General features: G+C 61.9%; 47 protein-coding genes, 4 tRNA genes and 2 pseudogenes. 23 read left to right on the top strand and 30 right to left on the bottom strand.

What is annotated here, in order from left to right; genetic code table 11:
* From LO50_RS17400 to LO50_RS17390, 3 genes and pseudogenes are all read right to left on the bottom strand, one after another.
* A pseudogene (locus LO50_RS17400) lies at positions 1–311 on the bottom strand (chromosome partitioning protein ParA); the annotation flags it as partial.
* Between the two features lie 196 nt (positions 312–507).
* Positions 508–930: a nuclear transport factor 2 family protein gene (locus tag LO50_RS17395; protein ID WP_014820531.1), complete on the bottom strand. Its 423-nt coding sequence runs from the start codon at positions 928–930 to the stop codon at positions 508–510.
* A 31-nt stretch (positions 931–961) separates the two neighbouring features.
* The gene (locus tag LO50_RS17390; RefSeq protein ID WP_044315777.1) at positions 962–2992 is read right to left on the bottom strand and encodes an NADPH-dependent 2,4-dienoyl-CoA reductase; all 2031 of its coding nucleotides are present in this window, start codon (positions 2990–2992) and stop codon (positions 962–964) included.
* A gap of 187 nt (positions 2993–3179) precedes the next feature.
* Between LO50_RS17390 and LO50_RS17385 the strand changes: the two genes are divergently transcribed.
* Positions 3180–4193, top strand: coding sequence for a carbon-nitrogen hydrolase family protein (locus tag LO50_RS17385; protein WP_014820533.1), 1014 nt, complete (start codon positions 3180–3182; stop codon positions 4191–4193).
* Positions 4190–5227 carry an AraC family transcriptional regulator gene (locus tag LO50_RS17380; RefSeq protein WP_014820534.1) on the top strand — a complete coding sequence of 346 codons (1038 nt, stop codon included), beginning with the start codon at positions 4190–4192 and terminating at the stop codon, positions 5225–5227. The genes LO50_RS17385 and LO50_RS17380 overlap by 4 nt, the downstream gene beginning before the upstream one ends.
* A 284-nt stretch (positions 5228–5511) precedes the next feature.
* Here the strand turns inward: LO50_RS17380 and LO50_RS17375 are convergent, their stop codons facing one another.
* The 3 genes from LO50_RS17375 to LO50_RS17365 are packed head-to-tail and all read right to left on the bottom strand — an operon-like array spanning position 5512 to position 8126.
* Complete coding sequence (locus LO50_RS17375) at positions 5512–5676, bottom strand: DUF2474 domain-containing protein (protein WP_014820535.1); 165 nt, start codon at positions 5674–5676, stop codon at positions 5512–5514.
* On the bottom strand, positions 5676–6683 hold the full coding sequence (cydB, locus tag LO50_RS17370) for a cytochrome d ubiquinol oxidase subunit II (protein ID WP_044315776.1): 1008 nt from the start codon (positions 6681–6683) through the stop codon (positions 5676–5678). The genes LO50_RS17375 and cydB overlap by 1 nt, the downstream gene beginning before the upstream one ends.
* Before the next feature lie 3 nt (positions 6684–6686).
* The gene (locus LO50_RS17365) at positions 6687–8126 is read right to left on the bottom strand and encodes a cytochrome ubiquinol oxidase subunit I (protein ID WP_003301388.1); all 1440 of its coding nucleotides are present in this window, start codon (positions 8124–8126) and stop codon (positions 6687–6689) included.
* 200 nt (positions 8127–8326) lie between these two features.
* Between LO50_RS17365 and LO50_RS17360 the strand changes: the two genes are divergently transcribed.
* Both LO50_RS17360 and LO50_RS17355 read left to right on the top strand, forming a co-directional pair.
* On the top strand, positions 8327–9370 hold the full coding sequence (locus LO50_RS17360; protein WP_044315775.1) for a M4 family metallopeptidase: 1044 nt from the start codon (positions 8327–8329) through the stop codon (positions 9368–9370).
* A 9-nt stretch (positions 9371–9379) separates the two neighbouring features.
* The gene (locus LO50_RS17355; RefSeq protein WP_014820538.1) at positions 9380–9709 is read left to right on the top strand and encodes a protealysin inhibitor emfourin; all 330 of its coding nucleotides are present in this window, start codon (positions 9380–9382) and stop codon (positions 9707–9709) included.
* On the opposite strand, the gene LO50_RS17350 is transcribed toward LO50_RS17355, so the two are convergent.
* The 3 genes from LO50_RS17350 to wrbA form a co-directional block, all read right to left on the bottom strand.
* Positions 9706–11841 (bottom strand): putative bifunctional diguanylate cyclase/phosphodiesterase, encoded by a 2136-nt coding sequence (locus LO50_RS17350; RefSeq protein WP_152623989.1) that lies wholly within the window; start codon positions 11839–11841, stop codon positions 9706–9708. The two genes, LO50_RS17355 and LO50_RS17350, sit on opposite strands and share 4 nt — an antisense overlap.
* A gap of 285 nt (positions 11842–12126) precedes the next feature.
* Positions 12127–13356, bottom strand: coding sequence for an MFS transporter (locus tag LO50_RS17345; protein WP_044315773.1), 1230 nt, complete (start codon positions 13354–13356; stop codon positions 12127–12129).
* The gene (gene wrbA / locus LO50_RS17340; protein WP_044315772.1) at positions 13353–13979 is read right to left on the bottom strand and encodes an NAD(P)H:quinone oxidoreductase; all 627 of its coding nucleotides are present in this window, start codon (positions 13977–13979) and stop codon (positions 13353–13355) included. The genes LO50_RS17345 and wrbA overlap by 4 nt, the downstream gene beginning before the upstream one ends.
* 101 nt (positions 13980–14080) lie before the next feature.
* Here wrbA and LO50_RS17335 point away from each other — a divergent pair, with 101 nt between their 5' ends.
* Positions 14081–14989, top strand: a complete 909-nt coding sequence (locus LO50_RS17335) for a LysR family transcriptional regulator (RefSeq protein WP_044315779.1) — start codon at positions 14081–14083, stop codon at positions 14987–14989.
* A 102-nt stretch (positions 14990–15091) separates the two neighbouring features.
* Here LO50_RS17335 and LO50_RS17330 read toward each other — a convergent pair whose 3' ends face one another.
* A complete protein-coding gene (locus LO50_RS17330; protein WP_044315771.1) occupies positions 15092–16138 on the bottom strand; it encodes a threonine aldolase family protein in 1047 nt (348 codons plus the stop codon).
* 342 nt (positions 16139–16480) lie between these two features.
* On the opposite strand from LO50_RS17330, the gene LO50_RS17325 reads away from it, so the two are divergent.
* Complete coding sequence (locus LO50_RS17325; RefSeq protein ID WP_044315770.1) at positions 16481–17317, top strand: isocitrate lyase/PEP mutase family protein; 837 nt, start codon at positions 16481–16483, stop codon at positions 17315–17317.
* A 142-nt stretch (positions 17318–17459) separates the two neighbouring features.
* Here LO50_RS17325 and LO50_RS17320 read toward each other — a convergent pair.
* Positions 17460–17536, bottom strand: a tRNA-Asp gene (locus LO50_RS17320).
* 37 nt (positions 17537–17573) lie between these two features.
* Positions 17574–17649 (bottom strand) — tRNA-Val (locus tag LO50_RS17315).
* A gap of 257 nt (positions 17650–17906) precedes the next feature.
* Between LO50_RS17315 and LO50_RS17310 the strand changes: the two genes are divergently transcribed.
* Positions 17907–18551 carry a type II secretion system protein N gene (locus tag LO50_RS17310; RefSeq protein WP_044315769.1) on the top strand — a complete coding sequence of 215 codons (645 nt, stop codon included), beginning with the start codon at positions 17907–17909 and terminating at the stop codon, positions 18549–18551.
* A 3-nt stretch (positions 18552–18554) separates the two neighbouring features.
* Positions 18555–20492: a type II secretion system secretin GspD gene (gspD, locus tag LO50_RS17305; RefSeq protein WP_014820546.1), complete on the top strand. Its 1938-nt coding sequence runs from the start codon at positions 18555–18557 to the stop codon at positions 20490–20492.
* A 68-nt stretch (positions 20493–20560) separates the two neighbouring features.
* Here gspD and LO50_RS17300 read toward each other — a convergent pair whose 3' ends face one another.
* From LO50_RS17300 to leuC, 14 genes are all read right to left on the bottom strand, one after another.
* A complete protein-coding gene (locus tag LO50_RS17300) occupies positions 20561–21772 on the bottom strand; it encodes an O-succinylhomoserine sulfhydrylase (RefSeq protein ID WP_044315768.1) in 1212 nt (403 codons plus the stop codon).
* 48 nt (positions 21773–21820) lie between these two features.
* Entirely contained in the window at positions 21821–23326 is a 1506-nt protein-coding gene (gene purF, locus LO50_RS17295) for an amidophosphoribosyltransferase (protein ID WP_041014211.1), read from the bottom strand.
* A 71-nt stretch (positions 23327–23397) separates the two neighbouring features.
* Entirely contained in the window at positions 23398–23943 is a 546-nt protein-coding gene (locus LO50_RS17290; RefSeq protein WP_014820548.1) for a CvpA family protein, read from the bottom strand.
* A gap of 98 nt (positions 23944–24041) precedes the next feature.
* Complete coding sequence (locus LO50_RS17285; RefSeq protein ID WP_014820549.1) at positions 24042–24662, bottom strand: SPOR domain-containing protein; 621 nt, start codon at positions 24660–24662, stop codon at positions 24042–24044.
* A complete protein-coding gene (folC, locus tag LO50_RS17280) occupies positions 24663–25949 on the bottom strand; it encodes a bifunctional tetrahydrofolate synthase/dihydrofolate synthase (RefSeq protein WP_044315767.1) in 1287 nt (428 codons plus the stop codon).
* Entirely contained in the window at positions 25946–26839 is an 894-nt protein-coding gene (gene accD, locus LO50_RS17275) for an acetyl-CoA carboxylase, carboxyltransferase subunit beta (RefSeq protein WP_014820551.1), read from the bottom strand. Before accD ends, folC begins: the two co-directional genes overlap by 4 nt.
* Positions 26840–27042: 203 nt before the next feature.
* Positions 27043–27666 (bottom strand): phosphoribosylanthranilate isomerase, encoded by a 624-nt coding sequence (locus LO50_RS17270; RefSeq protein WP_031298139.1) that lies wholly within the window; start codon positions 27664–27666, stop codon positions 27043–27045.
* Between the two features lie 89 nt (positions 27667–27755).
* Positions 27756–28583 (bottom strand): tRNA pseudouridine(38-40) synthase TruA, encoded by an 828-nt coding sequence (gene truA, locus LO50_RS17265; protein WP_014820553.1) that lies wholly within the window; start codon positions 28581–28583, stop codon positions 27756–27758.
* Positions 28584–28618: 35 nt separating this feature from the next.
* Positions 28619–31369, bottom strand: a complete 2751-nt coding sequence (locus tag LO50_RS17260) for a motility hub landmark protein FimV (RefSeq protein ID WP_044315766.1) — start codon at positions 31367–31369, stop codon at positions 28619–28621.
* A gap of 145 nt (positions 31370–31514) precedes the next feature.
* A complete protein-coding gene (locus LO50_RS17255) occupies positions 31515–32525 on the bottom strand; it encodes an aspartate-semialdehyde dehydrogenase (protein ID WP_044315765.1) in 1011 nt (336 codons plus the stop codon).
* Positions 32526–32660: 135 nt separating this feature from the next.
* The gene (gene asd, locus LO50_RS17250) at positions 32661–33773 is read right to left on the bottom strand and encodes an aspartate-semialdehyde dehydrogenase (RefSeq protein ID WP_044315764.1); all 1113 of its coding nucleotides are present in this window, start codon (positions 33771–33773) and stop codon (positions 32661–32663) included.
* 54 nt (positions 33774–33827) lie between these two features.
* Positions 33828–34910 carry a 3-isopropylmalate dehydrogenase gene (leuB, locus tag LO50_RS17245; RefSeq protein WP_044315763.1) on the bottom strand — a complete coding sequence of 361 codons (1083 nt, stop codon included), beginning with the start codon at positions 34908–34910 and terminating at the stop codon, positions 33828–33830.
* Positions 34911–35006: 96 nt separating this feature from the next.
* Positions 35007–35654 carry a 3-isopropylmalate dehydratase small subunit gene (gene leuD, locus LO50_RS17240; RefSeq protein ID WP_044315762.1) on the bottom strand — a complete coding sequence of 216 codons (648 nt, stop codon included), beginning with the start codon at positions 35652–35654 and terminating at the stop codon, positions 35007–35009.
* Positions 35655–35665: 11 nt separating this feature from the next.
* Entirely contained in the window at positions 35666–37093 is a 1428-nt protein-coding gene (leuC, locus tag LO50_RS17235) for a 3-isopropylmalate dehydratase large subunit (protein WP_044315761.1), read from the bottom strand.
* A 153-nt stretch (positions 37094–37246) separates the two neighbouring features.
* Here leuC and LO50_RS17230 point away from each other — a divergent pair, with 153 nt between their 5' ends.
* Positions 37247–38122: a LysR family transcriptional regulator gene (locus tag LO50_RS17230; RefSeq protein WP_003301352.1), complete on the top strand. Its 876-nt coding sequence runs from the start codon at positions 37247–37249 to the stop codon at positions 38120–38122.
* A gap of 57 nt (positions 38123–38179) precedes the next feature.
* On the opposite strand, the gene LO50_RS17225 is transcribed toward LO50_RS17230, so the two are convergent.
* A complete protein-coding gene (locus tag LO50_RS17225) occupies positions 38180–38626 on the bottom strand; it encodes an Hsp20 family protein (protein WP_044315760.1) in 447 nt (148 codons plus the stop codon).
* Between the two features lie 129 nt (positions 38627–38755).
* Here LO50_RS17225 and LO50_RS17220 point away from each other — a divergent pair, with 129 nt between their 5' ends.
* Positions 38756–39502 carry an SDR family oxidoreductase gene (locus tag LO50_RS17220; protein ID WP_041014221.1) on the top strand — a complete coding sequence of 249 codons (747 nt, stop codon included), beginning with the start codon at positions 38756–38758 and terminating at the stop codon, positions 39500–39502.
* A 5-nt stretch (positions 39503–39507) separates the two neighbouring features.
* Here LO50_RS17220 and LO50_RS17215 read toward each other — a convergent pair whose 3' ends face one another.
* The 3 genes from LO50_RS17215 to LO50_RS17205 form a co-directional block, all read right to left on the bottom strand.
* Complete coding sequence (locus tag LO50_RS17215; RefSeq protein WP_003285295.1) at positions 39508–40482, bottom strand: tRNA dihydrouridine synthase; 975 nt, start codon at positions 40480–40482, stop codon at positions 39508–39510.
* A gap of 79 nt (positions 40483–40561) precedes the next feature.
* Positions 40562–40861: a hypothetical protein gene (locus LO50_RS17210; protein ID WP_044315759.1), complete on the bottom strand. Its 300-nt coding sequence runs from the start codon at positions 40859–40861 to the stop codon at positions 40562–40564.
* Between the two features lie 28 nt (positions 40862–40889).
* Complete coding sequence (locus tag LO50_RS17205) at positions 40890–41210, bottom strand: hypothetical protein (RefSeq protein WP_044315758.1); 321 nt, start codon at positions 41208–41210, stop codon at positions 40890–40892.
* 151 nt (positions 41211–41361) lie between these two features.
* On the opposite strand from LO50_RS17205, the gene LO50_RS17200 reads away from it, so the two are divergent.
* The 13 genes and pseudogenes from LO50_RS17200 to LO50_RS17140 all read left to right on the top strand — a co-directional run.
* Positions 41362–41544 carry a hypothetical protein gene (locus tag LO50_RS17200; protein WP_023446364.1) on the top strand — a complete coding sequence of 61 codons (183 nt, stop codon included), beginning with the start codon at positions 41362–41364 and terminating at the stop codon, positions 41542–41544.
* Positions 41545–41609: 65 nt separating this feature from the next.
* Positions 41610–41686, top strand: a tRNA-Met gene (locus tag LO50_RS17195).
* 169 nt (positions 41687–41855) lie between these two features.
* A tRNA-Met gene (locus LO50_RS17190) sits at positions 41856–41932 on the top strand.
* A gap of 869 nt (positions 41933–42801) precedes the next feature.
* Positions 42802–43575: a hypothetical protein gene (locus LO50_RS17185; protein ID WP_044315757.1), complete on the top strand. Its 774-nt coding sequence runs from the start codon at positions 42802–42804 to the stop codon at positions 43573–43575.
* A gap of 75 nt (positions 43576–43650) precedes the next feature.
* A complete protein-coding gene (locus tag LO50_RS17180; RefSeq protein ID WP_044315756.1) occupies positions 43651–44853 on the top strand; it encodes a DegT/DnrJ/EryC1/StrS family aminotransferase in 1203 nt (400 codons plus the stop codon).
* A gap of 3 nt (positions 44854–44856) precedes the next feature.
* Positions 44857–46419, top strand: a complete 1563-nt coding sequence (locus tag LO50_RS17175; protein ID WP_014820565.1) for a lipopolysaccharide biosynthesis protein — start codon at positions 44857–44859, stop codon at positions 46417–46419.
* A complete protein-coding gene (locus LO50_RS17170; protein WP_041754751.1) occupies positions 46388–47320 on the top strand; it encodes a glycosyltransferase family 2 protein in 933 nt (310 codons plus the stop codon). Before LO50_RS17175 ends, LO50_RS17170 begins: the two co-directional genes overlap by 32 nt.
* 51 nt (positions 47321–47371) lie before the next feature.
* Entirely contained in the window at positions 47372–49582 is a 2211-nt protein-coding gene (locus LO50_RS17165; protein ID WP_044315755.1) for a polysaccharide biosynthesis tyrosine autokinase, read from the top strand.
* Between the two features lie 22 nt (positions 49583–49604).
* Positions 49605–50348, top strand: a complete 744-nt coding sequence (locus LO50_RS17160; protein ID WP_044315754.1) for a WbqC family protein — start codon at positions 49605–49607, stop codon at positions 50346–50348.
* 54 nt (positions 50349–50402) lie between these two features.
* A complete protein-coding gene (rfaH, locus tag LO50_RS17155; RefSeq protein ID WP_003301332.1) occupies positions 50403–50912 on the top strand; it encodes a transcription/translation regulatory transformer protein RfaH in 510 nt (169 codons plus the stop codon).
* Between the two features lie 62 nt (positions 50913–50974).
* Entirely contained in the window at positions 50975–52285 is a 1311-nt protein-coding gene (locus tag LO50_RS17150) for a glycosyltransferase family 4 protein (RefSeq protein ID WP_044315753.1), read from the top strand.
* Positions 52179–53477 carry a membrane protein gene (locus LO50_RS17145; protein ID WP_014820570.1) on the top strand — a complete coding sequence of 433 codons (1299 nt, stop codon included), beginning with the start codon at positions 52179–52181 and terminating at the stop codon, positions 53475–53477. The genes LO50_RS17150 and LO50_RS17145 overlap by 107 nt, the downstream gene beginning before the upstream one ends.
* Positions 53478–53501: 24 nt before the next feature.
* A pseudogene (locus tag LO50_RS17140) lies at positions 53502–53849 on the top strand (hypothetical protein); the annotation flags it as partial.

The following is a 53849-nucleotide window of genomic DNA, read 5'->3' as shown; positions in this document are numbered from 1 at the left end:
GCCAGGCGAATCGGTCCGGCCCCCATGTCCGGACCACGCCCGGTACGCTCGGCCAACTGACGCAGGGGAATGTTCCAACCGGCGTCGGCAGAGCCGTCATCATTGAAGTCGAGACAGAAAAACACCGCGGCGCGCACCTGCAGCCGCGGATTGATCATTACGTAGACAGCATGCATCTGGCGGTCTGCGAACTCGGGTAGCGCGACCACCCCATCCAGCACCGCTTCGAATTCGGGATACAGCATTTCCTTGCAGATGGAGCCCTCATTGAAGAACAGGACGGCTTCGACCATCTGCGGTTTGTTCTGCATGCTCGATTTCCTTTATCGCCCGCAACTGCGAGCCAGCGATTAGCGGAACGAGCGGCCATCCGATGCCGTCGTCCCGTTGGTGCCGCAAGTTTAGGGGAAATGTTCGCGCAGGCAATGTGACTGGGTTGGCAGGGAGTCGCCGCATCGGACGCCGTTCGACCAGGCGCCCAGCGGATTTGCGATGAGCTTAGCTAAATCACTTGCCGCGGTAGGCAGCGAGACGTCGCTTCATCTCGTCGCCCAGGGCCTGCAAGCCACTCATGGGCCGGATCATGACCTCGAATTCGACAATCTTCCCTTCGTCATCGAAGCGGATCATGTCGATGCCCTTGAGCTCACGGTCACCCACCCGGGCGCTGAACTCGAGGACTACATCCGCACCCTGGGCGCTGGCCAGCTCACGGTGGTAGCGGAAGTCCTCGAAAACCTGCAGCACGGTGTTGAGGATCAGATTCACCGTCGCTGCCCCCTCATACGGCGTGTGAGCCATCGGCGAGCGAAACACCGCCTGCGGATGCAGCAGCTCCGGCAGCCGGCTCAGGTCTCGCTCAGCGATCATTCGGTGCCAAGCCTGCAGGCTATTGGCAGCCCCCGGTTGCAGCGCGATTGCAGTTTCCATGCGTGATCCTCTTTGCGGATGTGCCGATGGCCTAGAGCGCCGCAGCCAGGCGGCAGCCCTGATTGATCGCGCGCTTGGCGTCCAGTTCGGCGGCGACGTCGGCGCCACCAATCAGGTGCACCCGCGCACCAGCGGCTTCAAGGCCTTCCTGCAGCTCACGCAACGGCTCCTGCCCGGCGCAGAGAATCACCGTATCCACCGGCAGTACCTGCGACTCGCCTTCGCCCACGCGGATGTGCAGACCGGCGTCATCGATCTGCAGGTACTCCACCGAATTGAGCATCTGCACGTGCTTGTTCTTCAGCCCGGTACGGTGGATCCAGCCAGTGGTCTTGCCCAGCCCGTTACCCACCTTGGACTTCTTGCGCTGCAGCAGATAGACCTGACGCTTGGGCGCATGCGGAGCCGGCTGGATGCCGGCGATACCGCCGCGCACCGACAGCCCGAGATCGATACCCCACTCCTTCCAGAAGGCTTCACGATCCAGGCTGGTGGATTCGCCGTCGTGGGTGATGTATTCCGACACGTCGAAGCCGATACCGCCTGCGCCGATCACCGCGACGCGCTGGCCGACCGGCTTGCGCTCCAGAATCGCATCCAGGTAGCCAATCACCTTCGGATGGTCGATCCCGGGAATTGTCGGCACTCGCGGCGCGATCCCGGTCGCCAGGATGATCTCGTCGAAGCCACCGGCCAGCAGCGCCTCCACCGTCGCGCGGGTGTTCAGACGAACCTCGACTCCGGTTTCTTCGAGGCGGTTCTTGAAGTAGCGCAGGGTTTCGTAGAACTCCTCCTTGCCCGGCACCCGCTTGGCAACATTGAATTGCCCGCCGATTTCGGCGGACGAATCGAACAGCGTCACCTCATGACCGCGCTCGGCTGCGATGGTCGCGGCGGCGAGCCCCGCAGGCCCGGCACCGACGACGGCGATCTTCTTCACCGCGGTCGTGGGGATGTAGTTCAGTTCTGTTTCGTAGCAGGCACGCGGATTGACCAGGCAGGTGGTCAGCTTGCCGCTGAAGGTGTGGTCCAGACAGGCCTGGTTGCAGCCGATGCAGGTGTTGATGCGCTCGCTGTGACCGGCGGCGGCCTTGTTGACGAACTCCGGATCGGCGAGGAACGGCCGCGCCATGGAGACCATGTCCGCATCGCCCTCGGCCAGCACCTGCTCGGCGACCTCCGGGGTATTGATCCGGTTGGTGGTGATCAGCGGAATGCTCACCTCGCCTCGCAGCTTCGCGGTCACCTTGGTGAACGCGGCGCGTGGCACCTTGGTGGCGATGGTCGGAATCCGCGCCTCGTGCCAACCGATGCCGGTATTGATCAGCGTGGCCCCCGCCTGCTCGATGGCCTTGGCCAGCTGCACCACCTCTTCCCAGACACTGCCGCCTTCGATGAGGTCGAGCATCGACAGGCGATAGATGATGATGAAGTCGCTGCCCACCGCTTCGCGCACGCGGCGCACGATCTCCACCGGCAGGCGCATGCGATTCTCGTAGCTGCCTCCCCAGCGATCGGTGCGGTGGTTGGTGTGCGCCACCAGGAACTGGTTGATGAAGTAGCCTTCCGAACCCATGATCTCGACGCCGTCATAACCGGCTTGCTGGGCCAGGCTTGCGCAGTTGACGAAGTCGCGGATCTGCTTCTCGATGCCCTCCTCGTCCAGTTCGCGCGGGGTGAACGGATTGATCGGCGCCTGGATAGCGCTCGGCGCCACCAGCTGCGGGCTGTAGGCGTAACGCCCGGCATGCAGGATCTGCATGCAGATCTTGCCGCCAGCTTCGTGAACCGCCTGGGTAACGATCTTGTGCTCTTCGGCCTCCTCCGGCGTGGACAGCTTGGCCGCCCCGGCGCGCACCGAGCCTTCCTCATTGGGGCCGACGCCACCGGTGACGATCAGGCCGACGCCACCGCGAGCGCGCTCGGCGAAGAATGCCGCCATCCGCTCGAAGCCGTTGGGCATTTCCTCCAGGCCCGTGTGCATGGATCCCATCAGGGTACGGTTGCGCAAGGTGGTAAAGCCCAGATCGAGCGGAGCCAGCAGTTTCGGGAAAGCGGTCATCGAAGCATCCTCATCATGACGAGTGCCGAGCCTCATGGGGCTACGGTCGGTATGCAGCGACGATAAACAGCGAAGGTGCTGCACTCAATGATCCAAAGTGACAACTTTTTGATCCTTCTGCGCAAAAAGCTTGGCAACAGGCGCCGCGTTACCTACGCTGACGCAACCCCTCACTGCCCTGCCTCACATGCGCACCTCAATCAATATCGTGCTGTTGCTCGTGCTCGCCGCAGCCTCATTTGCCGTCTACCTCGACTGGACACAAGACCGTCGTAGCGGCCCACTGCTGTCCGATCTGCGTACGCTACCCATCGAAAACCACGGGCAGGCCGGAAGCGCAGGCAACCTGCTGGGCATCGAGACGCGGCTGCAGCCAGCCGACTACCAGAGCCGCGAGCGGCTGCAACTCAAGTTTCGCACCTACCTCAAGCAGGCGGCCGAAGCCGGCATGCTCAGCGAGCGAACCGTCGTGGTGCTCCCCGAACACGTTGGCACTGGCCTGTTCGCCCTGGGCGAAAAGCCGGAAGTGCAGCAGGCCCGCACCCTGCGCGATGCGATGCAGTGGATGGCGCTCAGCAATCCCGGCAGCTATCTGCGCGCACTGCCGGATAATCAGGGCGACGATCGGCGTACCGGTGCGGTGTTGCGACTCAAGGCCCGACAGATGGCAGAGGAATACCAGAACGTCTTCGGCGGCCTCGCCAGAGAGTTCGGCGTTACCTTGGTGGCGGGCTCGATCGTGCTGCCGGAGCCCTATCTGGAGAACGATCAACTGATGATCGGCGATGGCCCGCTGCGCCAGGTAAGCCTGACCTTTGACGGTCGCGGCAAGCCCCTCGGAACGCTGCAGTACAAGCAGGCGTTGAGCCGTTACGAACGCCGCTACAGTGTTGCCCCCATCCCCGAGCGTCGACGGCTGATTGAAACACCGGCGGGCTCGCTGGCAGTGCTGCTGGGCTGCGATGCCTACCTCGAGCAACCGCCTGCCGAAGCGAAACTGCTGGCTGTACCCGGCGCGCTGGCAGATCCGCAAGCGAGCTGTGGCAGTACACATTCCGACGCGCTCAGCGCAAGACCGCACATGGCCGTGCATACCCTCGCCTTGCCCTGGAATCTGCTCGGCTCGCCGCGCCGCCCGGCGCCCCCGGGCCACGGCGTCCCGGTCCAGGTACGCAATCAATGGCTCGGCAGCACCCCATGAATGCGCAACGGGTGCGCCTGGGCGATCTGTCGGTCGGCTTTCTGCACAGCCTTAACGATGCGTTGCAGCTGTACGGCCATGACCCTCAGCCGCTTTTGCTTGCCTACGGACTGGATGGCGAGCGGCTCGCTGAGCCGCATGCCCGCCTCTCGATCCCCCGTTACATGCGGCTCGGGCATGCGGCCATCCAGCTGGCTGGCGATCCCGCTCTGGGCCTGGAGATGGGCCGCCTGCGCAAGCCCGGGCACCTCGGCCTCGCCGGGCTGACCGCTGCTCAGGCGCCCACCGTGCGCGAAGCGGCAAGGGCACTGATCCGCTACGAGGCGCTGTACGCATCCAACTACCGCGGCAGTTCAAGTTTTCATGAAGATGCGTCAGGCGCCTGGCTGCGCTTCTATTCCATCAGTCCTTACAACGCCTACAACCGCTTCGTCGTCGATACCGTGCTCGCCAGCTGGATCTCGCAGCTCAGCCGCTTGAGCGGTCAGCCGCTGGTGCCGATGGCGATCCACATCGAGTTCGAAGCCCCTGACTACGCCTCGCGCTACGACGAGCAGTTCGGCCGGCCGGTAATCTTCAGCGCCGAAGCGAATCAGCTGCAGCTGGATCAGCGCAGCCTGGCGTTGCGCAACCCGGATCATTGCCCCGGCACCTGGCGGCATCTGCTGGAGCTGTGTGAAGCCGAACTGGAACGGCGCACCCGCACCCGCAGTTTGCGCGAGCGGGTCGCACAGATTCTCGGGCCGATGCTCAAGGGCCAGGAGCCGGACCTGCAACAGATCGCTGCACGTCTGCAAATGCCGGCCTGGACACTGCGACGCAAGCTGGCCGAGGAAGACAGCAGCTATCGCGCGATCCTCAACGACACCCGCCGCGACCTGGCGATGGCCTACATTCGCGACACCGAATCCGCTTTCGGCGAGATCGCCTGGCTGCTTGGTTTTTCCTCAGCCGAAGCGTTTCAGCGTGCCTTCAAGCGCTGGAGCGGGCAGACGCCGGGAGACTATCGCCGGGCGCAGCGGCGCGGCGCGTAAACGGCGCATACGCGAGCGGCGCTCAGAGTTCGACCGCATCCTCGGCACAGTCCGGGTGATCCTGCTCAGCGGCATGCCATTCCAGTAGTTCGTCCTGGTAGTCGTCCATCGCTAGATTCCTCAATTGTCGGCGGTTGCCCAAGGCCTGATGCCTGTCTGTGCATCAAGGTTCATGCCAGCAGGCTACAACCGGCAAATGAAGGAATCGTGACGTGCTTCGAGTCCCGCCCGCGGCCAGATCACGGGGCATGCGCGAGCGGTACGCCCCAAAGCGGGGCGCGCCTTCAGGGTGAAGACAGGCCCGCCGCATTCATCGCCAGGCGCAGCAGCCAGGCGACGATACCGAGCGCCAGCACGCTTCCACTCCAGATCAGCACCAGCCAGCTCATGCGCTTCCAGAGCGGCCGCTGCTCAGGCTGTGCGGGCGGCTTGTTATCCAGATCAGCCATCAGTGATACCCATCCTCGGCACTGACCTTGCCGCGGAACACGTAGTAGCTCCAGGCCGTGTACATCAGGATCAGCGGCAGAATGAGCAGTGCTCCGACCAGCGTGAAGCCCTGACTCTGAGGCGGTGCGGCCGCCTCCCAGATGCTCACCGACGGAGGAATGATGTTTGGCCAGAGGCTGATGCCCAGACCGCTATAGCCGAGGAAGATCAGCGCCAGCGTCAGCAGGAATGGCGTGTAGTTGGCGTAGCGCTGAATCGAGCGCAGCAGTCCGAATGCGCAGAGCAGCACCAGCACCGGAACCGGCATGAAATACAGCAGGTTGGGCATGCTGAACCAGCGCTCGGCGATATCCGGATGGGTCAGCGGCGTCCACAGGCTGACGATGCCGGTAACCACCAGCACCGCCCACACCAGCGGTATGCCGATGTCGTGCATGCGCCGTTGCAGGTCGCCGGCGGTGCGCATCATCAGCCAGGTACAGCCGAGCAGCGCATAGGCAACGATCAGCGCCAGCCCGCAGAACAGCGAGAACGGCGTCAACCAGTCCAGCGCTCCGCCAGCATAGGCACGTCCCTCGACCGGCAACCCGCTGATGAACGCGCCAAGCACCACGCCCTGGAAGAAGGTCGCGACCAGCGAGCCGCCGATGAAGGCCTTGTCCCAGACATGCTGGCGCTCGCGGACCACCTTGAAGCGGAACTCGAACGCCACGCCGCGGAAGATCAGCCCCATCAGCATGAAGATGATCGGCAGATAGAGCGCGGACAGCACCACCGAATAGGCCAGCGGAAACGCGGCGAACAGCCCGGCACCGCCGAGTACCAGCCAGGTCTCGTTGCCGTCCCAGATCGGCGCGACGGTGTTCATCATCACGTCGCGCTCCGAGGCGTCCTGCACGAAGGGAAAGAGGATGCCGACGCCGAGATCGAAACCGTCCATCACCACGTACATCATGATGCCGAAGATGATGATCACCGCCCAGATCAGTGAAAGATCGATACCCATGGCTCAGTTCCTCTCGCCCAGTTGATCGCTTTGTCCCTCGGGAAGGGCTTCGTCCGCCGCGGAGATCGGTCGCATCGGCGTGCGCGCCTCGCCGGGCCCACCGGTACCTTTCTCGCGCCCTTCGCTGATCACCGGACCTTTGCGCACCAGGCGCAGGACGTACACCATGCCCACCCCGAACACGGCGAAGTAGACGACCACGAACATCGCCAGAGTGAGCCCCAGCTGGCCGGCGCCGTGATTGGATACGGCATCGGCGGTACGCATCAGGCCGTAGATCACCCAGGGCTGACGCCCGATCTCGGTGGTGTACCAGCCAGCCAAGATGGCGATCAGCCCGGAAGGCCCCATCAGCAACACCAGCCGCAGGAACGCGCGTGAGCTGTACATCCGGTCGCCCCGCCGCAACAGCAGACTCCAGATACCGGTGACGATCATCAGAAGGCCGAGCGCGACCATGATGCGGAACGTCCAGAACACGATCGTCGAGTTCGGCCGGTCCTCGGGCGGGAAGTCCTTCAGCGCCGGAATCGGTTCGGTCAGGCTGTGATTGAGGATCAGGCTGGCGAGATAAGGAATCTCGATCTTGTAGCGCGTTTCCTCGGCCTCCATGTCCGGCCAGCCGAACAGCAACAGCGGCGTCGGCCCGCCTTCGGAGTTGTCCCAGTGCCCTTCCATCGCGGCGATCTTCGCCGGCTGATATTCGAGGGTGTTCAGCCCATGAAAATCACCGATCACCGCCTGCACCGGTGCCACCAGGAGGGCCATCCACATGGCCATCGAGAGCATCTTGCGGATCGCCGGGTTGTCCTTGCCGCGCAACAGCTGCCAGGCCGCCGACGCGCCGACGAAGAACGCCGTGGCGAGGAATGCGGCGACCGCCATGTGCGCCAGTCGATAAGGGAACGACGGGTTGAAGATGATCGCCAGCCAGTCCACCGGCACCACGATGCCGTCGATGATCTCGTGCCCCTGCGGCGTGTGCATCCAGCTGTTGGACGCCAGAATCCAGAAGGTCGAGATCAGCGTGCCCACGGCCACCATGAGCGTGGAAAAGAAATGCAGGCGTTCGCCAACCCGATTCCAGCCGAACAGCATGACCCCGAGGAAACCCGCCTCCAGGAAGAACGCGGTCAGCACCTCATAGGCCAGCAGCGGCCCGGTGACGCTGCCGGCGAACTCGGAGTAGGCACTCCAGTTGGTGCCGAACTGGTACGCCATGACGATTCCCGACACCACACCCATGCCGAAATTGACCGCGAATATCTTCAGCCAGAAGTGGTACAGGTCGCGATAGACCTCCTGCCGGGTCTTCAGCCAGAGCCCCTCGAGCACGGCGAGAAAGCTGGCGAGCCCGATGGTGATCGCCGGGAAGATGATGTGAAAGGTGATGGTGAAAGCGAACTGGACGCGCGCCAGCTCTAGTGCTTCCAATCCGAACATGGGCAACAACTCCTCGTCAAATGAGCGCCCGCGTCGTCGATGACGGTAAAAACGGGGTCCAGCACAAGTGACAGCAGAACGCGCCAAGGGTGCGCCGCGCGTGCCGCGCCATCTCGTCGCGCCCTCTGGATCGGCGGTCGATCCATCGCGCTCCAGCGGTCTATGCTGGTCGTAGCCGCGTCAGCCTTGGAGTACCGCCGGTGCCGATTCACACCTTCATCCCGCCATATATTCTCGACCGCATCATCGACCGCGGCTCGCCCTACCAGCGCGGCTGCGCTCAACAGACGTTGCACCACGTGCAGAGCCTGCTGCCCAACCCCGGCCCGCCACGACCCACAGCCATCGCCGAGCTTGGCGAGCTGCGCACGCCCGGCCACGCACAACGACGAATCCATGACGCCGAGCAGCAGATGCAGCTGCCGGGCACCCTGCGACGTCGCGAAGGTCAGCCGGCCTCCGGCGACGCCGCGGTGGACGAAGCCTACGACGCGCTCGGCGCGACCTACACATTCTTCTGGCAGGTTTTCCAGCGCGACTCGATCGATGACCTGGGGATGCCGTTGATCGGCACCGTGCACTACGGCCAGGGCTACGAGAACGCCTTCTGGAACGGCGAGCAGATGGTGTTCGGCGATGGCGACGGTGAGCTGTTCCAGCGCTTCACTCGCTCGCTGGACGTGGTCGCCCACGAACTGACCCACGGCCTGATCGAGAGCGAAGCCGGGCTGGTCTATTTCAACCAGCCAGGGGCGCTCAACGAATCGGTGTCGGACGTGTTCGGCGTGCTGACCAAACAGCATGCGCTCGGCCAGACTGCGGCGGAGGCCGACTGGCTGGTCGGCGCCGAACTGCTCACCGACAAGGTCAACGGCGTCGCCCTGCGTTCCATGGCCAACCCGGGCAGCGCCTATGACGACCCGCTGCTCGGTCGCGACCCGCAGCCTGCGCACATGCGCGACTTCATCGAGACCCGCGACGACAACGGTGGCGTGCATCTCAACTCCGGCATTCCCAACCGCGCCTTCTACCTCGCGGCCATGGCGCTGGGTGGTTACGCCTGGGAGCAGGCCGGACGAATCTGGTACGCCACCATCTGTGATCCACAACTGCCCAATGATGCGGACTTCGCAACCTTCGCCGGTGTGACGCTGAACCACGCGGCGCAGCTGTTCGGTCGTCAGTCGCCTCAGGTTCGGGCGCTGTATGAAGCCTGGACGTCAGTGGGCGTAGCACTGCGCTGAGGAGGCAGGATGAAGATGCCAGCACTGGGACCGGAAACCTCGTTGCGCGTATCGCGCCAGGGCGGTTTCGTCGCGGCGCCAAGCCTGGCGCGACCCCGGCAGATCGAATTCGCCGACTGCGATGCCGAGCAGCGCCGCGGCCTCTGTTCGGTGGTCGAACGCTGCCTGCCGGTCGCCAGCAAGAACGTCGGTGCCGGCGATCAGCGCTTCTTCCGGGTCGAACTGCACTACCGACGCGAGGACACCGACGCCGAACTGATCCTGCAGATCGCCGAGGACCGAGCGCCACAGGAACTGATGCAGCTCTGGCAGAACGGCGCCATCCCCGGCGACAGCTAGAAGCGGATCACGCCGCCGTCCGCAAGCAATGCGGTGATCTGCGCCGCCGGCAGCGGGCGTGAGAGCAGGTAGCCCTGGAACTCGTCGCAACCGTTGCGACGCAGGAAATCGAACTGCGCGGCGTTCTCGACCCCTTCGGCCACCACCGTCTTGTGCAGGCTCTTGCCCAGCGAAATGGCGGCACGGGCGATCATCGCCACTTCCTCCTCCTGCTCGAGCCCGGTGACCAGCGATCGATCGATCTTGATGATGTCCAGCGGAAAACGCCGCAGATAACTGAGCGCCGAGTAGCCGGTACCGAAATCGTCCATCGCCAAGCGAAAGCCCCGCGCCTTGAACTCGGCCAGGATGGAAACCGCACGGGTGCCGTCTCCGAGGAATACCGTTTCGGTGATTTCCAGCTCCACCTGGGTCGGCGGCAGCCCTATTTCGTCGAGCACCGCGAGGATGCGTTCGACCACATCGTCGCCAAGAAACAGCAGCGGTGACAGGTTCACCGCAATCAGCAGTGGCGTGGCACGCCCCTCGTTCCACTGCCGAGCATCGGTGAAGGCGCGGCGCAGGATGGCCAGGGTCAGCGGCATGATCAGCCCGCTCTCTTCGGCCACCGGGATGAAACGATCCGGCCCTATCACCCCCAGCTCCGCGTGGGTCCAACGCGCCAGCGCCTCGACACCGACAATCTGCCGCGTCGCATCGACCTTCGGCTGGTAGTGCACCGACAACTCGTTGCGCTCCAGCGCCACGCGCATGGCGGCCTCGAGATTCAGACGCTCATCGGCGATCCGGTTGAGATCGTGGGTGAAGAACTGGAAATTGTTGCGCCCACGCTTCTTCGCCGCGTACATGGCGATATCGGCGTGTTTGAGCAAGCTTTGCGCATCCTCGCCGTCGTCGGGGAACATCGCCACACCCAGGCTGGCGCCGACCTGAAACTCGCGACCGGCGAGCATGACCGGCCGGCGGATTTCGTTCAGCACACGCTCCAATAACGAGATCACTGTGCTGATGCGGTAGTGATCGCTGAGCACCAGCACGAATTCATCCCCACCGACCCGCGCCACGGTGTCTGAGCTGCGCAGACTACCGGCCAGCCGCGCCGCAATACTCTTGAGCAGCTCGTCACCAGCGACATGCCCGAGACCGTCGTTGATGAACTTGAAGTTGTCCAGGTCGATGAATACCAGCGTCAGGTAGTAGCCCAGGCGAGCCGCACGGGCCAGGCCCTGCTCGATGCGGTCGTTGAGCAGGATGCGATTGGGCAGGCCGGTCAGCAGATCATGGTTGGCCTGACGTTCGAGCTGCTGCTGATAATGCTTGCGCTCGGAGATGTCCTGCACGGTGCCTTCGTAGCAGATGAACTCGCCGCTGGCGCCTCGCACCACGTGCGCGTTCTCGGATATCCAGATGCGTGTGCCGTCGCGCCGATAGACCTCAGACTCGAAGTTGAGCACCTCGCCCTGTTGCTCCATCAGCTGGCAGAACACTTCGCGACGCCCACCCTCGACGTACAGGCGACGCTCTATGTCAGCGAGATCGGCCACCAGCTCGGATGCACTGTCGTATCCGTAAATGCGCGCCAACGCAGGATTCGCGGCCAGATAGCGGCCATCGCGGGTGGACTGGAAAATGCCCTCCGAAGCGTTCTCGAAGATGCTGCGATAACGCAGTTCGGCCTGCTCCAGCGCTTCGAGCACTGCCTTCTGGGCGGTGATGTCCTCGATGAAGCCCTCCACCACGATCTCGCCCTGCTCATCGGGCACCGCGACGCCGCGCTCGATGACCCATTTGAGGTTCCCCGCGGCGGTGCGGATCCGGTAATGCACGGTGAATCGCCCCATTCCGGCGACAGCATTATCGATGCAGCGGCGGACGCGAAGCCGGTCATCCGGATGGGTGATCCGGCCCCATGAGATGCCGTTGTCGTCGACCAGATCCGCAGCACTGTAGCCGCACAAGCCTTGCGAGCCCTGACTGACGAAGATCATCGTCCAGGGCGCGTCGTTGCGGCAGCGGTAGGCCATGCCTTCGAGGTTGTTGACCAGCGTGTCGAGCACACGCGAGCGGTCCAGCACCTCACAGGTGAGCAGACTGCTCCGGCGGTTGGTTCTGGCAGAGAGTTCTTGGGTCATTGATCTGGGCTTGAAGTGGTTATCCTGCATGACCCGGAGCCGCGACAATGTTGAGGCTGTCGCCCGGAGGTCTGCAGGAAAGGCAGAAAACCGATGCGCAGCAAGAAACGCTCCATTGATGGCACATGGCCACCCGTCGAGCCCTCGTCCCGCCTCCGGCCAGGAACCGCGCACCATAATGTGACGTACCGGTCACAGCCGAGCCCCATTTCAGGGCACCGTATCGCTTCATACCGCTCTGCCATGGTGCCCGCTATCCAGGGACGACTCGCCGCGCGTATCGGATCAGCACTGGACGTCGCCGCTTCTGGAACGCCCAGGGCTGCCCTTCTTCGCCGGCTCGCTGCGCTGCAGTGCTGCTGGCAAAAGAAGCGCAGTCACGCCAGCGGCCAGCGCCGCAAGCAACACGACCGGGCCGGCGGCGTGCCAACCGAAAGCCGCGGTCACGCCGCCGACCACTACCGGGCCCAGCAGTTGTCCCAGGTTGCTGCCCTGCATCATCAGGCCGACCGCAATTGGAACGAGGAAGGTCTCCCGCGCAGCCAACGGTGCGGATGCCAGCAGCGTGGCCGGGATCAACCCACCCACGGCTGAAAACAGCAGGCACAGCAGGAAGGTCGCCTGCGGTTCGAACCAGCCCAGGAATATGCCTATCCCGGACGCACCCATGACGCCGCTGGCTAACAGGATCAGCGAACCACGCCCGGCGCCGCGCGTGAGCAGATAGCCAGCAGCAAGGTTGCCGCTGACATTGACCATACTGGCCAGTGCGCTCAACAGCCCCGCACTCCGATATGAGATATCCATACGCTCCATCAGCAGAACCGGCAGAAAGCTGAACAGGGCGAAGAACATCAGGCTGTACAGCGCGAAACCAACCGCCAGCAAAACGCTGGCTCGGGAAAACAGCACGCGCCGAATATTTCCCAGTAGCCGTCCGGGCATGCCAGACGAAACGCCAGCGGGTATGCAGCAGCCCACCGCCACCGCGGCGATTACCGCCAGCGCCGAACCCGTCCACCACAACCCCTGCCATGTCTGGAACAGCGGCCCGGCGACCATGGCCAGCGCCATCCCGCTCGGCATGAAGCAACTCCACAGCGAGAAGGCCCTGTCCCGCGCAGCGCCGGTCGTCAGCCGTTCCAGAATCGCCGGCCCGGCGACGATGATGAGCAGGAATCCGAGTCCTTCCAGCAGCCGGGAAATCAGCAGCAGCGCGAATGACGGCGCGGCGGCGCCCGCGACGCCGGCAACCGCGGTTACCCCGAGCCCCAACAGCAGGGCCCGCCGATCTCCGACTGCCGCCACCACCGCACCGGCCGCCGCTCCCCCGAGCAAGCCGAGCACCGCGAATATGCCGGTCAGCCAGCCGGCTCCGGCGAGATCGACCCCAAGGTCCGCCTGTAGCAACGGTGTGGCAATGGCAGCCTTGCCCAAATGCAGAGCCGCCACGACTCCGCAGCCGAGCACGACCCAGACGACCAGCCTCGCGCGGAGCTGCCGGGCGACATTCATTCCGGCACCCCGACCGGATTGGCGGCGAGTGCGGCGGCCACGCGAGCGACGTGCCAGCCCTGGTAACGGGCGCCCTGCAGTTCATTTTCGCTCGGCTGGCGATCACCGCCGCTGCCGTCATCGGCCAGCGTCGAGGCGCCATAGGGCGTGCCACCGGTTATGGCATCCATCCGCAGCTGCCCCTTGAAGCTGTACGGCAGCCCGACCACAACCATCCCCAGATGAAGCAGTACGGTGTGCGTCGCGAGAATCGTGCTCTCCTGGCCCCCATGCTGGCTGCCGGTCGAAGTGAAAACGCTGCCAACCTTGCCGACCAGCCGGTCCTCGGCCCATAGCCCGCCACATCGATCGAGGAAGTTCTTCATCTGCGCGGCCATGTTGCCGAAACGCGTCGGCGTGCCGATCACGATGGCGTCGTAGTTCGGCAGTTCCGCCACGCTCGCCGTATCCGCGGGCTGGTCCATCTTGTACCCCGCATTCTGCGCGACCTCTTGCGGAACGAGTTCGGGCACCCGTTTGACCTCGGCCAACGCACCCGCTTCGCGTGCGCCTTCGGCGACGGCATGGGCAAGTGCTTCGACATGCCCATAGGATGAGTAATAGAGCACCAGTACGTTCGTCATTGCTACAGTCCTCCGATGGCATTGACTGGAGCCAGGCTAATGACTAAAAACGCTCTCGCGGAGTGATTAAATTTCGATCAACTCGATCTATGGAGCAGATCATGCTCGATGGCATGACACTGGATCAGATTCGTACGTTCGTAACCGTGGCCGACAGCGGCAGCTTCCGATCCGGCGCAGCACGGCTGCTGCGCGTGCAATCGGCCATCAGCCATGCCATCGCGAACCTGGAGACAGAGCTGGGCCTGCAGCTGTTCGATCGCAGCGGCTACCGCCCCGTCCTTACTCAGGAAGGTCAGGCACTGCTGGCCCACGCACGCGACATCCTGCTGCGCGCCGATGCCATGCGTGCTCGGGCGCGGGCGCTGGGTGCGGGTGTCGAGCTGGAACTGACCCTGGTGGTGGATACGCTGTTTCCGATCGAATTGGTGGCGCTTGCCATTACCCGGGCCAGCGTCGAATTTCCTTCCACCAGCTTTCGCCTGGAGTCACAGGCCCTGGGCGGCCCCATCGCAGCGCTGGATGAGAGGCGCTGCACGCTCGCGATCATCGTCGGCGAGGATTTTCGCAATCCCCGGCTGGCGCTGGAGGCGATTGGCTCGATTGCGCAGATTGCCGTCGTACGCAGCGATCATCCGCTGGCCGAACTCGGTAGCCGTGCGCCACTCGGCGTGCCGGATCTCGCCGGCCATCTGCAGATCGTGCTTGCCGATCCCACGCCACTCTCCGAGGGCCGCTCATTCGGCGTTCTGTCGCCCTTCACCTGTCGGGTGAATACCCAGGAAGCGAAAGCCGCACTGATTCGCGCCGGACTCGGCTGGGGAAGGCTCCCGGCATGGCTGGTTGAGGAGGATCTGGCTTCAGGGCGGCTGGCGCGCGTCGCCATTCCCGACCTTGGCAGAAACAGCGAGGTGCAATCCGAAGCCTACCTGGCGCACCGGCTGGATGAGCCACTCGGGCCTGTGGCACAGGCGTTCCGCCGCGCCTTGCTCGAGCAAGCCAGCATCTAGCCTCACGAGAGCGCTGGCAATCGTTCTCCAAATGGGCAGCGCTCGGTGGCTGCTGCCCGCGTATTGCCGAGGCCACTTCGCGAGCGGGCACATCGTCGACAGCTACACGGCGTCGGTTACGGCCGCGCGTATATCATCGGCCAGCTGGCGTACCCGCGCTTCGCTGGTGTCCCACGAGCACATGAAGCGCGCACCGCCGACGCCGATGAAGGTGTAGAACATCCAGCCGCGGTTCCTGAGCGCCTCCAGTGCCGATGGCGGCAGGCTGACGAAGACGCCATTGGCCTGCACCGGAAACATCAACTCGACGCCAGGCAACGGTTGAATCAACTCGGCCAGCAGCTGGGCACAACGGTTGGCGTGTTCGGCGTACCTGAGCCAGGCGCCGTTTTCCAGAAGCCCGACCCACGGTGCCGACAGAAATCGCATCTTGGAGGCAAGCTGGCCAGCCTGCTTGCAGCGGTACTCGAAATCGGTGGCCAGTTCGCGATTGAAGAACAGGATGGCCTCACCGACCGCCATGCCGTTCTTGGTGCCACCGAAACAGAGCACATCGACGCCGGCTTTCCAGCTCAGTTCGGCGGGCGACATGCCCAGGTGAGCGCAGGCATTGGCAAAGCGCGCGCCGTCCATGTGCAGGTGCAGCCCGAGGTCCTTGCAGGTGTCGCTGATGGCACGCAGCTCGGCGGGCTGGTAGACGGTACCGACTTCCGTGGCCTGGGTCAGGCTGACCACGCGTGGCTTGGGGTAATGGATGTCCTTGCGCTTCAGCGCGATCTCGCGAATGGCAGCAGGCGTCAGCTTGCCCTGCTCGGTCCTGCCGAGCAGCAGCTTGGAGCCGTTGGAGAAGAACTCCGGCGCGCCGCATTCGTCCGTCTCGACGTGGGCGATGTCAGCGCAGATCACGCTGTGGTAGCTCTGGCAAAGGGACGACAACGCCAGGGAATTGGCCGCTGTACCGTTGAAGGCGAAGAACACCTCGCAGTCGGTCTCGAACAGTGCGCGGAAGTGATCAGCCGCGCGGGCTGTCCATTGGTCGTCGCCGTACGCCCTGTCGTGGCCTTGGTTCGCCCTCGCCATGGCTTCCCAGGCTTCAGGGCAGATGCCGGAATAGTTGTCGCTGGCAAATTGCTGCTTGTCGGTCGTCATCAAATCCTCGTTATGGCATTGCCGGGCGGTTGGTGGCTGCACGTTACGTTGTAGAAGCCCGGACACGCGAGCGCAAACGGAGTGTCAGGCGAGCATGTACGGGGTGATGCCGGCGCCGCCCCGCCCTCGTCAGCCTCCACGCAACGTCTTAGCACAGCGAAGCGCCCAGCGCGGATATCACGGCGGCACATTTCACGGTCGCCCACAGGGAAATTCAGTAACGCTGTGGCACCCTGCAGCGCGTGTTCTGAAAACCACGGCACGCTGAATCCCATCTAGTCTTTGACGACGCGCGGCGGCGAATGCGTCGTGCCCCACCCATCTCACCAACCAGGAGGGTTCATGGTCCATCCCAGCGTGTCGCAAAAACGTGCCGCTTTTCGTGCGCTGCACCAGTCGGGCTGCTTCGTCCTGCCCAACCCCTGGGATGCCGGCAGTGCGAGCGTCCTCGCAAGTCTCGGTTTCAAGGCGTTGGCGACGACCAGCTCCGGCTACGCCTGGTCGTGCGCCCGCGCCGACGGACAGATGCCGCGGGACGAGGTCCTGGCCCATATGCGCTACATGGTCCAAGCCACCCATCTGCCGGTGAACGCCGATTTCGAGAGTGGCTACGCCGATACGCCCGAAGGCGTGGCCGAAAGCGTGCACATGGCGGTCGGAACCGGCGTCGCGGGTATTTCCATCGAGGACTCCACAGGAGACCCGCGCGAGCCGTTGCGCGAGCTTGCCGAGGCCACCGAACGAATGTGCGCCGCGCGTGAGGCGATCGACGCTACCGGAGGCGAAACACTGCTGATTGGCCGCGCCGAGAACTTCTTCGTCGATCGGCCTGATCTCGACGACACCCTTGCACGCCTGAAAGCCTATGCCGATGCAGGCGCCGACTGCCTGTACGCACCAGGCCTGAGAACCCGCGAGCAGATCAGCGCCGTCATCGAGGCAGTCTCGCCAAAGCCGGTCAATGTACTGATTGGCTGGAACAGCGACCTGACCGTACAGGACCTCGCCGACCTAGGCGTCAGACGCATCAGTGTCGGCGGCGCCTTGGCACGCGCGGCATGGGCCGGCTTTCTGCAGGCGGCTCGGTCCATCGCCGAGCATGGACGATTCGATGGTTTTGCCAACGCGGCCTCTGGAGCGGAGCTCGACGCGCTGTTTGGCAAATGCGAGAGGCCATAGGATTCCGCCGAAACGGGTCGCCGACGGGGATTGGATAGTGCAGGGTTCACCAATCACATCGCTATTCGACAGGCACAAAAAAAGCTGCCCTTGGGCAGCTTCTCTTGTCTCATCACTTCTAAAGGAAGTGAGCGGAGGGATATGGCGCAGCGGACGGGACTCGAACCCGCGACCCCCGGCGTGACAGGCCGGTATTCTAACCGACTGAACTACCGCTGCGCGTCGGCCGGACTTTCGTCCGAAATCTCACAAAGGTTGGTGGCTGATGACGGGATCGAACCGCCGACCCCCTGCGTGTGATGCAGGTGCTCTCCCAGCTGAGCTAATCAGCCGATCGCCTTGCGAGGCGCGCAATTTACTCAGCCCCCTACGCTAAGTCAACAATAACATTGAATTTTTTTTATGGAACCGTGGTCAACAGGAGCTGCCGCGTCACTTTGTAACCTTGGTCCTGCACCATCGATTCACCAAGAGCACCTGTAAATTCGCTGCGGCCTCCGCGAAAGTGTTCTAAAAGTGCTGTATCGCCTGACAGAGGCAACCCGCGTACTAGGGAACCGAACAACAAAAGCGCCACGGAGTATTTCGCTTGCCACTGCCGGGAAAACTGGACAACTACCGCCGCTACGTCCCACTCATCATCAGTACCGTGCTGCTCTGCGTGTTCGCGCTCTACCTCGCGATGCAGATCGAGCAATGGATGAACCTGTCTCGCGCCCCTACCCCCACCGAAGTCTATGAACAACAAGCCGGCAATCTGGGCCAGCCCGATATGCAGCGGCTGGAAATACTGTTCGGCTCGGCGGCCCCTTCTGACTCCTACGCGCCCACCGCGGCTGCCAGCGGCTTTACCCTGCGCGGCAGTTTCGTGCACATGGATCCGCAGCGCTCCAGCGCCATTGTTCAAGTCGACGGGCAGCCGCCACGGCTCTACTGGCAGGGCGAAGAGCTGGCCAGTGGCGTCAGTCTGCATCAGGTCTACCCTGATCGCGTGGAGCTGGCGCGCAACGGCGCCGTCGAAGTGCTGCATTTTCCTCAGGTACGCTCGCCCAGCTACATTCCCGAGGAGATGACCGAAGGGCCCTATCAGGATCAACCACCCTATGCCGAGCCACCGGACGAGGAGACGCAGCTGATGCAGCAGCAGATGGACGCCTTGCGTCAGCAGCTGGAAGAAGCCGTCAACCAACCCGATGCCGCCCCCGCCAACGATCAGCCCACGGAAGACAATTGACCGATGCCGAAGCCTTTTTCGCGCCCGTTGCTTGCCCTGCTCGCCACCGGCCTGCTGGCCGCTCCTCTGCCTTTGCTTGCCGTCGAACCCGGCATCGAGCCAAGCCCCAATCAACAGGACGGCTGGACCATCAATCTCAAGGACGCGGATATCCGCGCCTTCATCGATCAGATCAGCCAGCTCAGCGGACAGACGTTCATCGTCGATCCGCGAGTGAAGGGGCAAGTCAGCGTGGTATCCAATGCCACGCTGTCGCTGAGCGAGGTGTACCAGCTGTTCCTCTCGGTCATGGCGACGCACGGGTTCAGCGTGCTGACCCAGGGCGATGTCGCCCGAGTAGTTCCTAATGCAGAGGCCAAGGCCGAAGCGGGCAGCGGGCCTACCGGCGGCGACCAATTGGAAACACGGGTGATCCAGGTGCAGCACACTTCCGCGGCCGAACTGATACCCCTGATCCGCCCGCTTGTCCCGCAGTTCGGCCATCTTGCTGCGGTGTCGTCGGCCAATGCACTGATCATCAGTGATCGCAGCGCCAATATCGCGCGCATTGAGGACCTGGTGCGCCAGCTCGATCGTGCTGAGAGCAACGATTACGCCGTGCTCAATCTGCAGCACGGCTGGGCGATGGATATCGCTGAAGTGCTGCGCAACTCGCTGATGCGCGGTGATGCGAAAACCACCTCCGGCGTGCAGATCATCGCCGATTCACGCACCAACCGATTGATCTTCATTGGCCCCAGCGAGGCCCGTGGCAAGCTGGCGGCACTGGCCCAATCGCTCGACACGCCAACAACGCGTTCGGCCAACACGCGCGTTATCCGTTTGCGCCACAACGATGCGAAATCCCTGGCCGAGACCCTGGGTGATATTTCCGAAGGTCTGAAAAACCCCGAAAGCGGCGAATCCGCCACCACTGCCCGGCCGCAGAACATCCTGATCCGCGCCGACGAAAGCCTGAACGCGCTGGTCCTTCTCGCTGATCCAGAGCTGATCGGCACTCTGGAAAGCATCGTTCGCCAGCTGGATGTTCCCCGTGCACAGGTCATGGTCGAAGCGGCTATCGTCGAGGTTTCCGGCGACATCACCGACGCCCTCGGCGTGCAATGGGCGGTCGACGCGCGCGGAGGCACTGGTGGAGCCGGTGGCGTCAGCTTTGGCAACACCGGTATTTCGGTCGGCAGCGTGCTCAACGCCATCAACGAGAACGAGATCCCGGAGAACCTGCCCGACGGCGCGATCATAGGCGTTGGAACTCGAAGTTTCGGCGCGCTGATTACCGCACTGTCGTCCAACAGCAAGAGCAATCTGCTGTCGACGCCAAGCCTGCTGACGCTGGATAACCAGGAAGCCGAGATTCTTGTCGGCCAGAACGTCCCGTTCCAGACGGGCTCCTACACCACCGATGCGGCGGGCGCGAACAACCCCTTCACCACCATCGAGCGCCAGGACATCGGGGTGACCCTCAAGGTGACTCCGCACATCAACGAAGGCGCCACGCTACGCCTGCAGATCGAGCAGGAGATCTCCTCGATCGCGCCCAGCGCCAGCCTGACGGCCCAGGCCGTGGACCTGGTGACCAACAAGCGCGCCATCAAAAGCACCATCCTTGCCGAAGATGGCCAGGTCATCGTGCTTGGCGGCCTGATTCAGGACGACGTCACCCGCACCAACGCCAAGGTGCCGCTACTCGGAGACATTCCGTTTCTGGGTGCTCTGTTCCGCTCGACTCAGGAAACCCACGTCAAACGCAACCTGATGGTGTTCCTGCGACCTACGGTCATTCGCGACCGTGCCGGCCTGGCGGCTCTTTCCGGGAAGAAATACAGCGATATTCGGGTCATCGAAACGGATTCGGCCAGCCCGAGCATCCTGCCGGCGAATCCCGCGCAGCTGTTCGACGGACGGGGCGAGCCCGCACCGGCTATCGATCTGCGTCAGTGAAAAAAGGACACAAGCGTTCGTGCCCGACCTGCTTGCGCAGGCCGGGCACGGCATCCTGATGAGTTGATTTAGAGCGCTGCGAGACCGCGAGCCAGATCGGCCTTGAGGTCAGCGACATCTTCCAGCCCCACCGCTACCCGAATCAGGCTGTCCGAAATGCCTGCGGTCGCGCGATCCTCGGCGGACAGCCGACCATGTGTGGTCGAGCCTGGATGGGTAATGGTGGTCTTGCTATCGCCCAAATTGGCCGTAATCGAGATCAGTCGAGTCGCATCGATGAAGCGCCAGGCGGCCTCCTTGCCTCCAGCAACCTCGAAGCTCACCACCGCACCGAACCCCTTCTGCTGACGCTTGGCCAGCTGGTGCTGTGGATGGCTGGACAAACCCGCATAGTAGACGCGCTGGATACCGGGCTGCTGCTCGAGCCATTCGGCAAGCTCCTGAGCGCTGGCACAGTGCGCCTGCATGCGCAGCCGCAACGTTTCCAGTCCCTTTAGGAAGACCCAGGCATTGAACGGACTGAGCGTCGGGCCGGCGGTACGCAGAAATCCGACCAGTTCCTTCATCTGCTCGCTGCGACCTGCAATCACACCGCCCAGGCAACGGCCCTGGCCATCGATGTACTTGGTCGCGGAATGAATGACGATATCGGCACCCAGTGCCAGCGGCTGCTGCAATACCGGTGTGCAGAAGCAGTTGTCGACGGCCAACATCGCGCCCTTGGCGTGGCAAAGCTGCGCCAGTGCGGCGATGTCCACCAACTCTGCCAAGGGATTGGATGGCGATTCGACGAACACCAGCTTGGTGTTCTCCTTGAACGCGGACTCCCAGGCGGCAAAATCGGTGAGCGGCACATAGTCGACCTGCACACCGAAACGCTTGAAGTACTTCTCGAACAAGGAAACGGTGGCGCCGAATACGCTGCGCGAGACCAGCACGTGATCGCCTGCCGAGCACAGGCTCATCACGGTGGCGAGGATGGCCGCCATGCCGGATGCCGTGGCGACCGCCTGCTCTGCGCCCTCGAGCGCCGCCATACGTTCTTCGAACGCACGGACGGTGGGATTGGTGTAACGCGAATAGACATTGCCCGGCACGTCACCGGCGAAGCGCGCCGCAGCATCGGCGGCACTGCGAAACACGTAACTGGAAGTGAAGAACAGCGGCTCACCGTGTTCGGCTTCCGGCGTGCGCCGTTGTCCGGCGCGTACCGCGAGCGTATCGAGCCCGACGCCTTGAAGATCGCTGTCCAGCCGTCCGGCATCCCATTCAGTCGTCATAGCTCTTACCTCGGCCGCGGGCAGCCGAGGCTGCCACGTCGGCATGAATCAGTTGTTGTAGAGATCGATGATGGCGCTGACCGCGTTCGTCTTGACCTTGCTCAGATCATTGCGCGCCTGCTCGATCTTGTGCAGATAGGCTTCGTCGATATCACCGGTGATGTAATTGCCGTCGAAAACTGCACAGTCAAAGTTGTCGATCTTGACTTTGCCGCCACCAACGGCGTCGACGAGGTCTTCCAGATCCTGGTAGATCAGCCAATCGGCACCGATCAGCTCGGCGACCTCTTCGGTGGTGCGGTTGTGCGCGATCAGCTCGTGGGCACTGGGCATGTCGATGCCATACACGTTCGGATAGCGGACCGCCGGCGCAGCGGAACAGAAGTAGACGTTCTTCGCCCCTGCCTCGCGCGCCATCTGAATGATCTGCTTGCAGGTGGTGCCGCGCACGATGGAGTCATCCACCAGCATCACGTTCTTGCCACGAAACTCGAGATCGATGGCATTGAGCTTCTGCCGTACCGATTTCTTCCGCGCAGCCTGGCCGGGCATGATGAAGGTGCGACCGATGTAGCGGTTCTTGACGAAGCCTTCGCGGAACTTCACACCGAGGCGATTGGCCAGCTCCAGCGCAGCGGTACGGCTGGTGTCGGGAATCGGGATGACCACGTCGATATCGTGCTCTGGACGCTCGCGCAGGATCTTGTCCGCCAGCTTCTCACCCATGCGCAGCCGAGCCTTGTAAACCGAGACACCATCCATCAGGGAGTCGGAACGCGCCAGGTAAACGTACTCGAAGATGCAGGGTGCGAGTTTCGGCGCATCCGCGCACTGGCGGGTGAAGAGCTTGCCATCAGCCGTGATGTAAACCGCTTCGCCCGGCGCCAGGTCGCGAATTAGGGTAAAGCCGAGCACGTCGAGCGATACGCTTTCGGAAGCGATCATGTACTCGACGCCTTCGTCGGTATGGCGCTGGCCGAACACGATCGGGCGAATCGCATTGGGGTCGCGGAAGCCGACGATGCCGTAACCGGTGACCATCGCCACTACCGCGTAGCCACCGCGGCAGCGCTCGTGAACCTTGCTCACCGCAGCGAAGACGTCCTCCTCGGTCGGCTGCAGCTTGCCGCGCACGGCAAGTTCGTGGGCGAACACGTTGAGCAGCACTTCCGAGTCGGAGCTGGTATTCACATGGCGCAGATCCGACTCGTAGATCTCCTTGGTCAGCTGATCGACATTGGTCAGGTTGCCGTTGTGCGCCAGGGTAATGCCGTAAGGCGAGTTGACGTAGAACGGCTGTGCCTCGGCGGAACTGGAGCTACCCGCGGTGGGGTAACGGATGTGGCCGATCCCCATGTTGCCGACCAGGCGCTGCATATGGCGCTGCTGAAAGACGTCGCGAACCAGGCCGTTATCCTTGCGCAGAAACAGCCGGCCGTCATGGCTCGTGACGATACCGGCTGCATCCTGGCCGCGGTGCTGCAGTACGGTAAGCGCGTCATACAGCGCCTGATTGACGTTCGACTTACCGACGATGCCGACAATGCCACACATGCAAGGAACCTCTCAGTTATTACAGGCAGACCGGATACGACGGCAGGCCGAGCATCCGTAGAAAAAGGGACTCAACCGGGCGGGTTGAGTGATCCGGCGAACCACTGGCCGCTGAACCCTAGAATGAGGTTCTTTGACCAGTCGGCGATCAGGAGAAAGTGCGGCAATAACGTCGACTCGCGCCACCAGAGGTCCTGCTCGACGGGAGCCAGGCTCAGCAATCCGGCGAGCACCACCACCAATAGACCACCCCGTGCCGCACCAAACACCATGCCGAGAAAGCGATCGGTGCCGGACAACCCCGTCACTCTGATCAGCTCGCCGATCAGAAAATTAACCAGTGCTCCTACCAGCAAGGTAGCCACGAACAGCAACGCGCAGGCTGCGATGACTTGCGCCGAGGGCGTGCTGATGTATTCCGCGAGATGGTGGGACAACGCACCACCAAACATCCATGCGACCACACCGGCAACGATCCAGGTAACCAGCGAAAGCGCTTCTTTCACGAAACCACGCTTCAAGCTGATCAAGCTCGATACAGCAATGACGGCGATGATGGCCCAATCGACCCAGGTGAATGCCACGATGTCTTCTGCAATGGGGAAAAGGCGGCGCATTTTAGCAGAGCAGGAGCGCCAGGAATACGCGCTGACTACCCGACGGCAACTCCGCAGCCGGGGCCTGTCGTCAGTACCTCGGCCAGCGCTTCAACGATTCAGCTTCCTTCCGGCTTGAAACGAACGACGAAGCCATCGAGTTTCTGCTGGCGCTGCAACACATCGCGAAGCCGATTCGCTTCGCTGCGCTCCACCAGCGGTCCGACGAAGACGCGATTCATACCATCCGCAGTGCGGATGTAGGCGTTGTAGCCCTGCGAACGCAAGGTCTGCTGCAGGCTTTCGGCGCTGGCGCGATTGGACAGGCTGGCGAGTTGGATCGACCAACTGACCGGCAGGTTGTCGTTATCGAGCCGTGGCTCGACTTTCGCCGCCTGCGGTTGTTCCGCTGGCGGCTGCGCAACTGGCGCAGGCTCGCTCGGAGCGACCGGCACGATTGGCTCCGAAGCCTGCTCACCGACGGGTGATGCCGCTTCTGCTTCGGCACCTTCCTCGATGATCTCGAAACCTTCAGGCTCCGACGCCGGCTCCGGCACTTCGACCTCTTGCATCTCGATTTCAGCCGGTGCCGGTGCAGCAGGGATGGTGGGCGCATCGACGGTGACGTGGCGCAGATCGTCCTCACGATTGAACAGCATCGGCACGAATATGACCGCCAGCGCAATCAACACCAGAGCGCCAACCATACGCTGCAGCAATCCCTTATCCAGCATCGCCATTCAACTCTCCCCCGCCCGTTGTTCCAGCCAGTCAAGCGCCGCCGCCACGCAGTAGAACGATCCGAAAACCACTACTTCATCATCGGCTTCGGCCTTCGCGCATTGAGCATCGAGCGCCTGCTCGAAGCTGGCATACTGGCTGACCGACGCGCCCCGCTCAAGCAGCGCTGCAGCCAATTGTGTAGCTGATTGCGTTCGCGGCGTAGGCAGTGGAGCGACGGCCCAATCAGCGATGCACGAGGACATCGCTTCGAGCACACCGTTGAGATCCTTATCCACCAGCAGACCAAAAACAGCCAAGCGACGACCATCTACTGGCCGCTGCTCAAGGCGTTGCGCGAGGTAGCTTGCAGCATGAGGATTATGTCCAACGTCCAGCAACAGCGCGATCTCGCGGCCGCGCCAGCTAATCTGCCGACTATCGAGGCGCCCTACAACGCGTGTCCGCTGAAGCGCCGCGGACAACGCCGCCGGCTCCCATGGCAAGGCAAGCGTGGCATAGGCTTGCAGGGCAAGTGCAGCATTCTCCATCGGCAATGACAGCAGCGGCAGGTCATGCAGCTCCAACGGCTCACCGCCAGGCCCGACGCCCCGCCAATGCCAGGAGTGGGGATCAAGCGCCAGGTCGAAATCTCTTCCGCGCAGAAACAGCGGTGATTTCAGGGACTCTGCGTGCTCAAGCAATGGCCCCGGAACATCCAGATCGCCACAAAGCGCGGGGACTCCGTCGCGCATGATCCCGGCCTTTTCATACGCAACGCTGTCGCGGGTATCACCCAGCCAATCTGCATGATCGAGTCCGATATTGGTGATCACCGCCAGATCCGCGTCAATGACGTTGACGGCATCGAGACGACCACCAAGACCGACTTCCAGTACCACGGCGTCGAGCCCGCTCCGCTCGAACAGCCAGAAGGCTGCAAGTGTGCCCATTTCGAAATAGGTCAGCGAGACCTCGCCTCGCGCCGCCTCCACCGCGGAAAAAGCCTGGCAAAGCTGGTCATCGCTGGCCTGGTGCCCGTCGAACTGAACGCGCTCGTTGTAACGCAGAAGATGCGGCGAGCTGTAGCTACCGACCTTGTACCCCTGACTGCTCAACAGAGCAGCGATGAACGCGCAGGTAGAGCCTTTGCCATTCGTACCCGTGACGGTAATCACCAGCGGAGCCGGCCGTGTCAGACCAAGCCGCCCCACCACCGCTCGGACCCTGTCCAGGCCCATGTCTATGGCAGTGGGATGCAGCTGCTCAAGATAGGCGAGCCAGTCGGCCAGACTCCGACCGGTCATGCAGTAGCCGTTACCTGGGCGGGTTCCACCGGGCTTGGCAATTTCTGCATCTGGGCCAGCAAGCGCGACAAGCGAGTACGCAGTTCGGAGCGATGAATGATCAGATCGATAGCACCATGGTCCAGCAGGAACTCGCTGCGCTGGAAGCCTTCCGGCAGTTTTTCTCGTACGGTCTGCTCAATCACTCGCGGGCCGGCGAAGCCGATCAATGCCTTGGGCTCGGCGACGATCACATCACCAAGCATCGCCAGACTCGCAGACACACCTCCGTAGACCGGATCGGTCAGTACGGAGATAAACGGCAGGCCCTCTTCACGCATGCGGGCCAGCACGGCGGAAGTCTTTGCCATCTGCATCAGGGAGATCAGAGCCTCCTGCATCCGGGCACCGCCTGACGCGGAGAAGCACACCAGCGGACAACGCTTTTCAAGAGCAACATTGGCGGCCCGCACGAAACGCTCGCCAACGATTGCTCCCATGGAGCCACCCATGAACGAGAATTCGAATGCACAAGCCACGACCGGGATGTTGACGACCTTTCCGCTCATTGCGATCAGCGCATCTTTCTCGCCGGTCTGCTTCTGTGCTGCAGAGAGGCGATCCTTGTACTTCTTGCTATCACGGAACTTCAGGCGGTCGACCGGCTCCAGCTCGGCAGCGATCTCTTCGCGGCCCTCGGCATCGAGGAAGATATCGAGCCGGCTACGGGCATCGATGCGCATGTGATGCTGGCACTTGGGGCAAACATCGAGCGTCTTTTCCAGCTCAGGGCGGTATAGAACCGCCTCGCAAGAGGGGCACTTGTGCCAAAGGCCTTCGGGGACCGAGCTCTTTTGCGTCTCCGACCGCATGATCGAAGGGATCAGTTTGTCTACCAGCCAGTTGCTCATGCTCTTGTTCTCCAAAGCTTCAGTCCCGAGCGCACTCGCGCTGCAGGCAGATTCATTGTTGCGACCACGCGTATCAGGCGCTCTTGGTCGCGTGAGCGATGCGCCTATCGGCGCAGCCGCGAAACTCCGACTCCTTCAGGCAAGGAATCACGCTACTGGTCTCACCAGCGACTCGTTACTGGACGGCAAAGGCTGCCCAGGCGTCACATAGCCGATCGAACCCGACCGACAAAGGCCATCACCTTGGAAGCATCCTTGACGCCCTTGCTCGCCTCCACCCCGCCGCTGACATCCACTGCGTACGGACGAACCTGGGCAATGGCTTGCTGAACGTTCTCGGAGGTCAGTCCACCTGCCAGAATCAGCGGCTTGGCCAGCGCCGCCGGGATCAGCGACCAATCGAAGCGTTCGCCCGTCCCACCCGGCACCCCTGCCACGAAAGTATCCAGAAGGATGCCGCTGGCATTTGCATAACGCGCGACTTGAGCCTCGATATCCTCGCCGTTCCCTACCCGTAGCGCCTTGAACCACGGCCGATGAAACCCCTCGCACTGCGCCGGTGTTTCATCGCCGTGAAACTGCAGCATGTCCAGCGGAACGGCGTCGAGTATCTCGTTGATCTCGCAGCGGCTGGCGTTGACGAACAGGCCTACCGTCGTGACAAACGGTGGCAATGCCGCGACGATCTCACGTGCCTGCCGCACATCGACGGCACGCGGACTCTTGGCATAGAAAACCAGGCCGATGGCATCGGCGCCCGCCTTGGCTGCTGTCAAGGCGTCGTCGACGCGAGTGATCCCGCATATTTTGCTGCGAACGACTGACAACGGATGCTACCTGCCAAAAAGGAAACCGGATGGTAACAAAAGACCTGCCACCTGCAAGCGAATAGGCAAAACGGCTCCCGCCTAATTCATTAGCGACGAACGTCCGGCAAACCCGACAGGAAGTGCGGACCGAGATAGCGCTTCGGCAGCTCGAACTCTTCGGGATAATCGACTTCGATGAGATAGAGCCCGTACGGGTGCGCTGTCACTCCGCCCGTTCGGCGCACACGAGACTCCAGCACTTGCGCAGCCCATTCCACTGGCCGCTCACCCGCACCAATGGTCATCAGAACGCCAGCGAAGTTGCGCACCATATGATGCAGAAAGGCATTGGCCCGAACATCTATGACGATCAGCCGACCGTGCTCCAGCAGCTCCAGGTGATGAATGGTTTTGATCGGCGACTTGGCCTGACACTGCCTGGCCCGGAAGGCACTGAAATCATGTGTTCCCACGAACGCCGTGGCAGCGGCACGCATACGCTCGATATCGAGTGGGCGATGGTTCCAGGTAACCTCTTCGGCCATGTGCGCCGGCCGTATCTGATCGTTGTAGATCACATAGCGATAACGGCGAGCCATCGCGCTGAAGCGCGCATCGAAATGACGCGGCATCTCCTTCGCCCAGGTGACGCTGATGTCGGATGGGAGGTTCATGTTCGCGCCCATCACCCATGCGTGCATGGTTCGCGAGACCGGCGTGTCGAAGTGCACGACCTGCCCGCTGGCATGGACCAACGCGTCTGTGCGACCTGCACAGCTCAGCGTGACGGAGTGACCACCCGCCACTTTGGTCAACGCGGTTTCGAGTGATTCCTGAATGGATGGCACACCGGCGCGCTGACGCTGAAATCCGCGATAGCGCGATCCCTTGTATTCGACGCCAAGCGCGATCCTGGAAACGCCGACGGCAGCCATTTCGGCTGCCGTTTGGGGTACTGCTTGGGTCATGATCAGGCTAGTTTGGCGAGCATCTCTCGCGCTTCTTGCTGCTGGACATCGCTACCCTCGGAAATCACTTCATCCAGGATGTCGCGTGCACCTTCAGCGTCGCCCATGTCGATATAGGCTCTGGCGAGATCCAGCTTGGTGGTAGTTTCGTCGGTGTCGGAGAAGAAATCGAAGTCGTCCTCCCCACCGCCGTCGGCGTCAGTCGTAGCCAAGTTGTCAACAGGAGCAGTGGCCGGCTCCTCCAGTTCCTTGGACAGATCATCCAGATCAGCCTCTACTTCGTTCAGCTTGTCGGCAAAGGTTTCCGGTTGCGCCTCAAACTCGGGCTCATCCAGCGAAATATCGAACCCTTCGGGCAAATTGTCGCTCGGGTTCGCTGCAGGCTCCGACAGTTCGAAATCGAGATCATCACTTTCAAACGCGGCAGGACCTTCAACCGGCTCCTCGTCGAGATTGAGCGAAAACTCTGTAGGGGCTTGCTCCGTTCCTTTGTCGCTGTCCAGATCGAACGAGAAATCGGAAAGATCGTCCTGCTCGGCGTCTTGCGCAGACTTATCTTCTGCGAGATCGAAGGAGAAATCGCTGGCTGCAGGCGAGGTCTCACGCTCGGTAACCGGCTCATCCAGCGTCAGGTCGTCGAAGTCCAAAGAGTCGTCCGCAGGTGCAGCCGGACGCTCCTCGTTCAGATCGATGTCCAGATCATCCAGGCTGAGGTCGAATGCATCGTCCAGATCCTGCCCTGCCGCCGGCGCGGCCGGCTCGTCGAGCTGCAGATCATCAAGGTCGAGGCTGTCCATGTCCATATGAGTGGCGGCGACAGCTGCCGAGCCTCCGATCGCCGCGGCCATGGCGGGATACTTGTACTTCAGCTGCTCGACTTCGGTGGTAGCGCCGCCGATTTCACGTAGCTCAGCTTCTTCACGGGCGAAGCCATCGCGATTGCCAAGCTCCGCATACACTTCCATCAGCTTCAGCCGCAGATCGCTCCGCTGAGGCTCGTCATTAAGGGCGTTTTGTAGCAGTTCTGCAGCCTGATTGAAGCGGCCGTAAGCGATGTAGATGTCCGCCTCGGCCAATGCATCACCTGTAGTGGAAGTCAGCTCATCCGACGCAGCCGGAGCGTCGGCATGGAAGGAAGTCGGTTCAAGTTGATGTTCCTGTCCCAAATCGACGTACGCTGGCGATTCCACTCGCAGATCGTCGACCGTGTCATCCGCCATCAGACTTTCCTGCAGCTCCGCCTCTTTCATCGCATTGCGGCGCGAAAGAGCCATCAGACCCAGCAGTAACAGCAACAGGGCACTACCACCGACGACGCCGAGCAGCAAAGTGTTGGACAGCAGATCGTCAATCAGACTCTTGGGCTCAGGCTCAACAACAGGTGCGACCGGTTTCGCTGGGCTGGCTGGCTTTGCAGCAGGCTTGGACGCCGCAGACTGCTCGGCCGGTGCCGGAGCAACGACTGGAGCAGGTTCCTGCCGGGTATCAACAGCAGAATCAGCCTGGGTGTCACCGTCAGCGCGGGCCGGCTCTTGCGTGCTACCTTCAGTTGCCTGGGGCTCTGTTTTTGCGGCAGCAGGCTGGCTGGCGTTGGCGTCCAGCGCCGGGGCCTGGCCTTCGGCACCGACCTGGGCCTGCAGCTTGGCAAGCTGGTCATCCTTGAGCTGCATAAGCCGTTGCAGCTTTTCCAGCTGCCCCTGGATATCATTCAGACGATCCTTGAGGTCGTCGTTCTCACGACGGCTGGAGTCCAGACTCTCCTGGGTCACCGCCAGCTTGTCACGCAAGGCCTGGCCGCCTTCGGCAGCCCCGGTGTCGGAGCCGGCAGTTTCCTTGCCCGCATCAGCCGCCACCAGGCGGAGGCTGTCACGAGACTCGCTACGCGACGGCGCCGCTCCAGCTTCAGTACGACGGGTCGCGTCCAGTTGGCGAGCGCCTGCAACCGCGCCACCACTACCCTGACGCCATGCCGCGTTCTGCTCCGCGACCTGAGCGATCGCTTCGGCCTGAGAGCGAGTCGATATCTGCTCGGCATCCGGCAGACGAAGTACCTGCCCGCTCTTCATCCGGTTGATATTGCCGCCAATGAAAGCATCAGGATTGAGATCCTGAATAGCCAGCATCGCCTGATGAACCGTTCCATTGCGACGATTGCGCTCCGCGATCTCCCAGAGAGTGTCGCGCGCAGAAGTCTTGTACTCGCTACCGCCGCTCTGCGGCGCGCTTACCGGCTGAACTGCGGTCGAGCGCGTTGTAGACGGACGAGCTGGCGCAGAGCGTACTGGCTCTACTGTTCGGGACGGAGCGGAAATGGGCAACTGCGGTGCTGCGGCCGCTGCGGTTTCCGGTGAATAGAGTGGCGGATCGAGCAGCAGGGTGTACTCACGGAGCAGGCGCCCACTGGGCCAGAGCACCTCTACGAGAAAATTGAGATAGGGTTCGCGTACCGGCTTGCTGGACGAAACCTGAATGACGCTCTTTCCGTTCGGACGCAGCACTGGAGTGAATTTCAGGTCCGTCAGAAAGTACTGGCGATCAATACCGGCGCGATTGAATTCTTCGAGCGAGGCCAATACCGGGATCACCTCCCCGGGCGCCAGGCTGTTTGCATCCAGCAGCTCGATTTCCGCGATCAGCGGTTGATTCAATGACGACTGAAGCGTGACCTCTCCCAACCCAAGCGCGTGGGCCATTTCTGTAGTCAGCGCGGTAGCAGCCGCGATTGCCAGCACCAGATTGCGAACCCGAACCATTATTTAATCCCTTGTTTATCTTTTTTCTCGAACTACGAGAGGCTCTTATGTCACTGCCCGCGCCACCTAGCGGTGGCTCCCCATCAGCGATAAGCCGTTCAGCGCATCGGCTAGAAATATTCTTTGAATTACCAGTAAGTATCTTTTACAGATACTCTTTTATCAACAACTCACCGGACCGCACAGCGTTTAGTGCCGCGCCTTTTCGCACGTTATCAGACACAATCCACAAATTGACTTCGCGTCGATCGCAGATACCGCAGCGGACTCTCCCAACGTAGATGACATCCTGCCCAGCGGCGTCACCGACGGCCGTCGGATAGTCGTCCGACTCCACAACTTCGACTCCCGGAGCTGCGTCCAGAGCCGATGACAGAGCTTGGGCGTCCGCCTCGCAGCTACCCTCCAATGAAACGACGAGACTTTCGCCAAAGAAAGTCGGCGCCTGAATAAAGGTCGCGCTGATCGTGAGTTCAGGAAGGTCCAAGAGCTGACGAAGCTCCTCAACCAGCCTTCTCTCCTGTTTGCCATGCCCTTGCGCATCGACGTTGTCGGTTTGCGCGAGCATGTTGAATGCTATTTGCCGACCAAATAGGCGGGGCTCCAGCGGTCTGGCGTTCAACAACTCGGTTGTTTGCCGGGCAAGTTCTTTAACGCCTGCCTTGCCGCGGCTAGATACCGGCAAACAGGCCGTCACGGTAACGCGCCGCAAGCCAAGCTGTTGCCGAATTGGGGCTAGAGCGATTGCCAATGCGACCGACTCCGGCAACGGGCTGGCAACGGAGCGCACACCAGCCGAGCCATCTAACAGGGCCGCGTTCACCTCTGGCACTAGGCATGGTTGTTGAGCCACAGGAATAGAACCGGACAGATCAACTACCCTGCAACCTGCAGCCATGGCCTTGACGTGGCATTCGGCAGCCAACGTCGCATCGCCCACGAGGAAGACTAACTGGGTGCGACTGAAATCAAAGCGATGCGCATCGCTAACCCGCAGGTTACGCCCCTTGAACGGAACGGATTGCCCAACGCCTTCCTCATGGTCAAGTAAGTGCAGCTCGGCAAGCGGAAACCCACGCTCTTCGAGCACCTCAACCAGCGCCTCGCCTACCAGGCTGACTGCACCTACAACCGCAACACCGACACCTGTAGGCATCGCCACCTCCATGCATTAAGGACCGGCACTGTAGCGAAATAGCAGATCACTGCAACCAGCGCCGCCGAGCGGCGTATCGAATAAACGAAAACGCCGCGAACAAGTCGCGGCGCTCGGTATTTCATCGAGAGCGTATCAACGCTCCAACAGAATACGCAGCATACGCCGCAGCGGCTCCGCGGCGCCCCACAGCAGCTGGTCGCCCACGGTGAACGCGCCCAGGTAGTGCGAGCCCATGTTGAGCTTACGCAGACGGCCGACCGGCACGCTTAGCGTTCCGGTGACTGCGGCCGGACTCAGCTCCTGCATGCTGGCATCACGGTGATTCGGCACCAGCTTGACCCAGGGATTGTGCTGGCTGATCAGTCCTTCGATATCGGAGATCGGCACATCCTTGTTCAGCTTGATGGTCAGCGCCTGGCTATGGCAACGCATGGCACCGACGCGTACACAGATGCCGTCAACCGGGATCGGGCTCTTGAAGCGACCGAGGATCTTGTTGGTCTCGGCCTGCGCCTTCCATTCTTCACGGCTCTGCCCGTTCGGCAGTTCCTTGTCGATGTACGGGATCAGACTGCCGGCCAACGGCACGCCGAAATTGTCCACCGGGAAAGCTTCGCTACGCTGGGTTTCGGCCACCTTGCGATCAATGTCCAGAATGGCGCTGGCGGGATTGAGCAGATCGTCAGCCACAGCCGCATTGATGGCACCCATCTGCTTGATCAGCTCGCGCATGTTCTGCGCGCCGGCGCCGGATGCGGCCTGATAAGTCATGGCACTCATCCACTCCACCAGCCCGGCCTCGAACAGACCGCCCAAGCCCATCAGCGCCAGGCTGACGGTACAGTTACCGCCGATGTAGTTTTTGGTGCCGGCATCGAGCTGCTGGTCGATCACGCGACGGTTCACTGGATCGAGCACGATCACCGCATCGTCCTGCATGCGCAGCGACGAGGCGGCATCGATCCAATAGCCCTGCCAGCCGGCTTCGCGCAGCTTGGGGAAGACCTCATTGGTGTAGTCGCCACCCTGACAGGTCAGGATCACATCGAGGCCTTTCAGCTCGTCGATGCTGTAGGCGTCCTTCAGCGCAGCGGTTTCCTTGCCAATATCGGGCCCTTGGCCGCCGACATTGGAAGTGGTGAAGAACACGGGCTCGATCAGGTCGAAGTCCCGCTCTTCCAGCATCCGCTGCATGAGCACGGAACCGACCATACCGCGCCAACCGATCAGACCTACACGTTTCATCGCAACTACACCTATAGAAAAAGTGGCCCGCACCATTCAGCGCGGGCCAAAAGATTACAACTTCGCGAGGGCCGCGACTACTGCATCGCCCATCGCCTGAGTACCAACTTTGCTACAACCTTCGGACCAGATGTCGCCGGTGCGCAGGCCCTGGTCGAGCACATCGCTGACCGCTTGCTCGATGGCATCGGCTGCAGCTACCTGATTGAAGCTGTAACGCAGCATCATCGAAACCGAGAGAATGGTCGCCAGCGGGTTGGCGATACCTTTGCCGGCGATGTCCGGCGCCGACCCGTGGCACGGCTCGTACATGCCCTTGTTACCGGCGTCCAGCGACGCCGACGGCAGCATGCCGATCGAGCCGGTGAGCATGGAGGCCTCGTCCGACAGAATGTCGCCGAACATGTTGTCGGTGACGATCACGTCGAACTGCTTCGGCGCGCGCACCAGCTGCATGGCAGCGTTATCGACATACATATGGCTGAGTTCGACTTCCGGGTAGTCCTTGGCGACTTCCTCGACCACCGCCCGCCACAGCTGGCTGGACGCCAGAACGTTGGCCTTGTCCACCGAGCAGAGCTTCTTGTTGCGCACCATGGCCATGTCGAAACCGACCTTGGCGATGCGGCGGATCTCGCTCTCGCTGTACGGCAGCGTGTCGTACGCCATGCGCTCGCCGTTCTCCAGCACCTTACTCTCGCGCGGTTGGCCGAAGTAGATGCCACCGGTCAGCTCGCGCACGATCAGGATATCCAGACCGGCCACGATCTCAGGCTTCAGCGACGACGCATCGGCCAGTTGCGGATAGAGCAGCGCAGGGCGCAGGTTGCCGAACAGCCCCAGCTGGGAGCGGATCTTCAGCAGGCCGCGCTCGGGACGGATGGCCGGATCGATGGTGTCCCACTTAGGCCCGCCGACGGCGCCCAGCAGGATCGCGTCAGCGGCACGAGCACGCTCCAGGGTCTCATCGGCCAGCGGCACGCCGTACTTGTCGACAGCCGCACCACCGAGCTCGTCGTAGCTCAGCTCGAAGCCCAGCTGAAACTTGTCATTGGCCAGCTGCAGCACCTTGACCGCCTCGGCCATGATCTCCGGGCCGATACCATCACCGGGCAGAACCAGAATCTGTTTACTCATCACATTCCTCGATTTTCACTTGGGTGGACGCCGTTGTGTTCATCCACCGAAACCCTGCAAGTGGATGGATGACGCATCATCCACCCTGCCCTTATCTCACTTGATGGCGCCGAACAGCCATGGCTGGCTCTGCTGGTGACGGGTCTCGAACGCCTTGATCGCGTCCGCGTCTTGCAGCGTCAGGCCGATATCGTCGAGGCCGTTGAGCAGGCAGTGCTTGCGGAAGGCATCGACTTCAAAGTCGTACTGCTTGCCGTCCGGGCCTGTCACGACCTGCGCAGCGAGGTCCACGGTCAGCTGGTAGCCTTCGTTGGCTTCGGCCTGTGCGAACAGCTCATCGACTTCCTCTTCCTTCAGCACGATCGGCAGCAGGCCGTTCTTGAAGCTGTTGTTGTAGAAAATGTCGGCAAAGCTCGGCGCGATGATCGTACGGAAACCGTACTCCTCCAGGGCCCACGGCGCGTGCTCGCGGGAGGAGCCGCAGCCGAAGTTCTCACGCGCCAGCAGCACGCTGGCGCCCTGGTAGCGCGGGAAGTTCAGCACGAAGTCCTTGTTCACCGGACGCTGCGAGCAATCCTGATTCGGCTGACCGACGTCCAGGTAGCGCCACTCATCGAACAGATTAGGGCCAAAGCCGGTGCGCTTGATGGACTTGAGAAACTGCTTCGGAATGATCTGATCGGTATCGACGTTGGCACGATCCAGCGGACAGACCAGGCCGGTGTGTTGGGTGAAGGCTTTCATCAGTTCTCTCCTCAGGCCTGGATCAGTTCGCGTACATCGATGAAGTGACCGGTCACCGCAGCAGCGGCGGCCATCGCCGGGCTGACCAGGTGAGTACGACCACCGGCGCCCTGCCGGCCTTCGAAGTTGCGGTTGGAGGTCGAAGCGCAATGCTCGCCGCTGCCCAGCTTGTCCGGGTTCATCGCCAGGCACATGGAGCAGCCAGGCTCACGCCATTCGAAGCCGGCCTCGATGAAGATCTTATCCAGTCCTTCTGCCTCGGCCTGCTGCTTGACCAGGCCGGAACCCGGCACCACCAGCGCTTGCTTGACGTTCGCGGCAACCTTGCGCCCCTTGGCGACCTCGGCGGCAGCGCGCAGATCTTCGATCCGCGAGTTGGTGCAGGAACCGATAAACACGCGATCCAGCTTGATATCGGTGATCGGCTGGTTGGCCGCCAGGCCCATGTACTTCAGCGCACGAACGATGGAATCGCGCTTGACCGGGTCGGCTTCGGCAGCGGGGTCCGGCACGCTCTGATCGACAGCCAGCACCATTTCCGGCGAAGTGCCCCAGCTGACCTGCGGCTTGATGTCCTCGGCCTTGAGCTCGACGACGGTGTCGAACACCGCGTCGACATCGGAGACCAGGCCTTTCCACAGCTCGACCGCCTTGTCCCAGTCGTCGCCCTTCGGCGCGAACGGACGCCCTTCGACGTAGGCGATGGTCTTTTCATCCACCGCCACCATGCCTACGCGGGCACCGGCTTCGATGGACATGTTGCAGATGGTCATGCGCCCTTCCATGGATAGATCGCGAATCGCGCTGCCGGCGAATTCCAGGGCATGGCCGTTACCGCCAGCGGTGCCGATCTTGCCGATTACAGCCAGCACGATGTCCTTCGCGGTGACGCCGAACGGCAGCTTGCCTTCGACGCGCACCTGCATGTTCTTCATCTTCTTGGCGACCAGGCACTGGGTGGCGAGCACATGCTCAACCTCGGAGGTGCCGATGCCGTGGGCCAGCGCGCCGAAGGCGCCGTGGGTGGACGTATGCGAATCACCGCAAACCACGGTCATGCCGGGCAGTGTCGCGCCCTGCTCCGGGCCGATGACGTGGACGATGCCCTGACGCACGTCGTTCATCTTGAATTCGAGGATGCCGAAATCGTCGCAGTTCTCGTCCAGCGTCTGCACCTGGATGCGCGAGACCTCGTCAGCGATGGCTTCCAGCCCGCCCTGACGCTCGCCCTTGGTGGTCGGCACGTTGTGGTCCGGCGTGGCGATATTGGCGTCGATGCGCCATGGCTTGCGATTGGCCAGACGCAGACCTTCGAACGCTTGTGGCGAAGTCACTTCATGCAGGATGTGGCGGTCGATGTAGATCAGCGACGAACAATCGTCGCGACGTTTCACCTCGTGCATTTCCCAGAGCTTGTCGTAGAGCGTCTTGCCGGCCATCGGACTTTTCCTCATCTGCTTTCTATGCGGGGCGAATAGCCCTTGCGCTTATGGGGACGATGCTAGGGACTTGCATTCAATTACTCAAATTCATATTTTTCATCCCAAGCATTCCCTACAGGAATCCGAATCATCAACGGATAGAGATCGTTCATGGACCTGGCCAACCTCAATGCCTTTATCGCCATCGCGGAAACGGGCAGCTTTTCCTTGGCCGCGGAGCGCCTGCATCTGACCCAGCCTGCAGTCAGCAAACGCATCGCCGCATTGGAATCGCAGCTGGACGTGCGACTGTTCGACCGGCTCGGCCGCGAGATTGGCCTGACCGAGGCAGGAAGAGCCCTGCTGCCGCGGGCCTATCAGATTTTGAATGTACTGGACGACACCCGCCGCGCCTTGACCAACCTCAACGGCGACATTGGCGGCCGGCTGAGCCTGGCGACCAGCCATCACATCGGCCTGCACCGCCTGCCGCCCTTGCTACGCGCGTTCACCCGCGCTTATCCGCAGGTCAGCCTGGATATTCGCTTTCTCGATTCGGAAGTCGCCTACGACGAAGTGCTGCATGGCCGCGCCGAACTGGCGGTCATCACCCTGGCGCCGCAGACTGCCGAGCCGGTCCGGGCAATGAAGGTATGGGACGACCCGCTGGATTTCGTTGTCGCGCCCGAGCACCCGCTGGCGGGCAAGGCGGATATTCGTCTGGCCGATGTCGCCGGCCACCCTGCCGTCTTTCCCGGCGGCAACACCTTCACTCACCACATCGCCCAGCGACTGTTCGAGCGTGAGGGCCTGACGCCCAATATCACCATGAGCACCAACTATATGGAAACCATCAAGATGATGGTCTCCATCGGGATCGCCTGGAGCGTACTGCCGCGCAGCATGCTCGACGAACAGGTGGTCAGCCTGCCTCTGCCTGGCATTCAGCTGACCCGGCAACTTGGCTACATCGTGCACAGGGAACGCACCCTGTCCAATGCGGCCAGGGCTTTCATGGCGCTACTGGATGCTGAACGCGGTGACTGACCAGACGAGACAACTACAAGAAAGGGCGCCCTATGGCGCCCTTCTCTTCCTTGCAGATCAACCCTCCAGCGCGGGCCGTTGATCGGCATTGATGGGGATGCGCTTGGGCTTGGCCTCTTCCGGCACCACGCGCACCAGGTCGATGTTGAGCAGGCCACTGTTCAGCGCAGCGCCTTTCACCTCGATGTGGTCGGCTAGCCGGAACGACAACTTGAACGCCCGCTGAGCGATGCCCTGATGCAGATAGGTGACATTCTCGGCCTCGCTTTCGCGCGGCCCGCCACTGATGGTCAGCACGCTGCGCTCGACCTGCAGATCGAGGTCGGACTCCTCGAAGCCGGCGGCTGCGACCACGATTCGATACTGGTCGTCACCGTGTTTCTCGATGTTATAGGGTGGATACGAGCTGCCGGTGTCGTTGCGCAGCGCGGACTCGAACAGGTCATTGAAACGATCGAAGCCCACGGATTGCCGGAACAGAGGGGCCATGGGAAACGAACTCATGATAAACCTCCTGAATCAGCGAGTTGAAACTGGCGGGACCCGACTTCGGCATCCCGCTGAGCCCTAGATAGGAACCGTTATGCAGATTTCAAGGCACAGAAAATGAGCCTGCCGACGAGAGGTAACACCATGTCCAGAGTCATGCTGATCACAGGTGCCAGTCGTGGTATCGGCGCCGCCACTGCCCGGCTGGCGGCCCACCAGGGCTACGCACTGTGCCTCAATTATCACCAACGCGAAGACGCGGTGAAACAGGTGCTCGAACAGGTCCACGCTGCGGGCGTATCGGCAATCACGGTCAAGGCTGATGTCGCCGACGAGGGTCAGGTGGTGCAGATGTTCGAGATGATTGATCGCGAGTTCGGCCGCCTCGATGTGCTGGTCAACAACGCCGGCATGCTCGAACAGCAGATGCGCCTGGAGCAGATGGACGCCGCCCGCTGGACGCGCGTGCTCGGTGCCAATGTCATCGGCAGCTTTCTATGTGCGCGCGAGGCGATCAAGCGCATGTCCAATCAGCATGGCGGCCAGGGTGGTTCGATCATCAACCTGTCCTCGATCGCCGCGCAACTTGGCGCGCCTGGGGAGTACATCGACTATGCCGCGGCCAAGGGCGCCATCGACAGCATGACGGTCGGGCTGGCCAGGGAAGTGGCCGGCGAAGGCATTCGGGTGAATGCGGTACGACCCGGCGTGATCGATACCGAGATTCACGCCAGCGGGGGCGAGCCGGATCGCATCGAGCGGGTCAAGGCAAGCGTGCCCATGGGGCGCGGCGGGAAAGCCGAGGAAGTTGCCGAAGCCATACTCTGGCTCGCCAGTGAGCACGCCAGCTATACCACCGGCGCGTTGCTGGACGTCAGCGGCGGACGCTGATCGGCCTAACCCAGCGCCGCCACCGGAATACCGACGGTATCGACGCCGAGCATCGCGTCGATCCGCGCGCAATCGTTCTCCCGGCGCAGTGCGGCGAACAGCGCCACCGCCTCGGGGTAGTTGCGCGTAAGCAAGGCCAGCCACTGCTTCAGTCTGCCGGGCGCATAGCGTGGTGCGATCTTGCCCCGCGCCTGCTGCCAGAAGTCCACCAGCGTGGGTTGAAACTCTGCCCAGCTCATCTCGGCGATGCCTTGCCCCTGTTCAGCGGCGGCGATCTGCCGTGCCAGGTCTGGCCGCGAAACCAGGCCGCGGCCCAGCATAATATTCTCCGCACCGCTGACTTCTCGACAGCGACGCCAATCTTCCAGCGACCAGATATCGCCATTGGCGTACACCGGCACCGCGACCACTTCCTGCACGCGAGCCACCCATTCCCAATGCGCCGGCGGCTTGTAGCCTTCGACCTTCGTTCGCGCATGCACCACCAACTGACCCGCCCCGCCGTCCACCAGCGCCCGAGCGCAATCGAGTGCACCGTCCGGGCTGTCGAAACCCAGGCGCATCTTGGCGGTGACCGGGATGTGCGCCGGCACAGTTCGCCGTACCTCACAGAGAATGGCGTGCAGCAAATCAGGCTCCCTGAGCAGGATGGCCCCACCGCGCGATTTGTTTACCGTCTTGGCCGGGCAGCCGAAATTCAAATCGATAGCAGGCGCACCCAGTGAGCAGGCATAGGCAGCGTTATCAGCCAGACAGGCAGGATCGGAGCCCAATAATTGAACGCGCACAGGGGTTCCGGCGCGAGTAACGGCGCCAGCCTGCAATTCGGGTGCAAGTTTGCGAAAGCTGCTTTGCGGCAGCAGACGATCAGAGACTCGGATGAACTCGGTGACGCACCAGTCGACACCACCCATCCGAGTCAGAACGTCGCGAAGGATTTCGTCGACCAGCCCCTCCATGGGCGCCAAAGCGATCTGCATACCAAGCCAATAGATGTTGAAAGTTGGGCATTGTACGGATGCCTGACTCCTTTATGAATGTTGCGTGGCCGGTAGCGGGCTATTCTTCGATGGTCCCACCAATGGTGTCGGTTCCCGTGGTAGCACCCATGCCGCCTGTGGTTCCGGTATTACCCGTTCCCATGGTGCCCAGGTCACTGCCCTGCTGCGCCTTGTGGTCCCGACTGTCATGGCCTTCCGACTTTTCGCTGTGCTGGTCGGAACGCTCGCTCGATTCAACTGAGCTTTCGTTTGCAGCTCCCGGACGACGGGTGTCATCGGCGTTCTCCGCCGAACCGGCGTACGCCCCCGCAGAACCCGCCAGAAGCAATACTGTTACCGCTGTGAGTGCCCGATTCATGGCTACCTCCTATCGATGAACGACTGCGTTAATCACTACGTCTTTCCAATTTGGGACGGCGACGGTGCTCCATGTCGGTCTCATTGCCACCATGGCCGGGTTCGGCCGTGTCGTCGTACTGCTCCGCCGCTGGCTTCTTGGAGGATGCGTCACCTGACTCAGACTGGACCTGGTCATCCTCCAGATAGTCGATACCGCCGCCAATGCCCATCGAGCCATTGCCGGCGGCGCCGCGATCCGCCGCGCCCGTGTTCTGAGCCAACGGGATGTCAGCGAACGGTAGTTCCAGATCCTGCGCGCTGACTGTTAAAGCAAGCGCTGCAACCAGCACACCAAGCTGAATACGCATGTCCGACACCTCCGCTTCATCCACTTGATACTTAGGCAGCGGCGATTCCAAGGAGTGCGCTGGCGAGCGACCGATGGCATGCCGGAACCGCTTTCAGCGCGCGGGGTCACAACCACAAGGACGAATATTGGATTCAAAGAGGAAGCTCCAGATGGAACCTGCGCTGATACTCCTGATGATGATCCTGGGTTGGCTGTCGGTAGCGCTCTCCATGCTCTGGGGCATGATGAGAATCGCTCGTCGCCATCACCTGCCGCAGGCTCGCCCGGCAATCAAACAGTGTCTGCCACACCAGCCAACAGCTCCCGGCACCCTGCCCTCATGGCACGCCTGACCGGTATTTCCATCTGATTTCAAATAAACCCGTGACAGCCGCGTTCAAAGCTGTAGAATGCGCGTCGCGGGATGGAGCAGTCTGGTAGCTCGTCGGGCTCATAACCCGAAGGTCGTCGGTTCAAATCCGGCTCCCGCAACCAATTTAAAAGGCCACTCAGATGAGTGGCCTTTTTTTGTGCGCGCAAAACTCTGAGGCGCTCGTGTTGGCACCAGACCTCGCATGAATCGCTAACCTTTTGAATGAAATACGCTTTTTTCCTTCCTTTTGATTGACAACGGGTAACCGGGCTGTAGAATGCGCCCCACAGACGCGGGATGGAGCAGTCTGGTAGCTCGTCGGGCTCATAACCCGAAGGTCGTCGGTTCAAATCCGGCTCCCGCAACCAAATCACGAAAAGGCCACTCAGACGAGTGGCCTTCTTCGTTTGCGCGTCTTTTCTGTCACGTACAGACAAGCACCCCCCTCTTTCGGCCAGTCAGCCGCGTCTTGTAACAACGGGTCCGTAGAATTAACTCTTTATCCGAATAGTTGCTCAGCATAGTCGGAATAATATTCCCTTTGTTTATGCATACGTCATTTATGGCCAGCAAAGGAGCAGATGGTTTATTCAGCTTAGAGCTAATTACCACATTCGCTATAACCTTTCATGATAGCGCTAGGCCAGCCAGCGTCAAAAACAAAACTCTTTTCAACTCAATAATTTGGCTCTCATAAACACCTCGCAACCTTCACCCACAACTTTTTTTTGGCTCCCTAGCTTGACTTGGTTCACGTTATGACGGATATCTATTCGCAACAGGGAGCAATACGTTGCAGAGCAGTTTAAGACCAACTGGACAGGTCAAGTTTTGCGGCGCAAGAGTTAAACCCCCTGCCTGATTAGTATCGCTTTTAGTAAAGCGATGCGGGCTCGTTCGCCATAATCATTGAGAGAGTCGGGGCTCGCAGAGTGCCCGGAGTGCGGTAGCCATGCCTGATTCTCTCAAGGTCACACGCGGACGTTAGCCGATCGCAGATGACGGGGAATACGTACAAGCTATTCAAATCGACATGTAAATAAGTCGATGGCGGTAGCTTTGTCTAAATAAAAGAATATTTTAGATCGGCATTAACTTTCGTCACAGGCTAAAAGCCTACTGCCCAGGCATTACGCCGTAATTCTTTATTCCCACCCAGGACGCCGATCAGCAGCAGCGTGTAGTAGCTGCGGCTCGACAAACCGTTTCGCCTCGTCTTTGCGCAGGGAGAACTACAGTGTCAACAATCTTTTATGGAACGGAAGATCAGGACAAGGCATTGATTGCGCGGGATATCAATCAGAATGGCTACGCCTGCATACCCGGCTACTTGAACAATCTGCAACTAACTCAACTGCGCGAGCAGGTTCACGAGCAGGCTCGACAGCATCACGGGGAATATTTCGCTCATCACGACGGTGAACAGGTAGCGGGCTCGTTACTTGCCACGTTGAGCAGCGCGCCGGAGTTCCAGTCGCTGCTGGACGACGTTTACCAGCTCGGCGCGGGCAAGGCGGCGCCAAGCAAGCGCATCTACCTGGTGATGCGATGCGTGCAGGGGCAGACAGGACGCAAGGAGTCGAACTGCTTCCACTACGACGCTTCTCTGGTAACGGCATTGCTACCTGTGGAAATCCCGCAGGACGGCGACCAGCGCGGCGACCTGCTGGTGTTTCCCAACCTGCGCAAGCTTCGCAAGTACGTGCTGGTCAACGTGGTGGAGAAAGCACTGCTGCAGAACAAGTTGAGCCGCAAACTGATTAGCTGCGCGATAGGCCTCGGGCTGCTCAAGCCACAGCGCCTGCAGCTGGTACCGGGCAATCTCTACCTGTTCTGGGGTTATCGATCCCTGCATGCCAACGAGCCTTGTGATCCGGCGCAGCTGCGCGCTACCGCCATCTTCCACTACGGCGATCCCCACGCCGGCAGCCTGATGACTCGAATGATCCTCAGGCACAACCAACGCAGGGCACGGCAGGCCAGCGCAATCGGCGCGCATCAACCTGTCTGAGCGCGCATCTGTAGCACCCAGCGATACCCCCCGAATGCCATTCGGGGGCGGCTGAGCTTCGATAAGGAAATCACCATGATCAACGTGACCAAGTCGTACCTGGGCAGCAAAAACAAGTTCAAGGCTTACATCGACAGGATCTACAACACCGGCTGGCTCACCAACAACGGACCGTTAGTGACTGCACTCGAGCAACGACTCAAGGACTACCTCGGGGTGAGGAACATCATCCTCACCAACAACGGAACCATCGCGCTGCAGATTGCCTATCGAGCGCTGGGATTGACCGGCAGCGCCATCACCACCCCCTTCAGCTTTGTCGCCACCACCAGCTCGCTGCAATGGGAAGGCATCAAGCCGATCTTCGCCGACATCGATTCGGCGACCTGGAATCTGGACCCGGAACAGATCGAGCGAAATATCCAGCCCGACACCTCCGCCATCGTCGCGACGCATGTATTCGGCAATCCTTGCGATGTCGAACGCATCGAGCAGATCGCGCGCAAAAACAATCTGAGGGTCGTCTACGACGGCGCCCATGCGTTCGGCGTTCGTCACAAAGGGCGGTCGGTCTACGACTGGGGCGATATCAGCACGCTGAGCTTCCATGCGACCAAGCTGTTTCACACCATCGAGGGTGGCGCCATCGTCACCAACGACGACGCGCTGGCCGACCGCATCCGTCTGCTCTGCAACTTCGGCATCGTCGACACCGACCAGATCGAAGGCATCGGCATCAACGCCAAGCTCAACGAGTTCTCTGCCGCGATGGGCATGTGCGTACTCGACGACATCGAGCTGATTTTCGAATGCCGGGCGGAGATCGGCCATCGTTACGAGCGGCGCCTCGGCGAGCATTTCGAGCTGCAACGACCGCAGCCCGAATCCCAGTGCAACTACAGCTATTTTCCCGTTGCCCTTGCCGACGAAAGCCAGCTGCTGCGCTGCCGCTCGCAACTGAACGAGAACGGCATCAACCCCCGCCGCTACTTCTACCCCTCGCTGGACACGCTCGACCATCTGCAGCCGCAGGTACCACAACCACGCTCGCGAGCGTTGAGTCGCAAGATCCTGTGCCTGCCGATCTATCCCGGGCTGCCGCGCAAGGTGCAGGAGAAGGTCATGCAGACGTTGATCCAGGAGGCAATCCACAGTGAGCAGTCGAGCCGCACGCTGTTCCAGCCCCTTGCCGAAGCGTTCGGGCTGTTCAGCGCCACGGAGCGCCTGCCGGGCGCCGAATACCCGCGCATGCCCCTGACATCCGGAGGCCAGCAGTAACTCATGTCAGATCCCAAGCGGTCATCGGTGATCCGCAATACCAGCCTGAATTACCTCGGGCAGGCGTATGCCGTGCTTGTCGGCATTCTGATCCTGCCGTTCTACCTGAAGCACCTCGGCGCCGAAGCCTACGGCCTGATTGGCTTCTTCGCCGTGCTCCAGGCCTGGTTGCAGCTGCTAGATGCCGGGATGTCGCCTGCATTGGTGCGACAAGTAGCGCACTACCGCGGGCAGGGCGACCTGTCCGCTGCGCCCGGCCCCGCCGGGCGCTTGCTGCGCTCGTTCGAGCTGCTGTTGCTGCCCATCGCGCTGGCAACCTGCGTGTCGATCTACCTTAGCAGCGGCTGGATCGCCGGAACCTGGCTGCAGGCGCGCGAGTTGAGCACCGTCACCATCATGCAGTGCATCAGCCTGATGGGCCTGATGGTCGGGCTAAGGCTCTACGCAACCCTTTACAAAAGCGGACTGCAGGGCGTCGAGCTGCACGGCTGGCTGAACGCAACGAACGTACTGATCGCCACCTTGCGTTACTTCGGCGGCCTGTTCCTGGTCGCCTACGTCTCGCAAGACCCGCTGGACTTCTTCCTGTTTCAAACAACCGTCGCCCTGGTGGAAACGCTGGCCTTTGCCAGCAAGGCCTATGTGCAACTGGCCAGCCCACGTTTGCTCACCGGCATCGACTGGCGCGTGGTCAAGCCGGTGCTGCCATTCGCCGGCGGCATGTTCTTCACCTCGCTGCTGTGGATCGTGCTGACCCAGCTGGACAAAGTGCTGCTTTCCAAGGTGCTGCTGCTCAAGGAGTACGGCTACTTCTCGCTGGTGGCGCTGATCACCACCGGCATCATGACCCTGACCAACCCCTTGGTGCAGACGCTGTTGCCGCGCATGACCATGCTCGTGGCCGAAGGGCGAATCGCCGAGATGGAGCGGCTGTACCTGAACGCCACCCGCTTCGTCTGCAGCGTGCTGTTTCCCATGGCTGCGGTGATCGCCTGGCACGGTCAGGCGCTGATCTTCGCCTGGACTGGCGACGCTGCCGCTGCCCAATGGAGCGAACGCATGCTGTTCTGGTACGTGCCGGGCAGCGCACTGATGGCGGTCGGCGCCTTCCAGTTCTACCTGCAGTACGCCTACGGCCAGCTGCGCCTGCACATCTGGTACAGCGTGGTTTCCACCGCCATCAGCATGCCGATCGTGATCTACGCAGCGCTTGCACACGGCGCTTACGGTGCCGCACTGGCGTGGTTCTTCCTGCGCCTGGCGACCTTCGTGATCTGGCCGCCGGTGGTGCACCGGCGCTTTGCTCCGGGCCTGCAGGGCGTCTGGGCACGAGACATGTTGCGGATTACCGCCGCGACCGTGATCGGCGTGGCGCTGGGCGAGCCGCTGTTCCTGCTGATCGTCAGCGACAACCGCTTCGACATTCTGATCGCGCTGGCCGTAAGCGGGTTCATCTGCCTGCTGCTGGTCGCGGCGACCTCGAAATCACTGCTACTCAAGCTTCATCTACTCATCACCAAGCGAGCATCCAAAAATGGAATTGAAGAGCGAGCAAGCCTTGATTGAACGTTGGGGCGGCAAGACCGAACCGCTGCTGAGCGTCGTCTGCCTGGCCTACAACCACGCATCCTTTATAAGGAAGGCGCTGGAGAGCTTCCTCCAGCAGGAAACGGATTTCCCTTTCGAGGTGATCGTCCACGACGACGCCTCGACTGACACCACCGCCGCGATCATCGCCGACTACGCGGCGCGCTACCCCAGCATCATCAAGCCGATCTACCAGACGCAGAATCAGTTCAGCCTCGGCGTGCCATTCAGCACGCGGCTATTCGCCCGTGCGGGGGGCAAATACATCGCCTATTGCGAAGGCGACGACTACTGGACCGATCCGACCAAGCTGCAGCAGCAGGTGGACTTTCTCGAGCAGCATCGTGACTACGTGATCACCTATCACGATGCGTTCATGTTCAACAGCCAGGGCATCATCCAGAGCCCGCAGCTGACCGGAAAGCTACGCAAGGACGCCACGGCGCTGGAATTGATGCAGGGCCGCCCGCTCTCGACGCTGACCGTGTGCTTTCGCAACCTGATTCAGGAACTGCCAGCGGAATTGCTCGGCGTGAAGGTGCTGGATATCTGCTGGTGGTCGCTGCTCGGCGCCTACGGCAAAGGCAAGTTCATGGAAGGCATCAGCCCCGCGGCCTACCGCGTGCACGAGGGCGGCATCTTCTCCATGCAGCCGAGCCGGCAGCGCATCCAGATGGCCATGCACGCCCACTACTCGCTGGCGCGCTACTACAACCGCATCGGCAATAACGCGCTTTACGAGTATTTCCTGATCCAGGTGTTCGGCGAGTGCCTATCGCTGATCTCGCCGTTCAGCAAGATCCAGGCGCTTTCAACCATCGCCCAGAACATCAGCCTCAACCTGCTACGCCGGTTGAGCCCACGGCTGGCCAGGAGCTGATCAGCCCGACCCCGCTTCTTTGCAAAAACGCACCATGAGGAAGGATTCCCAATGACTGCCTTGACCCGCTCTTCGCTGGAATATGACGCGGACAACCGCATCGACCTCGCCGGAATAATGCGCACCGCCTACGATCACAAGGCGCTGATCGTCACCATTACCGGCTTTTTCGCTGCACTGGGCGTGCTCTATGCCCTGATCGCCACGCCGATCTACCAGGCGACCGCGATGATCCAGATCGAACCGAAAAAAGCCGCGATCACCGGCGTGCCGGAAATATCGGCCCGGCCGGATTCGGTGTCCCAGGCGGTCACTGAAATCTCCCTGCTCAAATCCCGCGCCGTGCTCGGCAGAGCCGTCGAGGAGCTAAAGCTCTACATCGTCGCCAAACCCCATCACTTCCCGGTGTTCGGCGCCTTCATGGCGCGCAAGCATGACCCGGCGACTGATGGCGCGCTGGCCACCCCGCTGTTCGGCCTGACCGGCTATGCGTGGGGTGGGGAAAAGCTCGAAGTATTCCAGCTCGATGTGCCCGAAGCGTATCTGGGCGTGGAGCTGACGTTGATCGCCGGCACGGCCGGCAGCTTCACGCTGCATGACGACGAGCAGCAGCTGATTCTGCGCGGCCAGGTCAATGAAGCTGTGGAGAACCAGGGCTTCAAGGTGCAGATCGCCCAGCTGGAAGCGCGTCCTGGCACCGAATTCCAACTAGTCAGGAACCGCCCGCAGACCACCGCGCTGGATTACCAGAACCGCTTGAAGGTCGGCGAGGCCGGCAAGGATTCCGGGATCATCTACATGTCCCTGGAAGACCCGGACCCGCAGCTGGCCAGCCATGTGCTGGACGAGATCAGCCGGCTGTACGTCAGCCAGAACATCCAGCGCAGCTCGGCAGAAGCGGCCCAGCGCCTGGACTTCCTGCGCTCTCAACTACCTCAGGTGCGCAAGGAGCTGGAGAAGGCCGAAGCCGCGCTGAATGCCTACCAGACCAGCTCCAAATCGGTGGATATCAGCATCGAGACCAAGGGTGTGCTCGACCAGATCGTCGCGCTGGAAACGCAGATATCCGAACTGTCGCTCAAGCGCGTGGAGTACGACCGCCTCTATACCCGCGAGCACCCGACCTATCGCACGCTGATCACCCAGATGAACGAGCTGCAGACGCAAAAGGCGCAGCTGCTGAAGAAGGTCGACGCCCTCCCTATGACGCAGCAGGAGTTGCTGCGCCTCCAACGTGACATGGAAGTCACGACCCAGACCTACACGCTGCTGATGAACCAGGCACAGGAGCAGGACATCCTGCGCGCCGGCACCATCGGCAACGTGCGCATCATCGACAACGCCTACTCGATGATCGAGAAGCCGTCGAAACCGGTCAAACCGCTGGTGGTGGCCATCGCGATCTTCGTCGGCCTGCTCGTCTCGGCGGCAGTCATCCTGCTGCGCCAGGCCTTCTACCGCGGTGTGGAAAGCCCGGACGTGATCGAGAAGCTTGGCGTACCGGTCTATGCCGGCCTGCCCTACAGCGCCTCTCAGGATCAGCTCAATCGCAGCCGCAAGAGCCGCGACGGCAAGACCCGACTGCTCAGCCTCACCGAACCGACCGATCTGGCGGTCGAATCGCTGCGCAGCCTGCGTACCAGCCTCAAGTTCGCCATGCTCGAGGCGCGCAACAAAGTGCTGATGATCACCAGCCCGACCCCTTCGGTTGGCAAGTCGTTCGTGTCGAGCAACCTTGCTGCGGTGATCGCGCAGACCGGCCAGCGCGTGCTGCTGATCGATGCCGACATGCGCCGCGGCTACCTGCATACCCTGTTCGGCATGGCGCCGCGTCACGGGCTGTCGGATGCACTGGCCAGTGGCCTGAACCTCGCGGAGATCACCAACCGCACCGAGCAGAAGAACCTGCACTTCATCTCCGCCGGGTTCTCCGCGCCGAATCCGTCCGAACTGCTGATGCACGACAACTTCTCCCGCCTGCTGCGTGAAGCGGAAAAGCTCTACGACTTCATCATCATCGATACGCCGCCGGTGCTCGCGGTGACCGACGCCGTACTGGTCGCCCAGCAGTCGGGTACCAACCTGCTGGTGGCCCGCTTCGGCCTCAGCACCAGCTCGCAGATCGATGCATCCAAGCGGCGGCTCGCGCAGAACGGCGTGCTGCTCAAAGGCGTGATCCTCAATGCCGTGAAGCGCAAGGCCTCGACCTCGCCGTACGACAGCGGCGCCTACGGCTATTACACCTACACCCAGCAAGCCTGATCGCCAGACAAGGAGGTGCACCGTGCTCAGAACCGTCTCGATGATGCAGCCCTACCTATTTCCGTACCTGGGCTACTTTCAGTTGATCGCGCTCAGCGACGTATTCGTGCTGGGTGACGACCTGCAATTCGTCAGGGGCTCCTGGATGAACCGCAACCGGATTCTCGTCAATGGCCAACCCAAGCTCATCAGCTTTCCGCTGAAGAAGGGCCATCAGACCGAGCGCATCAACGAGCGCTGGCTCTGCGACGACTTCGACAAGGAAGCCGCGGGGCTGATGCTGACCCTCGAGCGTTGCTACGCCAAGGCACCCCAGCGCGATGCGGTGCTGCCGCTGATCCGCGGCATCCTGCAGTGCCCGGAACGCAATCTGGCGCTGTTCACCGAAAACTCCCTGCGCTGCCTCTGTGCTTACCTGAACATCCGCACACCGATCTATCGCGGCTCCAGCCTCGATTTGCCAGCGAAGATGGACATGCAGGACCGCGTCATCCAGATCACCCACCGGATGGACGGCGAGCTCTACCTCAACCCCATCGGCGGCATGGAGCTGTACTGCCCTGCCCGCTTCCGCGCCGACGGTCTGCTGTTGCGCTTCCTGCGCATGGATGAGGTCACCTACGCGCAGCTCAAGCATCCGTTCGTGCCGTCGCTGTCGATCATCGACGTGCTGATGTTCAACAGCCGCGAAGAGATCAAGGAATTGCTGCAGCGCTTCAGCGTGGTCGAGGGACAGGAAAAAAGGGCAACGCTGACACTGGCGTGACGACATTCCGCCTGCCATCGGGATTCGGGCAGGCCAATCAGGGAAGGACATCCCATGACACCGAGCATTACCGCACGCTGGTACCTGATCCAGACCAAGCCTCGCCAGGAGGCCCGCGCCGAGGAGCACCTGTTGCGCCAGCACTTCGAGTGCTACCGCCCGCTCAAGGCGCCTGCGCCCTTGCGCGGCTCACAGGGGACCAAGTCCGGCGAGGCGCTGTTTCCGGGCTACCTGTTCATCCGGCTCGATTGCATTCACGACAACTGGTACCCGATCCGCTCCACCCGTGGTGTCAGCCGCGTAGTTAGCTTCGGCGGCCAGCCGACGCCGGTACGCGACGAGCTGATCGAACAGTTGCGACAGCGCCTCGCCCAGCCGCAGACCATGGCGGCTGCGCCGTTCTCACCCGGCGAACGGGTCCAAGTCAGCGGGGGCAGCTTCAGCGACATCGAAGCGATCTTCGTCAGCAGTGACGGCGAAGAACGCTCCGTCATCCTGCTCAACCTGCTGCAGCGTGAGCAGAAGGTCCGGGTACCCACCCGTTATCTCCAGTGCTACTCCTGAGCCAGGCGAGTGCCCGTAGGGCCATGCGAGCAGCCTGACAGGTTCAATCAGCGAGCCAACCGATGAAGATCCTATTCCTCAATGCGTTCTACACCCCGCATGTCGGCGGCGGCGCAGAAGTCATCCTCCGGCACCTGGCCGAAGGGTTGCAGCGGCGTGGTTGTGAGGTGGCAGTGCTGGCGACCGGCCCGGATGCCGGGCTGAACATGCAGATTCAGGACGGTGTGCGGGTCTATCGCGCCAACCTGGCGAACAGCTACTGGCATTACACCCAGCAGCGCCCGAGTCGCGTCGCCCGCCTCGGCTGGCACTACCGGGACCGCTACAACCGCGACATGCGCTGTCACGTGCGCGAGGTGATCGCGCGGGAGCAGCCGGATATCGTGGTCTGCAACAACCTCACCGGCTGGTCGATTTCCGCCTGGGACGAAATCACCGCCGCCGGCCTGCCGATCGTCCAGGTGCTGCACGACCTGTACCTGCTCTGCCCGAAGGACACCATGTTCAACCACGGCAAGAGCTGCCAGCGCCAGTGCGGTATGTGTTCGGTGTTCCGTCTCCGCCACGCCGGCGCCTCAGCGCAAGTGGCCACGGCGATCGGCGTCAGCCGCTTCGTGCTCGAGCGCATCACCGCACAGGGCTATTTCAGTGGCGCGCGCCAGCATGTGGTGCACAACTGCACGCCGGCCAACCCCGGTCAGGGCAGCAAGCCCAGGCAGCGCAGCAACCATCCACTGCGCTTCGGCTATATCGGCACGCTGTCGGAGAACAAGGGCGTCGGCTGGCTGATCGAGCAGTTCCAACGGCTGGACATCGATGCGCGGCTGGATATCGCCGGGCGCGGCAAGCTGGACTACGAAGCCCGGCTGAAGGCCATGGCCGATCCGAAAAAGGTCAGCTTTCTCGGCTACTGCGACAGCGACGAGTTCATGCAGAGCATCGACGTGCTGGTGGTGCCGTCGCTGTGGGGCGAGCCGTTCGGCCTGGTGGCCGTCGAAGGCTGCGCCAACAACCTGCCGGTGATCGCCAGCAACATGGGCGGGCTGCCGGAGATCATCCGCGACGAATGCAACGGCCTGCTCTGCTCGCCCGATGATCCCGACTCACTCGGCATCGCCATGCTCTGGCTCTACATCGACAGCGCACTGCGGCAGCGGCTCGCCAGCCAGGCACGGGCCAGCGTGCTGCCGCTGCTGGATATGGAACGCATGCTGGATCAATACCAGACCATCCTGCGTGAAACACTTCAGGGAACGAGAATCCACCATGAACCAGAGCCTGCTGATTACCCCGCGGCGACGCGACTCGAATCCGTTGGCCTTCGACAAGCCGACATTGTTGACGCTGGTCGTCGCCTCGCTGCTGCTGACTGAAACCTTCTCCGGCGCCCTGCGCTACTACTTCGACATGGCCGGAGTCTCCTGGCTGCTGTACCTGCCCAAGGTTGCCTGCCTGATCGCACTGGGCCTGGAGCTGTTGCGCTACCGCGGTTGGCCGGCCTTCTGGCTGGTACTGCTGGGGCTGGTGACTTCCAGCCAACTGGCGCTGATGCATGGCGCCGAACTGGCCAATATCGGTTTCAGCCTGTTCATCTACATTCCGCTGTTGTTCGGCCTGATTTGCGGCCGCCATGTGGAGTTGCGGCTCGGACTGCTGCGCCGAATCATCGGCTTCTGCCTGATTGCCTGCTTCGTCGGCATCGCCCTGGACATGTTCACCAGCGTCCCGTGGAAGGGCTACAGCTACATGGTCGGCGAGGTGGAACTGAGCGCCAACCGCTCGTGGGCATTCGACGACATCGACCGCATCGGCGGCTTCGCCCGCATGTCCACCGCGCTGTCGGTGATGATCGCGATCTACAGCCTGTTCATCGCCGCATTCATCCAGCCGCGCGTGCTACGCCTGATGCTCTACATCGCAGCGCTGATCGGCATCGTGCTGACCACCAACAAATCCACCGCGGCGGCCTACGTGCTGACCCTGCTGATGCTGATCGTCACGGCCTACCGCTTCGCCAGCGCCACTGCGTTTCTCGTCGCAGTGCTGGTCGGCCTGATGCTGCCGATGGCCAGCCTGGTGCTCAGCCTGGACCCCAACGCCGCCAACAACGGCTCGCTGCTGGCCTCGTTCGCCGACCGCCTGATCAACAGCTGGCCGAACTTCATCGAGGTCATCACCCGTGAGGGATGGGGCTGGTGGGGCGCGGGATTCGGCGCGGTGGGCAGCACTGGCAAGGTCTATCCCGTACCCGGGCTGGAGTTGCTGAGCATTGCCGACAATACCGCGCTGTACCTGTGGGGAATGCTCGGCGTGTTCGGTGTGCTGCTCTACCTGCTGACCTTTCCGCTGATGCTGCGCCTGCATGAGCGGGGCTCGCGACTGCGCAGCGCGTTGCTGCCGATCGTTTTCTGCATCTGCCTGGTGGCCTGGGCCACGGATGTACTGGAGGTGTCCATCGCCACGCTATTCCTGGGCCTGGCGATCTCCCACGTGCTGACCCCGGCCCGCGCCCCGAGCAACAACCTGGCGGCGCAGCGGCTGCCCGAGTTGCAGCACCTGACCTGAGACCTACCTTCACGGATGATCCACATGACGAAGCGCTCTACCCCGCTCAACACCCTGCTGCTGGGCGGCTTGCTTGGCCTTGCTCCGTTTACACCGGCCCAGACCACCGAGGAGCCTTTCGTGGTCGGCGTATGTGCCCATGAACTGCACAAGGGCGACCCCAGCGGCCGCGCCTACGCGATGATGCGCGATGCCGGCATCACCTCCGTGCGCACCGACGCCCACTGGGCCTATGTCGAACGCCGGCCCGGGCAATTGAAAATCGAGCCATCCTGGCACCGTTACCTGAAGGCAACCGCCGCTCATGGGCTGAGCACCCAGTTCATCCTCGGCTACGGCAACTCGCACTACGGCGGGGGTGAAAAGCCCCGC

The sequence above is a fragment of the Stutzerimonas stutzeri genome, from assembly GCF_000935215.1.
Classification (GTDB): Bacteria; Pseudomonadota; Gammaproteobacteria; order Pseudomonadales; family Pseudomonadaceae; genus Stutzerimonas.
This window is presented reverse-complemented; position numbering and strand designations above follow the sequence as displayed.

What these genes read in the sequence shown, in the direction of transcription:
- LO50_RS17220 (WP_041014221.1), top strand. Translation starts at nt 38,756, where the DNA reads ATGTCCAGAGTCATGCTGATCACAGGTGCCAGTCGTGGTATCGGCGCC.
- LO50_RS17165 (WP_044315755.1), top strand. Translation starts at nt 47,372, where the DNA reads ATGACTGCCTTGACCCGCTCTTCGCTGGAATATGACGCGGACAACCGC.
- LO50_RS17375 (WP_014820535.1), bottom strand. Translation starts at nt 5,676, where the DNA reads ATGGCTGATCTGGATAACAAGCCGCCCGCACAGCCTGAGCAGCGGCCG.
- LO50_RS17210 (WP_044315759.1), bottom strand. Translation starts at nt 40,861, where the DNA reads ATGAATCGGGCACTCACAGCGGTAACAGTATTGCTTCTGGCGGGTTCT.
- LO50_RS17170 (WP_041754751.1), top strand. Translation starts at nt 46,388, where the DNA reads ATGGAATTGAAGAGCGAGCAAGCCTTGATTGAACGTTGGGGCGGCAAG.
- LO50_RS17365 (WP_003301388.1), bottom strand. Translation starts at nt 8,126, where the DNA reads ATGTTCGGATTGGAAGCACTAGAGCTGGCGCGCGTCCAGTTCGCTTTC.
- LO50_RS17225 (WP_044315760.1), bottom strand. Translation starts at nt 38,626, where the DNA reads ATGAGTTCGTTTCCCATGGCCCCTCTGTTCCGGCAATCCGTGGGCTTC.
- LO50_RS17390 (WP_044315777.1), bottom strand. Translation starts at nt 2,992, where the DNA reads ATGACCGCTTTCCCGAAACTGCTGGCTCCGCTCGATCTGGGCTTTACC.
- leuC (WP_044315761.1), bottom strand. Translation starts at nt 37,093, where the DNA reads ATGGCCGGCAAGACGCTCTACGACAAGCTCTGGGAAATGCACGAGGTG.
- LO50_RS17380 (WP_014820534.1), top strand. Translation starts at nt 4,190, where the DNA reads ATGAATGCGCAACGGGTGCGCCTGGGCGATCTGTCGGTCGGCTTTCTG.
- LO50_RS17255 (WP_044315765.1), bottom strand. Translation starts at nt 32,525, where the DNA reads ATGCCTACAGGTGTCGGTGTTGCGGTTGTAGGTGCAGTCAGCCTGGTA.
- leuB (WP_044315763.1), bottom strand. Translation starts at nt 34,910, where the DNA reads ATGAGTAAACAGATTCTGGTTCTGCCCGGTGATGGTATCGGCCCGGAG.
- LO50_RS17395 (WP_014820531.1), bottom strand. Translation starts at nt 930, where the DNA reads ATGGAAACTGCAATCGCGCTGCAACCGGGGGCTGCCAATAGCCTGCAG.
- truA (WP_014820553.1), bottom strand. Translation starts at nt 28,583, where the DNA reads ATGGCTGCCGTCGGCGTTTCCAGGATCGCGCTTGGCGTCGAATACAAG.
- rfaH (WP_003301332.1), top strand. Translation starts at nt 50,403, where the DNA reads ATGACACCGAGCATTACCGCACGCTGGTACCTGATCCAGACCAAGCCT.
- LO50_RS17345 (WP_044315773.1), bottom strand. Translation starts at nt 13,356, where the DNA reads ATGAATGTCGCCCGGCAGCTCCGCGCGAGGCTGGTCGTCTGGGTCGTG.
- accD (WP_014820551.1), bottom strand. Translation starts at nt 26,839, where the DNA reads ATGAGCAACTGGCTGGTAGACAAACTGATCCCTTCGATCATGCGGTCG.
- LO50_RS17260 (WP_044315766.1), bottom strand. Translation starts at nt 31,369, where the DNA reads ATGGTTCGGGTTCGCAATCTGGTGCTGGCAATCGCGGCTGCTACCGCG.
- gspD (WP_014820546.1), top strand. Translation starts at nt 18,555, where the DNA reads ATGCCGAAGCCTTTTTCGCGCCCGTTGCTTGCCCTGCTCGCCACCGGC.
- purF (WP_041014211.1), bottom strand. Translation starts at nt 23,326, where the DNA reads ATGTGTGGCATTGTCGGCATCGTCGGTAAGTCGAACGTCAATCAGGCG.
- LO50_RS17300 (WP_044315768.1), bottom strand. Translation starts at nt 21,772, where the DNA reads ATGACGACTGAATGGGATGCCGGACGGCTGGACAGCGATCTTCAAGGC.
- wrbA (WP_044315772.1), bottom strand. Translation starts at nt 13,979, where the DNA reads ATGACGAACGTACTGGTGCTCTATTACTCATCCTATGGGCATGTCGAA.
- LO50_RS17355 (WP_014820538.1), top strand. Translation starts at nt 9,380, where the DNA reads ATGAAGATGCCAGCACTGGGACCGGAAACCTCGTTGCGCGTATCGCGC.
- LO50_RS17335 (WP_044315779.1), top strand. Translation starts at nt 14,081, where the DNA reads ATGCTCGATGGCATGACACTGGATCAGATTCGTACGTTCGTAACCGTG.
- LO50_RS17180 (WP_044315756.1), top strand. Translation starts at nt 43,651, where the DNA reads ATGATCAACGTGACCAAGTCGTACCTGGGCAGCAAAAACAAGTTCAAG.
- LO50_RS17230 (WP_003301352.1), top strand. Translation starts at nt 37,247, where the DNA reads ATGGACCTGGCCAACCTCAATGCCTTTATCGCCATCGCGGAAACGGGC.
- LO50_RS17325 (WP_044315770.1), top strand. Translation starts at nt 16,481, where the DNA reads ATGGTCCATCCCAGCGTGTCGCAAAAACGTGCCGCTTTTCGTGCGCTG.
- LO50_RS17215 (WP_003285295.1), bottom strand. Translation starts at nt 40,482, where the DNA reads ATGCAGATCGCTTTGGCGCCCATGGAGGGGCTGGTCGACGAAATCCTT.
- LO50_RS17205 (WP_044315758.1), bottom strand. Translation starts at nt 41,210, where the DNA reads ATGCGTATTCAGCTTGGTGTGCTGGTTGCAGCGCTTGCTTTAACAGTC.
- LO50_RS17350 (WP_152623989.1), bottom strand. Translation starts at nt 11,841, where the DNA reads ATGACCCAAGAACTCTCTGCCAGAACCAACCGCCGGAGCAGTCTGCTC.
- LO50_RS17290 (WP_014820548.1), bottom strand. Translation starts at nt 23,943, where the DNA reads ATGCGCCGCCTTTTCCCCATTGCAGAAGACATCGTGGCATTCACCTGG.
- leuD (WP_044315762.1), bottom strand. Translation starts at nt 35,654, where the DNA reads ATGAAAGCCTTCACCCAACACACCGGCCTGGTCTGTCCGCTGGATCGT.
- LO50_RS17285 (WP_014820549.1), bottom strand. Translation starts at nt 24,662, where the DNA reads ATGGCGATGCTGGATAAGGGATTGCTGCAGCGTATGGTTGGCGCTCTG.
- folC (WP_044315767.1), bottom strand. Translation starts at nt 25,949, where the DNA reads ATGACCGGTCGGAGTCTGGCCGACTGGCTCGCCTATCTTGAGCAGCTG.
- LO50_RS17175 (WP_014820565.1), top strand. Translation starts at nt 44,857, where the DNA reads ATGTCAGATCCCAAGCGGTCATCGGTGATCCGCAATACCAGCCTGAAT.
- asd (WP_044315764.1), bottom strand. Translation starts at nt 33,773, where the DNA reads ATGAAACGTGTAGGTCTGATCGGTTGGCGCGGTATGGTCGGTTCCGTG.
- LO50_RS17145 (WP_014820570.1), top strand. Translation starts at nt 52,179, where the DNA reads ATGAACCAGAGCCTGCTGATTACCCCGCGGCGACGCGACTCGAATCCG.
- LO50_RS17200 (WP_023446364.1), top strand. Translation starts at nt 41,362, where the DNA reads ATGGAACCTGCGCTGATACTCCTGATGATGATCCTGGGTTGGCTGTCG.
- LO50_RS17385 (WP_014820533.1), top strand. Translation starts at nt 3,180, where the DNA reads ATGCGCACCTCAATCAATATCGTGCTGTTGCTCGTGCTCGCCGCAGCC.
- LO50_RS17330 (WP_044315771.1), bottom strand. Translation starts at nt 16,138, where the DNA reads ATGACGACCGACAAGCAGCAATTTGCCAGCGACAACTATTCCGGCATC.
- LO50_RS17150 (WP_044315753.1), top strand. Translation starts at nt 50,975, where the DNA reads ATGAAGATCCTATTCCTCAATGCGTTCTACACCCCGCATGTCGGCGGC.
- cydB (WP_044315776.1), bottom strand. Translation starts at nt 6,683, where the DNA reads ATGGGTATCGATCTTTCACTGATCTGGGCGGTGATCATCATCTTCGGC.